Below are 57,671 nucleotides of genomic sequence, written 5' to 3' on the forward strand. Positions count from 1 at the left end.
CAGCCACGGCCAGTTGACCTGAACGATATCAGCTTCGGTCCTGCCGGCCATTTGCGTCGTCAGTTTTTCGAGGTAGCCGTCGAAGCCGGTGAACTCGCCCTTGACCGTGTGGCCGTATTTCTGGCCGCAGGCAGCTGTCGCCTTTTGAGTGGCTACGTGACGACTATCACCGCCCCACCACGCCATGCGCAGTTCGGCGGCGCCAGCGGTGGCACCGAACGTGAGCGCGCCATAGGCGACGCCGGTCAATGCAAGCAAGGTTTTCGCAGTCTTCATGGTTCTCCTCCTTCTTGGTGTATGGCCCAACGCCGCCTCCTCAAAGCGACACGTTGCGACCGTCAGTCTTGTCGAAAATGTGCAATCGTTCCGGATCGGGACGAAGGCGGATGATCTCCGACCCTCCCAGTGCCTCGAACTCGGCTGCGCCGACGACGCTCACCACCTTGCGACCCTCGAGATCAGCGTGGAGATAGACCTCGTGCCCCATGAACTCAGCATTAGTGAGCTTCGCGGTGAGCGCCGGCCCGTCCGCCGCCAGCGATAGATGCTGTGGTCGGGTGCCGATCACGGCTTCTGTCGGGCGGGCCGAAAGCCGGCCTTCAAGGTGTGGTCCGAGCGGCAAGGTCTGGCTGCCGATCGAAAAGGACGATCCGTCGAGCCGGGCGTCGACAAGGTTCATTTCCGGACTGCCAATGAAGCCGGCAACGAACAGGTTCGCCGGGCGATCGTAGAGTTCCTTGGGCGTGGCCACCTGCATGATGTGACCCGCCTGCATAACGCATATGCGATCCCCCATCGTCATGGCCTCGGTCTGATCATGCGTCACGTAGATGACCGTCGACGACAAGCCCTCCGCTTTGAGCTGGCGATGCAGGTCGGTTATGCGGACGCGCATCGAGGCTCGCAACTTGGCGTCGAGATTGGATAGGGGCTCATCGAACAGGAAGACGCCCGGCTTCTTGATGAGCGCGCGACCGAGAGCCACGCGCTGGGCCTGACCGCCTGAAAGCTGCTTGGGAAGGCGGTCGAGAAGCGGCTCGATCTCAAGAATCTCGGCCACTTGCTTGATCGCGGCCTCGATCTCCGCCTTCGGCTTGCCGGCGATCTTGAGCCCGAAGGCCAGGTTGCCGCGAACCTTCATATGAGGGTAGAGGGCGTAGTTCTGGAAGACCATGGCAATTGAGCGCTTGCCCGGCGGCAGATCGTTGACGCGCCGATCCCCAATGAGGACTTCCCCGCCGGAAATCTCCTCAAGTCCAGCCACCATGCGCAGCGTCGTCGATTTGGCGCAGCCCGACGGACCGACGAAAACCATGAACTCGCCGTCGTGGATGTCGAGATTGATGCCATGGACCGCCTTGAAGGCGTTGCCATAGACCTTTTCGAGATTTTTCAGTTGAACCTTAGCCATGTTCAGCCCTTGATCCCCCCGGAGGAGATCCCTTCAATGAAGTAACGTTGCGCTGCAAAGAACACGATCAGCGCGGGGGCGATCGTGAGCACCGACATCGCGAGGATGCGGTTCCATTCGAAAGCTTCTGTCGTGTCGATCGAAAGCTTTAGGGCGAGGCTGACCGGATACTTGTCCACCGAGGACAGATAGATCAGCGGCCCGAGGAAATCGTTCATGGTCCACATGAACTGGAACAGGCACACCGAAATCAGTGCCGGGGCGAGCATCGGGACCACGATATAGATCAGCGTCTGGATGCTGTTGGCACCATCCACCCGTGCCGCCTCCTCCATGTCTGTTGGCAATGAGCGCAGGAATTGCACCAACATGAAAACGAAGAAGGCGTCGCCAGCGAGTGCCGACGGCACCCAGAGCGGCAGAAAACTGTCGAGCCAGCCAAGATCACGGAACAGGAGATATTGAGGAATGCGGGTAACGACATTGGGCAACAGCAGGATTGCGATGACCGAGCCGAAGAGGATCTTCTTGAACGGGAAATCGAACCGGGCGAACGCATAGGCCGCCAAGGTGCAGGAGATGGCCGTCCCGATCACCTTTGGCAGGATGATCAGGAAGGAATTCCAGAAGAACCGGCCGAACGTATAGGGTGTCGATGTCTGCCAACCCTTGATGTAACCTTCGGCAGTCGGGTTCTCCGGCAGGAAGCCTGCACCTGCGAAGATTTCGGAATTTGTCTTGAAGCTCGCGCCAACCAGCCAGATGAGCGGATAGAGCATGACGAAGCCGACTGCAAAGAGCAGGACATAGCGGACTGCCGTCGAGACGAGACGGAGCCTTGCCCTGCGGGCGGCCTGGAGATCGTTGAAGGTTGCAAGATCGGTCATTTGCGGTCAGCTCCTCTTGTCGCCTGCGTAAAAGACCCATTTCTTCGATGACCAGAAGGCAACGAGGGTCAGGACGGTGACGATGGTGAAGAGCACCCATGCTATGGCCGAGGCATAGCCCATGTTGAACTTCTTGAAGGCCTCGTCGTAGATGTAGAGCGGCAGCAGATACGTCGCCTTCAGCGGACCACCCTGCGTGATGATGTAAGGTCCGTTGAACTCCTGGAAGGCTTGAACCATCTGCATGATGAGGTTGAAGAAAATGACGGGGGTCAGCAGTGGCAACGTGATGAAGAAGAAGGTGCGCACCTTGCCCGCGCCGTCGATGGCTGCCGCCTCGTAAAGCGACTTGTCTATCGACTGCAGGGCGGCGAGGAAAATCACCATGGCTGATCCGAACTGCCAGCATCGCAATAGCGTAATCGTGAACAGCGCGTTCGTCGGATCACCAAACCAGTCAACCGGAGAAAAACCGACCGTCGTCAGCGCCATGTTGGCAAGTCCCTCCGTGGCGAAGATGTAGCGCCACAAAACGGCAATGGCGATCGAGCCGCCGAGGATGGAGGGAACGTAGAAGGCGGTTCGGAAGAGACCGATGAACATCAGCTTGTAGTTTAGGATCGCGGCGATGAAGAGCGCGAAGGCAAGCTTCAACGGTACCGTCAGGAACACATAGAGCAGTGTGACGTTCAGCGACTTCGTGAAGGTGCGATCGCGTGTGAAGAGCCGTTCGTAATTGGCAATCCCTGTCCACCGAGGTTCGCTCATAAGGTCATAGCTGGTAAAGCTCAGGTACAGCGACCCGATGAAAGGGATCGCCGTGAAGACCAGAAGACCAATGATATATGGGGCGAGATAGCCCAGCCCCATAAGGCGCTGCATCTTCATGACATCCCTCCCGGGCAGCCCTTGAGCGCAGCCTGCATAGATGCAATTTTGTACAAATCTGGCTCCCAATTCGGTGCAGGAAGAATGGGCGGAATGCCACGTTTCTATACCACGAACCGATCTCCTCCCCAGAAGACACGGTTTATTCGGTGACATTGGGCTATTTTCAGATCAGAATGAATTCACAAAGGGAAGGAAAAAGATGGACGAAATCGAAGGTGGTATTCTATCGGCGATTCCCGCCGCGGCGTTGACTCTCAACTTGACGCGCGCGGCGATCCGCATGGAGCATTCGCAAACCTGGCGGATCGACAAATCCAATCCGGTCGACGATCTCGTCATCTGCCTTGAGGGCCGCGGTCATTATCTGATCGACGGCGAACCACGTGTGATGGAGCGGGGCGACGCCATGCTGATCAGCGGCGGCCAACACTTCATCGGCTGGAATGAAGGGCGCGAAACCTATATCGGCGTGGCGCAGCACTTTACGCTCGACATCTATGGTCGTCACAATCTCATCGAGCAGATGCAACTAAGGCCCAAACTGCATCTGAGCCGCTGGCCGTTTCTGGAACCGATTGCCCGTCACTATCGTCAGAGCGCGCCCCCTTCCTCGGTATCGCTCGGCCAGCACCATCTTTTCATGGTCCTTCTCATCGCCTTCATCGAGGATGCGTTTCTCGGGTGGCGCGACCACGCGACCTACCAGCCGGAGGGCGCGGATGCGATTGACCTTGCGGTGATGAAGGCAGCAACGATGATCTCGGCCAACCCGCTCGAAAACGACATCGCCGTGAGGGCGGTCGATGCTGCACCCTACAACTACGATTATTTTCTGCGCGAATTCCAGAAGCGCGTCGGTCGCACACCACGCAAATACCAGGAGCTCAAGCGAATGGAGCGCGCGATGCATTTTCTGGAAGGAGGTCTTTCGGTTGCGGCTGCGGCTGCGGAGGTCGGCTATGCAGACCCCTATTATTTCTCGCGCATGTTCAAGCGCACACTTGGGCTCAGCCCCCGCGACCACCTGAACAAGGTTCATCAGAGCCGCCATGGCGACTTGATGCAACTCGACGAACCGGAGCAGGAAATCCGCCTTGCAACCGCCCGCACGATCGAGAAGCGATAAACGGCCGATCGATATTATGAAGCTAGCGGGCCAGGACCCCTTAGATCCATCGGAGCCAACCTAGTTCACGGGCACGCTGCGTCTAAAGCGCTGCTTTGCAAACGCAGTACGCGTGGCTCCCTGGAAGACTGCGCTCGTTCGTTTCAAGATTGGAGCATCTTGAATTCGACGAGGGCATCACGATTGATCTCGATCCCCAGACCTGGACCATCTGGAATAGTGACGACGCCATTGACCGCCTCCAGTGGTGTCTTAAGCACCGCCTGTCGGAATGGGTTCTCCGTTCGGTCGAATTCCAGGATCGGCTCGATCGGATTGGCGCGGACCGGATCGGGCACCATCGCTGCCATGAATTGCAGTGCCGCGGCGATCTGCACGCCTGTCCCCCAGACATGTGGCACGACGCGGATACCATGAAGTGTCGCCAGGCTTGCGATCTTCTGCGCTTCGGAAAAGCCGCCGCAGCCGCAGAGATCGGGCTGGAGAATGTCGACCGCACGGGCATCCAGCGCCTGCCACATGCCGAACCTTGTATGCCAGGTCTCGCCACCCGCAACGGGGATCGGCTGACATGTGCGAACCTCCAGGTAGGCCGACAGCTGTTCGGGCACCACCGGCTCCTCGAACCAGTCGATATCATACTCCGCTGCTGCTTTGCCGAGCCGGATCGCTTCGGTGACGGTGTAACCGTGATTGGCGTCGATCATCAGGCGCATTTCGGAGCCTATCGCCTCGCGAACAGCGCGGATCACGCGCAGATCCTCGTCGACGCCGAAACCAATTTTAATCTTGCAGGCGTGGAACCCCTGTGTGCGGCGCTCCGCCATTTCGTTGGCGTTGTCGGCAACCCGATCGACGCCGTCGCGCTTGAAGCTACCCGTGGCATAGGCGCACACGCTTTGCCGCCAGCGTCCACCAAGCAGCATGGAGATCGAGGCGCCGTAGTGCTTGCCTTTGATGTCCCACAACGCGATGTCGATGCCCGACAGTGCGGTGACGGTGAGACCACGCTGTCCCTGATCGCGCAGTGCATTGTAGAGCACGGCCCAGATTTTCTCGGTTGAGCGCGGGTCCTGACCGATCAGCCAGGGCGAAAAGGCTGCGACCACCGCCGCGTTGGGTTTTGCCGGACCGAGACATTCGCCCCAGCCGATCGTTCCATCATCGCATTCTATCTCCACCAGGACATGAGCACGGCGGTCAAAGCGCATCGAGGCGCTTTCGAACGGCGTGTCGAGCCGGTGTTCCAAGAGATGCGTGCGAACGGCGGTGATCTTCATGCATTCCTCCGGAAGTCGCGGTATCAGACCTTGCGTTTCTGCCCGCCGATGAGCTTGTCGAGCATGCCCAGTTCCTCATCCGTCAGGTCCACCAGCGGCGCGCGCACCGGTCCGGCGTCGAAGCCCTGCAGCCGGACGCCGGCCTTGATCGCCGAGACGGCGTAGCCCTTCACCCGGTTGCGGATCGCCATGAACGGATAGAAGAAATCCACCAGGATGCGCTCGCAAGTAGAGCGGTCGCCGGCGCGCAGTGCCACGTAGAACTCGTTGGCAAGGCCCGGTACGAAGTTGAACACGGCGGATGAATAGGTCGTGACGCCGGCGCCGAGATAGGCTTCGGCAAAAAGCTCGGCCGTGGGCATGCCACCCAGATACATCAGGCGATCGCCCATCTTTGCGGTAACCTGGCGCAGAAGCCCGATGTCCCCCGTGCCGTCCTTGAAGCCGATCAGGTTCGGGCATTCGTCGCACAGCCGGGCAAGCGTATCGGCCTGCAGCACCGAATTGTCACGGTTATAGACCATGACGCCGATACCGACCGACTGGCAGACTTTCTTGATATGGGCATAGAGCCCATCCTGAGGCGCATCGATAAGATAGTGCGGCAGTAGCAGGATGCCGTCGGCCCCAGCCTTCTCGACCGAACGGGCGATATCCACCGCGATTTCGGTGCCGTAGCCACAACCCGACACGATGGCGGTTTCGCCTGCAGCCTCCTTGGCGGATGCGACGATGCCTGGGATTTCATCTGGCCGCAACGAGAAGAACTCCCCCGTGCCACCGGCTGCGAAAAGCACCGGGGCCTTGTAACCCGCGAGCCACTCGACATGCGCCTTGTAGCTTTCTGGCGCAAAGCGGCCTTGCGCATCGAAATGCGTGACCGGGAAGGAAAGAAGGCCGGAGCCAAGAGCAACCTTGATTTGTTCGGGGGTCATTGCAGTATTCCTCTGTGCATTCAACTGACCGTAGCCATAGCTAGACATCATACATATGTCAATAAGTCATCATACAAGTTAAATGACAAATTGCCACGAGCCGTCGATCAACGCGCCAACCAGCCGCCGTCGACATTGAGGACCGCACCGTGGACGTAATTCGCCGCTGGCGAGGAGAGGAAGACCACCGCCCCTGCGATGTCCTCTGGGCGACCCCAACGATTGGCAGGGATGCGATCGAGGATTGCCTTGTTGCGGGCGGCATCGGCGCGTAGCGCCTCGGTATTGTTGGTCTCAATGTAGCCGGGGGCAACTGCGTTGACATTGATGCCCTTCGCCGCCCATTCGTTGGCAAGCAATTTGGTGAGACCGGCGACGCCGTGTTTTGCGGCCGTGTAGGAGGGAACGCGGATACCGCCCTGGAAGGAAAGAAGCGAAGCGATATTGACCACGTTTCCAGACCGCTCCTTGGCCAACAACTCCTTTGCGAACGCCTGGGTCGTGAAAAACAATGCCTTCAGGTTCACGTCGACGACCGCGTCCCAGTCCTCCTCGGTGAAATCCACCGCATCCGCCCGTCGGATGATGCCGGCGTTGTTGACGAGGATATCGATGTCCCGGCCGACAAATATGTCTTGTGCCGCCATGGGATCCTTGAAGTCGAGCTGCATGCCACTCGCCTTGCCGCCGGCCCTGCCGATCAAATCCAGAGTTTCGTCGGGCGAGCGGCGGGCCGCGCAGATCACCTCGGCGCCTGCGGCAGCAAGTCCTGCCGCAGTCGCTTGACCAAGTCCGGTATTCGATCCCGTGACAAGAGCTTTACGCCCTTGAAGCGAAAAGGAATTTATCATTTCAGATCCTCCGGTTGGATGAAGTCCATGTCGGTGTAGTCGACGTTGTCGCCAGCCATGGCCCAGATGAATGTGTAGGAGCCGATGCCCGCGCCGGAGTGGATGGACCAGGGTGGGGAAAGCGCGCCTTGCTCATTCGAGATGAACAGGTGGCGGGTCTCCTGGGGCTCGCCCATCAGGTGAAGCACCCGGGATTTTTCATCCATACCAAAATAGAGATAGGCCTCCATGCGACGGTCATGGATATGCGAAGGGATGGTGTTCCAGACGGAACCGTCCTCCAACGTGGTATAGCCGAGCACCAGTTGGCAGCTTTCCATCACGAGCGGATGGATGAACTGATTGATGGTGCGCTTGTTGGAGGTTTCCGATGCGCCCATCTTCACTTCCTTGCTTTCGGCGGCCGTGATGAGGCGCGCCGGCAGGCTGCGATGGGCCGGGCAGGACGTGATATAGAACCGGCCCTTGCCAGCAAAGGTGACCGCCCCCGATCCGGCACCGAGATAAAGCACATCGCCCCGGTTCAAGGTATAGGTCTGCCCGCCGGCGGCCACAGTACCGGTCTCGCCAATGTTGACGATGCCCATTTCACGGCGATCGAGAAACAGCGGGGTCTTCGTTTCCTCCACCTTGTCAAGCGTCAGGGGCGCATCACCCGGCACCGCTCCACCGATCACGAAACGATCGTAGTGGGTGTAGACCAGTCGGATCTCTCCGGCCCTGAACATATCCTGGGCCAAGAAATGCTTTCGAAGTCCGGATGTATCGAGTGTTTTGGCATATTCCGGGTTGACCGCCTGCCTTGTTTCAACAGTCAGCATAAATTCCTCCTTCAAGTTGTCGACAACATATAATATGTGTTACCGTTATTGTATGATATGTCAGCGGAGGTCAAGGTGCCCGCAGGAATGACGCGAGACCGAATGTGGTTTCGAGTGAAACGATGGCAGCTTTTTCGGGCACGAAGACCGCTAGAAGGTTGAGGCTCTGCCGGTTCACGCCATTGGCAGGTCGAAATGGCTGCGGTGCCGTGCGTGGCAATGCGGCAATTCGCAAAGGAATACCCCAAATGAGACGCCTTTTGATCACCGGCGCGGCGGGCCAGCTGGGCCGGGTCATGCGCAAACGGCTTGCGCCTCTCGCCGATACAATTCGCCTTGCGGATCTTGCTCGGCTTGACCCGCCTGAGCGCGATGAGGAGTGCATGTCCTGCGATCTTTCTGACGCAGCAGCAGTCCATGAGATGGTCGCCGGCTGCGACGGCATCGTCCACCTTGGCGGCGTTTCCGTCGAACGGCCCTTCGACCAGATCCTTGGCGGCAATATTGTCGGCCTTTACAATCTTTATGAAGCTGCACGCGCTCACGGTCAGCCCCGCATCGTCTTTGCGAGTTCCAACCACACGATCGGCTACTATCCGCAGACCGAACGGCTCGGGCCAGACGGCCCATACCGCCCGGACGGACTCTATGGGGTCTCCAAATGCTTCGGCGAGGCCCTCGCTCGCCTGTACTTCGACAAATTTGGCCAAGAAACCGCCCTGGTACGCATCGGCTCCTGTACGCCCGAGCCAACGAACTATCGAATGCTGTCGACCTGGTTCTCGCACGACGATTTCGCTTCGATGATCGAGGCAATTTTCCGCGTGTCGACCCTTGGCTGCCCGGTCATCTGGGGCAGCTCGGCCAACGACGCCGGCTGGTGGGACAACTCGCATCTTGGCTGGCTGGGCTGGAAGCCCAAAGACAATGCCGAGGCCCATCGCACCCACATTGAGGCCCTCACCCCGACGCCCGACCCGAGCGACCCGACGACCCGCTTCCAGGGCGGCGACTTCGTAAACAATCCGATATTCAAGGAGTAAGACATGACCTATGAGCCACATGGCAAACACCTGATCGCCGGCGAATGGCGCGCAGCGCAGATCAAATTCCGCAGCGAGCCCGCCCACGGCGATGCCTTTGACTTTTCCGTCGGCACCGTCGAACTGGTGAACACGGCGGCCGAATCCGCCGAGGAAGCCTTCTGGTCCTACGGTTATTCTTCCCGCGAGACGCGCGCTGCCTTCCTCGACACCATTGCCGACGAAATCGAGGTCCGTGGCGCCAAGATCACTGAGATCGGCGCCTCGGAAACCGGCTTGCCCGCCGCCCGCCTCGAAGGCGAGCGCGGCCGCACCACGGGTCAGCTGCGCCTCTTCGCTTCCCACATCCGCAAGGGCGAACATCTGGACAGGCGCCATGACGAGGCGCTGCCGAACCGCACCCCCCTGCCCCGACCGGATATTCGTTTGATGCAGCGCCCAATCGGCCCGGTCGCCGTGTTCGGCGCTTCCAACTTCCCGCTTGCCTTCTCGACGATGGGCGGCGACACCGCCTCTGCGCTTGCCGCCGGGTGTCCGGTCATCGTCAAGGGTCACTCTGCCCATCCCGGCACAAGTGAGATCGTGGCGGAAGCCGCCGATGCCGCCATCAGGAGACTTGGCCTCCACCCGGGCGTCTTCACTTTGATCCAAGGCGGTCGTCGCGATGTCGGCACCGCACTCGTCACGCATCCGCTCGTCAAAGCGGTCGGCTTTACCGGTTCGCTTGCCGGCGGTCGCGCGCTCTTCGATCTCTGCGTCTCACGTCCCGAACCCATTCCCTTCTTCGGCGAACTGGGCTCGGTGAACCCGATGTTCATCCTGCCGGAAGCGCTGAAAGCCCGCGGCGCGGAAATCGCAAAAGGGTGGGCGAGTTCGCTGACGATCGGCGCCGGGCAATTCTGCACCAATCCGGGCATCGCAATTATCCTTTCCGATCAGGCCGACACGTTCGCCGAAGCGACCCGTTCCGCGCTCTCAGGGGTCGGTCCGCAGGTGATGCTGACTGACGGCATGGCCAAAGCCTATCGCGAGGGAAGCATGCGCATCGCTGCCGGCGCCGGTGTGCGCGAGGTCTTGACCACCACCTGCGACCAGCGCGACGCCACACCCTTCCTCTTCCGCGTTTCCGCCGAGGACTGGCTCTCCAACCATCTACTTTCCGAAGAAGTGTTCGGTCCGCTCGGCCTTATTGTGACGGTCGAGACTATCGAGGAGATGATTGCCGTAGCAAAGAGCTTCAATGGCCAGCTTACCGCCACGTTGCATCTTGATGCGGGCGACACTCAAGTTGCACGCAGCCTGTTGGCGATCCTGGAGCGCAAGGCGGGTCGTGTTCTGGCAAATGGTTACCCGACCGGGGTCGAAGTCTGCGATGCCATGGTCCACGGCGGCCCCTATCCGGCATCCACAAACTTCGGCGCAACGTCCGTTGGAACCCTTTCCATCCGAAGGTTCCTCAGGCCCGTCTGCTACCAGAACCTGCCTGAGGAGCTGCAGCCGGACGACCTCAAATCGATCTAGGCGCGGATTGCGCCGTTGTGGGGCAATGGCGTATCCACAATCAACGGCGGATTCCCGCCTTATTCACCGAATGGCGGCACGCATGACGAAAGTGACCACCCACGAACCGGCTCCGCTGCCAACCACGACGCTGGTGGTCAAGGTTGCAGACGCGCTTCGCGCACGCATGTCCAAGGGTCATCACAAGCCGGGTGATCGGCTGCCCTCCGAGGCCCAACTGACGCAGGAATTCGGTGTGAGCCGCACGGTCGTGCGCGAGGCAATTGCAGCACTACGTTCTGACGGACTGGTGGAGCCACGCCAAGGAGCGGGCGTCTTTGTTCTCGCTCCAACGCTTGCCACCCGCCGTCCGTTTCAAAATGTCGATCTGGCGCGCGTATCTTCGCTGATCGAGATGCTCGAACTTCGCACTGCCGTAGAAGGAGATGCTGCAGCCCTTGCGGCGCTTCGCCGCTCGCCCGGACAGGAGGAAAAGATCATCGAGGCCCTCGATGCTTTCCGCACGAGTTCCGCGGAGGGCCGACCGAGCGCAGAGGCCGATTTTGCCTTCCACCTTGCGATTGCTCAGGCCACCAACAACCCGCGCTTCGCAGAATTCCTGCAGATGCTCGGTCCGACGCTTATTCCGCGCCGGGCGGTGACCGAGAACGGCGAGGAGACGGCGCTGCCCTTAGCCGATATCGAGCGGCTTGTGGACGAACATGAGGCGATCCTCGTCGCCATTCAAAATGGCGACGAAACACAGGCTCGCTCGGCCATGCGCACTCACCTGAAGAACAGTCAGACGCGGTACCGCGCCATGCTGCGAGTGCCTCGCTGAAGTACAGGTTGAGACAGCCTGCCCTTGCATTCGGACAGATAACCGATAACATGCCAGACAGGTTCAATGCAGGTGAAGCAAGAATGGAAGTCGAACACAACCATGTTAGAGGCACATCGCTGGCGGCAAAGATCAGCGCCGACCTGCGTCGCGACCTGACGGAAGGCGTCTTCCAGCCCGGCGACCGGTTACCGAGCGAAAGTGCGCTGACCCGCGAATATTCCGTGAGCCGCACCGTGGTGCGCGAGGCGATTGCAATCCTTCGCGCCGACGGCCTGGTGGAAGCGCGCAAGGGCGCTGGCATCTTCGCGCTGCAGACGCTCGAAGACAAGAAACAACCGTTCAAGGACCTGACCACTGAGCGCATTTCCTCGGTCATTGAGCTTTTGGAGCTTAGAACGGTGTTTGAGGTGGAGTCTGCCGGGCTTGCGGCCTCGCGCCGTTCTGCTGCACAGATCGAGGCGATCCTCGAGGCCCATCACCACGTTGGCGAATGCCTCGCCTCCGGGAGCCCCACCCGTGACGCCGATTTCGAACTGCATCTCGCTATCGCGGAGGCTACTCAGAACCGTCGCTTTCCCGAATTCCTGCAGCTCATCCGGTCCGGCATCATTCCTCGAGGCGAACTGCAAGGCTCCGCTCCCGGCTCGCGCCCGAAGGACTATAACCTTCACCTTCAGGAAGAACACGGCCTGATCGTGGATGCCATTATCGAAGGCAACAGCGACACTGCGCGCGAACGTATGCGCGCCCATCTTCGCGGCAGCCTGGATCGCTACAAGGTGTTGCTGCGCTCACGCACACTGGCCCCCGAAGAGGTCAACCTGTCTTAGCTTGTCATACAGATACAAGTACATGTATATTGGGGATGTCGTACATCATCAAAGAGGCATCCATGACCCTTTCCACCTATCCCGCAATCTCGACTGATACTGGCGTTATCCGGCAAGTTCTTTCGCACTCACCGGAGATCATGGTCGTATCTTTCCGCTTCGAAAGCGGCGCTAGCGGCCGACTACATAGCCATCCGCACGTTCAATCCACCTACGTCTCGCGTGGCCGTTTCCGCTTTTTCCGTGACGGCGAAGCCCATGAATTGAAGGCCGGCGATAGTCTCGTCATCCCCTCAAACACAGAACATGGGTGCCAATGCCTGGAGACCGGCGAACTTATTGACTGCTTCACACCCCGCCGAGACGACTTCCTGTGAGCAGATTAGCTTGACAGCATTCGTAACCTGTGACAGATTTCCTTAAGTTGTCATACAGGACGGGAGCCTGTACCGCCTCACCTTCCGGCGGATGACAAACGGAGGATTCATGTCTTTACGTCGCATACGCTTCTACGGAGCGGCCGGGCAGATCGGGACCATTGCGGTCACGCTTCTCGGCCTGCTTCTCCTGACTTTTTTCATTGGCCGGCTCATGCCCGCTGATCCGGTGCGGGCCATAGTCGGAGAAGATGCGACCCGCGAGACCTATGAACAGGTCTACAACGCGCTCGGCCTGGACCGTCCTCTTTGGGAACAGTTCATATATTACCTAGGCGATGTCTTCACCGGCAATTTCGGCACCTCTATTCGCACCGGCCAGCCGGTCATACAGGACATCCTTCATGTCATGCCGGCGACGATCGAACTGGCCACTTTCGCAATCCTTATTGGAGCAGGCCTGGGTGTGCCGCTTGGCGTCTTTGCCGCCGTCAACAAGGATCGTTGGCCGGATCATGTGGTGCGTGTCTTCAGCCTCTTCGGCCATTCGATGCCGATCTTCTGGACGGGTATGATTGCGCTCATCGTCTTTTACGCCCATCTCGGGCTGGTCGGCGGCAGCGGGCGGATGGACCAGTTCTACATCGGTCTCGTCGAAGAGCGCACCGGCTTCCTGTTGATCGACAGCCTGATCGCCGGCGAGATGGACGTCTTCTGGTCCGCGGTGAACCACATCATCCTGCCAGCGGCGCTACTTGGCTATTCCTCCTCCGCCTACATCACCCGCATGACCCGCAGTTTCATGCTCGATCAACTCGGGCAGGAATATGTGACGACCGCGAGAGTGAAGGGGCTTTCGCGCAATCAGACGATCTGGCAGCACGCCTTCGTCAATATCCGGGTTCAGCTCGTCACCATCATCGCGCTCGCCTACGGTTCACTGCTCGAAGGCGCGGTCCTTATCGAGACCGTCTTTGCCTGGCCGGGCTTTGGTCAGTATCTCACCAACAATCTCATCACCGGCGACATGAATGCCGTCATGACCTGCGTATTGATCGTCGGCGTCATCTTCATCGGGCTCAATCTACTGTCCGACGTTCTCTACCGCATCTTCGATCCAAGGACACGCTGATGTCTACCCGCACCGAACCTACGTTCCGCCTGCCGGCTCCGTTGCACGCATTGAAGAACATCGTGCTGTTCCTTTTGAAAAGCCCGACCTCGACATTCGGCCTCGCCGTCCTGGTGCTGCTCATTCTGGTAGCTGCCTTTGCACCTTTGATCGCCACCCACGACCCCTATGTGCAGGATCTTGCCAAAACGCTGCAGCCGCCGGGCAACGGGCATGTCTTCGGTACCGACGAGCTTGGTCGCGACATTTTCAGCCGCCTTGTCTGGGGTGCCCGCATCACGCTGACAATCATCTTCCTCGTGTCGATCGTCGTCGGCCCCATCGGCCTCATCATCGGTACGACCGCCGGCTATCTCGGTGGCAAGATCGATACGGTGATGATGCGCATCACCGACATTTTCCTGTCGTTTCCGAGCCTCATTCTCTCGCTCGCCTTCGTCGCGGCGCTAGGCCCAAGCCTCAACAACGCCATTGTCGCCATCGCGCTGACCTCCTGGCCACCGATCGCTCGGCTTGCCCGCGCCGAGGCAATGACCTTCCGCAAGGCAGATTACATTTCTGCCGCAAGACTTCAGGGGGCATCGCCGGCGCGCATCATCTTCAAGTCGATCATGCCCATGTGCTTGCCTTCGGTCCTCATCCGTCTGACCCTCAACATGGCGACCGTCATCCTCACGGCTGCCGGCCTCGGTTTCCTCGGCCTCGGCGCCCAGCCGCCGCTGCCCGAATGGGGCGCGATGATCGCAACCGGCCGCCGGTACATGCTGGACAGTTGGTGGCTCGTCACCTTCCCGGGCATCTCGATCCTGTCTGTCAGCCTCGCATTCAACCTGCTCGGCGATGGATTGCGCGATGCGCTCGATCCCAAACAGATAAATCGGAGGTAGCCCCGTGGAAAAATCCATACTCGAGGTCGAAAATCTCCGCATTCGCTATGGCGGCGCGCCGGCAGAGGCCGTGCGTGGGGTTTCCTTCACGCTTGGCCGGGAACGGTTGGGGATCGTCGGAGAATCCGGTTCAGGCAAGTCCACGGTTGGACGCGCTCTTTTGCGTCTTCTGCCCGGCGCGACAATCACGGCCGACACGCTGCGCTTTGGGAACCTCGACCTCCTGACGCTCTCCGAAAAAGAGATGCTGAAGGTTCGTGGCCGGCGGATGTCAATGATCCTCCAGGATCCCAAATTCTCGCTCAACCCGATCCGGCGTGTTGGCGACCAGGTGGCAGAGACCTATCTGCGCCACTTCAGATGCTCGAAGGCAGAGGCCCGTGACAAGGCGCTCACAATGCTGGAAGCCGTCAAGATTCGTGACCCGAAGCGGGTCTATGATCAATACCCGCATGAAATATCCGGCGGCATGGGTCAGCGTGTGATGATCGCGATGATGCTTTTGGCAGACCCAGATCTTGTCATCGCCGACGAACCCACCTCCGCGCTCGACGTTACCGTCCGGCTTCAAGTGTTGAATATCCTCGACGGCCTCGTGCGCGACCGCGGCATTGGCCTCATCATGATCAGTCACGACCTGAATCTTGTGCGCAATTTCTGCGACCGCGTTCTCATCATGTATGCCGGTCGCGTGGTTGAAACACTCGCCGCCCGCGACCTCGACAGGGCCGAACACCCCTATACCCGCGGCCTGTTGGCAGCCCAACCACGGATCGGTGGCGGGCGTGCGCCTCTCGCCGTGCTCGACCGCCAACCCGAATGGCTGGAGGAGAAAGCCTGATGTCCGTTTCCGTCGAAACCCGCGATGTGTCCATCACCTTCGGCGCTGGACCAACCGCCACCAAAGTCTTGCCGAGTGTCAGTTTCTCGGTAAGCCCGGGCGAGTGCTTCGGCCTCGTCGGAGAAAGCGGCTCGGGCAAATCCACCGTGTTGCGCTGCATCTCCATGCTGACCGATATCTGGACGGGCGACATCCTCATAGGCGGCAAGCCTGTGCGCGAGATGCCGCTTATCGAGCGCTGCCGCACGCTGCAGATGGTGTTTCAGGACCCGTACGGCTCGCTGCATCCGCGCCAGTCGGTGCGCACCGTGCTCAGCGAGCCACTCGTCATTCACAAGCTTGGCGATCGCGAGGATCGCATGCGCAAGGCCATTGCCGATGTCGGCCTGCCCATTTCCTTCCTCGACCGCTTTCCACACCAGCTCTCCGGTGGCCAGCGGCAGCGGGTGGCCATCGCTCGGGCGCTCATCCTCGAGCCCTCTTTGTTGCTACTGGACGAACCCACCTCGGCGCTCGATGTCTCCGTCCAGGCGGAAATCCTGAACCTGCTCCAGCGGTTGCGCGAGGAGCGCGGTTTCACTTACATCATGGTCACGCACGATCTCGCGGTGGTCGACCATATGTGCGATCGTTTTGCTGTCATGCTCCACGGAGAGATCACCGAGGTGCTTCCACGCGATGCGATCCCCGGAAACGGAGCGACCCACCCCTATGCCCGAGAACTCATCGGCGCCTCGCTCGAATACGAAAGCGCGCACTGAGCTCGACTAATTGAAGCTCGGGCACTCCGTCTGAAATTGCCCTCGACGTGCCAGCTCCCCGGTCACGCGAAAGCGGCATCAGCAAGCCCAGAGCGCTGCCGATTGGCAGCAGCCAATCTTCACATGACAACCCACAACGGCCCGTGGCTTAGCGCAAGCCGTGGGCACCACAGGCCGACGGGATGAGATGCCAGCGCGTGAAGCTCCGTGGCATCCATGCGCCACAAGCTGTCACGGCAGCAGGCCCTGGTCAAAATCAAACGTCAGGACACTCACCGAGCATGGAATGGCGGGTTGTTCGCCATCACGCCTTCGTTGGTTCCCAGAGCTCGATCGGATTGCCCTCGGGATCGTGGATCCGGGCAAAGCGACCGACTTCCGAGTTCCACTCGGCTCGAGTTTCCACCGCGATCCCGCTCGCCGTGAGGTTTGAAATGAACCCTTCCAGATCATCGACCCTGAAATTGATCATCCATTGTTGTTCTCTTCGTCCAAAATAGTCGGTGTTCTCAGAGAAGGGCCCAAAAATTGTCATTCCTGCCTCTTGCTGCCACACGGACTTGTGCAGGTCATCAACACCAAGATGCCTCTCATACCATTCGGCCAGCCCAGCCGGGTCCGCTGCCCTGAAGAACACACCGCCTATTCCAACGACCTTTGGCATGAGCCCCCCCTTGGCTTGAGACAGGACAATGCCGGCGAAGGGGCTCACATGCAACCTAAGGGTCAAGCTCGACGTGACGTCCGCAAGGTTGCAGAACATCGGTTACCTTTTAGTACTGCTGAGCCTGGAACATCGCCTCGGATGGAAAAGCGTGTCCTGTCGTCATTGCTTGCCGATGGATGTCGGGCGGCTCCCGACAGGTAAAAAGGCGCCCCATCGGGCCACTCCGGCCCGTGGGAAATCCACTTGCATGGGGGAGATGCTTGCCGTCGAGCAACGCCACACCTCTGGGCCATTATGGGGCCAAACCTCATTGAAACGCGAGAAAGGCGCGTGCCAGCACGCGCCTTTTGGTTTTGGAGAATGAGACGGGTGGTGGTATCAGCGCTCCTTGGTCACGCCCTCGAAACGTGAAAGCCATGGGCTTACGATCATACCCTTGACGTCGCTGCGATAGGCCGCAGTGTCGACAACTTCGGAGAAGGGCTGGATCGACATCACCGCCTCATCCATGTAGGCCTGCACGCCTTCATAGAGCTTGGCCTGCTTGGCGGGATCGCGCTCGACCAGTGCTTCCTCGATCAGCTTGTTCAGCTTCTCGTCGTAGAAGCTGGTGCGCCAGCTCTGGTAGTTGGTCAGCTTCGCCTCGTCGGAATTGTCAGGATTGTAGGCGATGGAGCGCAGGTTGTTGTCCGGATGCGGCTGCTGACCGCCGCCGCCGCGGCCGACCAGCAATTCGAAGTTTCTCTCCCGCATTGCGCCGTAAATCTGGTCACCCGAACCGCTGATGAGCTCCGCCTGGATGCCGGCCTGGCCGAGCGTGTTCTGGATCGCCGTCGCCGCCTTCATGAACGGATCTTCGGACAGGACCCGCAGCGTGGTGCTGAAACCGTTCGGATAGCCGGCTTCGGCGAGCAACGCCTTCGCCTTTTCCACATCCAACTTGTAGCCCTCGTCCGGAAGGGCGCCGAGCACGCCGGACGACAACGGACGCTGATGCAGCTTGCCGTAATAGGGCATGACCGCCTTGTCGAGGCCCTCATAGTCGATGAGGTAGCGCAGCGCCTCGCGGACCTTCTTGTTGGCAAAACGCTCATCTTTCATCGAAACGCTGAGGTAGTAGAAACCTGAACCCGGCGTCGATTCGATGGCAATCGCCTTGTCGGCCTCCAGTGACTTGAGGTCCGGTGCCTGCAGGGAGTAGGCGACGTCTATGTCGCCTTTTTCCAACAGCAGCCGCTGCGACTGGGATTCCGGCAAGTGGCGCATCAACACGCGCTTCATCGCGGCCTTTTCACCCCAATAGTCATCGTTGCGTGTAAGGATGATGTATTCGTTCGACTTCCACTGCGTCAGTGTAAAGGGACCGGAACCAGCGGAATTCAGCGTCAGCCAACCAGCACCGAGGTCGCCGTCCTTCTCGTTCTCGAGCACGACCTTGCTGTCCAGAATGGAGCCAGGGCCATTCTGCGCAAGGATCATCAGCAACAGGTTCGGGTCGTCGGGCTTCTGCAGATGAATCACGAAGGTGTGGTCGTCTTCAGCGACCAACGCCTTGTCGGCATTCTCAAGCGTGAAGCCACGCGACTTGAGGAAAGATGACTGCGCCAGGTTGCGGGCAAGCAGCCGCTTCAGGCTCCAGGCGACGTCGCCGGCCGTGACAGGATTGCCCGAAGCAAATTTTGCATCGCCGCGCAGGTGGAAGCGGATCGACTTGCGATCCTCGGCGATCTCCCAGCGTTCGGCGAGGCGAGGTTGAACGCTACGGTCTTGCGGCGAAAGGGCGACCAAAGTGTCATAGATGTTGTTGAGCACCTGTACGGTCTCGCGGCCGGTAATGGCAGCGGGATCCAGCGTCAGGATGTTGCTCATGGTCGTGGCGACGACCAATTGGTCGGCCGGTGTCTCGGCGAACACGCCAATCGGCGAGGCTGTGGTGAGCAGCACGCCGAGGGCGGCCGTTGCAAAAAAGTGTCTCATGCTTCCTCCTTTTGCGGCCGTCCATGCGGATTTCGGCCTACCAGTTTCATGATCCGCCTGCCTGCTCCTCCGCAGGTGTTAAGACGGATCAGCCAAGAATTGCGCCGACGGGCGCGGCGAGCGCCCGGCCGATGGCTGCGGTCGCCCCGGCTTCCAGATGCACACCATCGACCTGTGATCCACGGGCAACCGCGCCGGCATTGAAGAACGCGTGGCCGAGTTCGCAGGCGAGCTTGTGGTAAAGCGGGGCAAGCCGCTCGGATTCTGCTACGCTTCTGCCAGCCGCCGGGTGTCCATCTGGACCGGGCGAACAGGGTGGTGGCGCAACGATCAGAAGCTTCGGTTTCGCGCCACTCGGCTTGTACGGAAATGTGTCCACGATCTGCGCCAGGCGGCGCATGCCGGAAACCGCACCCTCCGCACGACCTCCGTGCACCGGCTTGATATCATTGGTCCCAAGCATGATGATCACGAGATCGAGCGGCATATGGCTGGCAAGCGCCACTTCCAAGGCCTTGGCGCCATTGCGGCAAGCGGGCCCGGCATGATCGTCATAGCAGGTGGTGCGGCCACCGAGCCCTTCCGATATGATCGCCGCCGCGTCACCAAGTTCCCGGTCGAGAACCTCGGGCCAGCGGCCTTCGGGCGGATGACGCAGACCAGTTGAAGGGTCCGCCCCCCAGGTCAGGCTGTCGCCGAAGGCGAGAACTGTCTTCATTGCCCAATCACCTCACTGTCATCGCGCGCGGTTGTTGTCGATGAAGTCGAAATCGATATCCTCGCCGAGCCCGGGGCGATCAGGCACGTGGACGTAGCCGTCCCGGTCCATCGGGTCGGAAAGTGACTTCAGATAATCGTGGCCATCGTCATATTCGAGGAACGGGTGCAGCAGGCCGCGCTCGTACCAGCGGCAGTTCTTGCTGGCAGCGACCACATGCAGGTTCATGGCAGTGTTGCCGTGCACCTCGCATTCCATCCCGAAAGCTTCTGCGAGATGCATGGTCTTGAGCGCTGGGGTTATGCCGCCGACGTCGTTGACGCCGGTGCGAAGTATGTCGCAGGCACCGGCCTTGATCCACTCGGCGCGATGCCAATGCTTGCCCGCGGCACTTTCCGGCCCGACCACAGGAATGTCGAGATTGTCGGCAAGCCACTTGTAGGAAGACAGCGACTGCTCGTCCATCGGCTCCTCGATCCAGTCGAAGCCGAGCTTTTCCAAGCCCCGCCCAAGTTCGAGCGCGTCCGTACGGGAATACCAGTGGAAGGCGTCGATCATCAGACGGATATCCGGACCAACCGCTTCGCGCACCGCAGCACAGGCCTTGATATCCATCTTAACATCCGGCGCCCAACTGACCGGCGGCATCCAGGTGTGTAGCTTGATGCCCTTGTAGCCGCGCTTAACCAGCGTTTCGCCAAAACGGCCGTAATCGTCCGGCGTCGCCAGGCCGCCGTCCAGTTCATCGCCGCACATGATGGAGCCATAGGCCAGTACCTTGTCGCGGTAAGCGCCGATCAACTTGTATACAGGTTGGTTGAGCGTCCTGCCTGCAAGATCCCACAGCGCACAATCGACAGCCGCAAGCGTGCGATCGGTGAGCTGCGCGGCTGAGCCCCGCTGCCAGTGGGCGAGGTCCTGCCACAGCTTTTCTCGGTCACGATGGTCCTTGCCGATCAGAACCTTCTTCACGAACTTATCGATCAGGTGCGGCCGAACAATTTCCGGCGCGGTGAAGGAGTGCCCTTCATGGCCGTCTTCCGTGCGAATGGTCAGAATTGCCTGCTCCACCTGATGCGGCGGGCCTGGATGCGCGTGGCCAGCACTGTCCGAATGGCGGCGCGTGGTCGTGCGGAAGACTCGCACATCGACGTCGGTGATGATCATTGTTCCTCCGGTATGCGAAAGTGGCCGGCTCCCCGCACCATTCTGTATGACACATACTTAGACAGATTATCACAGCTTTGTCAAATCTGTATGACAGCTTTTAAAACTGACGAACAGGTTCGCCCGCTGCCGTACGGCCAGCGGCGAGAATACTGGCCACCGGCGGCAAGTTCGCAACGAACGTTGGCCATTTGCGACGGGGCTCAAATGATCCGAGTTCAGTTGCAGTTGTGAGAGAGTTCGGTCCGATAGCCGGTAGAAGAGATATCTCAAAGAAAGCGGAAGAAAACCGAGACGCAATCGGTCGAGCGACCCAAAGGTTTTGCGATCACCAGCTGTTTTCGCAATTTACGCCGCTCATTGCCGGCAACCTCTGCTCGTTTCCAGCAGATCCATTTTGCGCGTTTGATACAGTCATCCCGACTGCGGAGAATTGCACTTGGCGAGCATGTGAAACAGCACACCGAACCCTGCCAGTCGCCTGGAATTTAATGCAACGGGAGCCAGAGGAAACCAAAGTCCCCGGTTCGTTAGGACCGGTCCACCCGACACCTCAGCCAGAACTGCCGCCCCGCCCGGTAGAGCGAGGCAGGGCGACAACAAATTCGCAACGGTAACAGCGCCACGCCGATATCGGTCGCGACCATCTGTCCACCGATGGAAGATGTCATGACGGAGACGCGACGTCCTCAACGCTGGAAAAACGCGGAAACAAAACCTTGTTTTCCAGATGCATATGCGTGACCAGATCCTCGGAAAACTTTTGAAGACCGACGTAAAGAGCCGTCCAGGATCGGCAGGCGCCGCCTGGAAGTGCAAACCCGTGGGTGAGATGCTCGATGGTAGCTAGGCTTTGGCCTTCGCACGCATGATCGTCTCGCATCCTGCCTATCAAGTGCTCGATATCGGGGTCCGGCTCGTGGCGCATCATCGGAAAGAGGGCGAGCTCCTCGCGGGCCATGTGGGGGATCAGTTGGTCTTGAAGGTCGACAAGCGCCTTCGCAAGGCCCAGCGGCGCGCTGCTATGAGTGGCGTGAACGTGTTCCACTTTCTGCGCAAGCGGGATCAGCCATTCGAGGTCGTTTCGGTGTGTCTGGTGATATCGCTCCAGAATATGAGCGATAAGCTCGTTGGTGCCCTCCGGCGCATCGCGCCTTGCGGCTTGCTCGAGTGCCCGAAGGCGGTCAAGCAGGTCGCTCGCCACAACTCCGGCATCGGCCGCCGCATCACGAAGCGAAACATCCCCATCGCAGCAAAAACCGATTCCATGCTGTCTGAAGAGTTCGGCTGCACCCGGAAGTTCGCATGCAATCGTCCCGACGGTGACGTCCAAGTTCAAGTTCAATTCCGTCAATGTGCTCTCCTCAATGCCCGGAAGCTTATGTCAGGAGAGACGTTGCGGTAGTTCGGCCGATCGTTCTTTGTCGAAACGCAAGTTCAATGTGGCGAGGTCGCAAGCGTTGCCGTGTTCTTCTGCGCTTTGGCACGAAGGGTCTGCAAACAATCGATCGTGGCTGCTGCAAAGGTCTGCGCGCGTTGCCGCAGACCCTCGTCGCCCTCACGCTCGGACAGGTCGAGATAACGCTCAAGCAGGAACTCGCAGAGCACCACCGCCGAAATCGTCCCACCCTCAGGCAGTGGCGCTAAACCTAGCGGCGCGGCGAAGGGAACGTCGATCATCTGGCGTGCTCTTTGCCGAGCATCAGCTGAAAGGGACGACCATGACGCGGTGCCCTCTGCCCTTGCATCGCCTGCGTTCATTTCCAGCCAATCGGCAAGCTGCGTCTCTACCGCCGCCAGGTCGTCAGCGACGATTAAGCGATGGCTCCGCAGGTCGTGAAACGCTGTTCGCCTGGCTTTGCGCAGGATACGGACATGGCCGAGTTCCTCCAGCGCCATGCGTTCTGCTGCCTGCCTGATTTCGGTGGAAGCCGCATCCGCCGCCACATAGCTCCAAAGCATGAACGCCTGCTCCTCGTTGCGCACAGCGACTGAAAAAGCCCTGTAGGCGTTGAGCAGTTCCGGGGCCACGATAAGCGCATCCCCATCGTCAAACATACCTGCATTGTCTGTCGCGGCGAAAATCCGTGCCGGACCTACAGGTGGATTCGCCTCTTCAATCCAAGCGGAAACCATATCGAGATGTCCGCGCTCATCAGCTGCAAGCCCTTCGAACAGATCCGCTAGATCGGCTCGATTTTCGCGGCGCATGCGTTTTGCGAGCATGACGTAGCCGTCGATGGCTTCGCGCTCAAGCCTGACGGCAAGTTCAAGAAGTTCCCCAAGCGTTGCGACCAACGGCGGATCGATCCTGAGTGTCGGCATGACGGCTCCTTCGGCGCTATGCGACTGTTTTACAGGAACAAACGCACCTCCGTTTGTTGCAGCGCAAAGAAGGTGATCGGACTTTCCGTAGGTTGCCGTTCAATTCGCCAGAAACAAGGATGCCCGCCAATCCGAGCAGCCAGTCTCTCGGGACGGAACGACAAGAAATGCGCAACAACAACAAAAACAGTAACCGTCTCGGCTTGCTCTGCATGATGCTCGCGACGCTCCTTGTTTTGCTTGGAGCACACGGCGCCTATGCCGCCGGCCGGCTCGATGACTATCTTTCAAAGATAGTGCCCGGCGAGCTCTTTGCGGGTGCAGATCGCTTCGGCGCCACTGTCGGCGAGCCACCGATCGCGCCAGTGTTTCGGGGTACCGAACTGCTCGGCTATGCCTATCTCAACTCGGATTTCACCAGCGCTATAGGCTACTCCGGAAAGCCCATTCACATCGCCGTCGGCATCGATCCAAACGGCGTCGTCAAGGGCATCAAACTTGTCGATCACAAGGAACCGATCGTCCTTATCGGCATTCCGGAACGCAAGGTCGTCGCCGCCTTGAACGCCATCATCGGCCGTGACCTCGGTCGCGTTGCGAGGGGACAAGAGCGACCGCCACAGGTCGATATCGTCAGCGGCGCGACCGTCACTGTTCTGGTCATGGGCGACAGTGTTGTTCGTTCGGCCGTTCGCCTGATCCGCAGCAATCGCCTTGGTACCAAGGCGAGCGTCGCCCAAGAGCCTGCGCCTCCCGTCCGCAAGCTCGATCCGGCAATGAACGAGACCGCCGACTGGCAGAGCCTGCTCGGTGACGGCTCGATCCGCAGCCTTAGAATGACGGTCGGCGAAGTGTCGGATGCATTTCGCCAGGCCAATCAAACGACAGCGGCAGAACGGCCGGAAACGGTAACGCCCAATGACCGCTTCATCGACCTTTACACAGCGCCCGTGAGCGTTCCGGCCATCGGCAAAAGCCTGCTCGGTGAGGAAGGCTACGGTCGCCTTGTCAAACGCCTTAAACCCGGTCAGAGCGCATTGCTCGTCGCGGGCGATGGAGCCTATTCCTTCAAGGGTTCGGGCTATGTGCGCGGCGGCATCTTCGATCGGATTGAATTGCTCCAGGACGGCCAGGGCATGCGGTTTCGCGACCGCGACCACACGCGCCTGACATCGCTTGCAGCGCAAGGTGCGCCTCATCTTCGCGAGATCGCCCTTTTTGTCGTGTCGCCTGACTTCGCCTTCGATGTCACGGCACCATGGGAGGTACAGCTTCTGGTGCAGCGAAGCGCCGGTGGGCGAGACAAGGCGACATTGCCTTTCAACCTCGGCTACGCCCTGCCACAGAAGTATCTGGTTGCCGACACGCACCCGCTCGAGGTCAGCCCCTCTGACGGCGCAGCGCCAATTGTTGGCGAGGAAGCAGACGGCCAACCACTGTGGGTCAGCATCTGGCAGATGAACCGTGTCTCGGTCGCCCTCACCGCAACGGCACTTGTGTTTCTGACTGCGATCTTCTTTTTCCAGGACTGGCTCGTCCGACGCCCCATTCTGTTTGCCTGGATCCGCCGCGGTTTCCTTGTCTATGCACTTGTCTGGCTCGGCTGGTACGCCAATGCGCAGCTTTCAGTGGTCAATGTGCTGACGTTCACAAACGCCTTGATCACCGGCTTCCGCTGGGAGTTCTTCCTGTCGGCACCCCTCATCTTTTTGCTGTGGGCGGCCGTCGCGGCAGGACTTCTATTTTGGGGGCGTGGTCCGTTTTGCGGCTGGCTGTGCCCCTTCGGCGCCCTTCAGGAACTGACCAACGACATCGCGAAGTGGCTCAAGGTACCGCAGATCAAGGTTCCTTGGGGCCTTCACGAGCGTCTCTGGCCGATCAAGTACATCGTCTTTCTCGGCCTTTTCGGACTGTCCTTCTATTCACTGGCGCTCGCCGAAGTCTTTGCCGAAGTCGAGCCATTCAAGACCGCGATCGTCCTTAAGTTCGCCCGCGAATGGCCCTTCGTCGTCTTTGCACTGACGCTGTTGGCGGCCGGTCTTTTTATCGAGCGCTTCTACTGCCGTTACCTTTGCCCGCTCGGGGCAGCCCTCGCCATTCCAGGACGCATCCGCATGTTCGAATGGCTGAAGCGTTGGCCCGAATGCGGCTCGCCCTGCCAGCGCTGTGCCAAGGAATGTCCGGTTCAGTCGATCCACCCTGAAGGGCAGATCAATGTCAACGAGTGCATCTACTGCATGCACTGCCAGGAACTCTACCAGGACGATACGCGCTGTCCGCACATGATCCAGGTCCGGCTCAAGAGAGAAAAGTTTCAGGCCCTTTCGACCCCCACATCGCGAGGCGAAGCGCCAAGCAAGACGGCGGTTACGCACAAGGGAAAACCGATCGTGCTCGACGAGCCGCCGCCAGCCACACCCACCTGAAATCCACACAAGGAGAAACCGAAATGGCAACAGAAGACAAAGCAGTACGCCTCAATCGACGTCAGCTTCTCGGCACGACGGCCGCGGCGGCCGTCGCCGGGGCGGCAGGTGTTGGTGGGGCGCTTGCCCTGTCCGGCACAACCGCATCACCGGCATTCGCTCAAGGCACAGGCGGCTTGCCCTTCGAGGTAAAGCCAGGCGAACTCGATGAATACTACGTCTTCTTCTCCGGCGGACACAGCGGCGAACTGCGCATTCTCGGATTGCCATCCATGCGCGAACTGATGCGTATCCCGGTCTTCAATCGCGACAGCGCCACCGGCTGGGGCCAGACCAATGAAAGCCGCAAGGTGCTCACCGAAGGACTTTTGCCCGAAACGAAAGCATACCTGGAAGACAAGGGCGGCATCTATCTCAATGGCGACCTGCATCATCCGCACCCCTCATTCACGGAGGGAACCTATGACGGGCGCTACCTGTTTGCCAACGACAAGGCAAATACCCGCGTCTGCCGCATTCGCCTCGACGTGATGCGCTGCGACAAGATCATCCAATTGCCGAACCAGCATACGGTTCACGGTCTGCGCGTACAGAAATATCCCAAGACGGGCTATGTCTTCTGCAACGGTGAGGACCGTGTACCAGTGCCGAACGACGGTTCGGTTCTCGACGATCACAAGCAGTATCATGCCATATTCACCGCCGTGGATGGCGAGACCATGAAGGTCGCCTGGCAGGTCATGATCGACGGCAACCTCGACAATGTCGATGCCGACTACCAGGGCAAATATGCCTTCGCCACCTGCTACAATTCCGAAGAGGGCGTCAATCTTGCGGAGATGATGGCCAAGGACCAGGATTGGGTGGTTGTCTTTGACCTCAAGCGGATCGAGGAGGCCGTCGCAAAGGGCGAATTCAAGGAGATGGGCGGCGTCCCCGTCCTCGATGGTCGCCACGGCTCACCCTATACGCGCTACATCCCCGTATCGAACGGACCGCATGGAATGAACACTGCGCCTGACGGTATTCACATCATCGCCAACGGCAAGCTCTCGCCCACTGTTACGGTCATGGATGTGCGCAAGTTCGACGACCTTTTCGCCGACAAGATCAAGCCGAGGGACACCGTTGTTGCCGAACCGGAGCTTGGTCTCGGGCCGCTGCACACGGCCTATGACGGCAAGGGCAATGCCTATACCACGCTGTTCATCGACAGCCAGATCTGCAAGTGGAACATCGACGACGCCAAACGAGCCTTTGCCGGCGAAAAGGTAGACCCGATCCGCCAGAAGCTTGATGTCCACTACCAGCCCGGACACAACCACACGTCCATGGGACAGACAAAAGACGCCGATGGCAAATGGCTGATCTCGCTGAACAAGTTCTCCAAGGACCGCTATTTGAACGTCGGTCCGTTGAAGCCGGAAAACGATCAGCTGATCGACATTTCGGGCGACCAGATGGTTCTGGTGCACGATAATCCGACCTTCGCCGAGCCGCATGACGCGACGATCGTCCACAATTCCAAGATCAATCCGGTGAGCGTCTGGAGCCGGGATGATGTCTTCTTTGCCGATGCCGTGGCTCAGGCAAAGAAGGATGGCATCGATCTTTTGATTGATTCCGAAGTCATTCGGGATGGCGACAAGGTGCGTGTCTACATGACCTCGGCGGCACCGGCCTTTGGCCTCGAGAGCTTCACGGTCAAGCAGGGCGACGAAGTAACCGTCTACATCACCAACATCGATGAGGTGGAGGACCTGACGCACGGCTTCTCGATCATCAACTATGGCATCAACATGGAAGTGGCGCCCCAGGCGACAGCCTCCGTCACTTTCCGCGCCGATAAGCCCGGCGTGTGGTGGTATTACTGTTCCTGGTTCTGCCATGCGATGCACATGGAAATGAAGGGCCGCATGCTCGTCGAGCCGAAGAAGGCCTGATGCACGCGCGCACTCTCATGTTCGGTCTTTCGATGGCGGCGCTCTGCGCCGCCATCGGCACCGCTTGCGCTGCGACGATCCGTGTCGACGCTGATGCCAGGCTGCAAGATGTCATCGAAGCCGCAACGCCCGGCGACACGCTCATATTGCCACCGGCACGCTTTCTGGGGCCAGTTACGATCGACAGCGCGATCTCGCTGATCGGCGAGCCTGGCGCGACCATTCTCGGTAGTGGCGAGGGCAGCGTCGTCACCATCAACGCCGCTGACACGATCCTGCGCGGGCTTCGGATCGAGGGTTCGGGCAGCAACCTTGAAACCATGGACTCCGGTGTTTTCGTTGCCGCGACGGCAAAAGGTGCATCCGTTGAAGACAACGAGATCATCGGCAATCTCTATGGCATCTACCTGCATGGCGCCGCCGGATCCCTGGCGCGCGGCAATCGCATTGTCGGGACGAAGGACAGGCGCTTCAGCGAAACCGGCAACGGCGTCACGGTCTGGAACGCTCCCGGGGCACGTGTCATCGACAACACTATCAGCTTCGGACGCGATGGGATCGCGACCAACGCCAGTAAACGCAACGTGTTCAACGGGAACAGGTTTGAGAACCTGCGCTTTGCCATCCACTACATGTACACCAACGACAGCGAGATCAGCGGCAACATCTCCACCGGCAATTCTGTCGGCTATGCCATCATGTTTTCAAGCCGCCTGAAGATCATCGGAAATGTCTCGGACGGCGATCGCGATCACGGCCTGCTCCTCAACTACGCTAACAGCTCCAAGATCACCGGAAACGTCGTACGCGGGCGGCTTCAGAATTCCGACCGGTGGATGGCGAACGGTGGCGCCAAGGAAAAACCCGAACACGGGCTGCCGGCCGCGCAAGACACGTTTGCCGAGGGGACGACCGTCCGATTGGGGCCGGAAAAATGCGTCTTCATCTACAACGCCAACAAGAACCGCTTCCGCGGCAATGTCTTTGAGGGTTGCTCGATCGGCATTCACTTCACGGCGGGTTCCGAGGGCAATGCACTGTCCGACAACGCCTTCATCAACAATCGAAACCAGGTCAAATATGTCGGCGCCCGGTATCTCGACTGGTCCGAAAATGGCCGCGGCAATTACTGGAGCGACAATTCGGCCTTCGATCTCAACGGCGACGGGGTCGGCGACAATCCCTATCGGCCGAACGACCTGATCGACCGGGTACTTTGGACCGCACCGCAGGCCAAGGTTCTGATCACAAGCCCGGCCGTTCAAGTCATTCGCTTTGCCCAGTCGCGCTTTCCGGCGCTGTTGCCGGGCGGCGTAATCGACAGCCATCCCCTGATGATGCGCCCGGACGACGAGGACCAGCAACCATGACACCTACGGTGAGCGTCACCAATGCAGGCAAGAGCTATGGCAAGTCGGAGGCTCTTCGAGACGTCTCGTTTGAGCTGGGTGCCGGTGAAACCATCGCCCTTGTCGGCCATAACGGCGCTGGCAAGACGACCTTGATCAAACTGATGCTCGGGCTCATCCGACCGACAACGGGCCGGGTCAGCGTCCTTGGCGAAGACCCGGCCTCAGGCGATTTCGGCGTTCGCGCAAGACTTGGCTATCTGCCTGAGAGCGTGTCCTTTCACCTCGCCCTGACAGGCCGGGAAACGCTTGCCTTTTATGCCCGCCTGAAGCGCGCTGACACGACCACTGCGACCGAACTTTTCGATCGCGTCGGCCTTTCCAGGGCGGCAGTCGACCGGCCGGTGCGAACTTATTCGAAGGGGATGCGCCAGCGTCTCGGCTTGGCCCAGGCTCTGCTTGGCGACCCACATGTCATGCTTCTCGACGAACCCACGAGCGGGCTTGACCCGGCGCTGAGGCACAATTTTTACGAACTCATCGAGGCCTTGCGCGCCAAGGGAACGACGATCCTGCTTTCGTCGCACGCGCTGACGGAACTCGAGGGACGTGCCGATCGCGTCATCATCGTCAACGGTGGCAACAAGATCGCCGACGGCACCCTCGATGATCTTCGCAAGCTTGCAAGGCTGCCAACCCGCATTCGCGTGACCACCGAGGCTGGAAGGCCGCCTGTAGAAGAAATCGAGGGCCAGGTCGTCAAACACCACGACGGCGATCTCGAGATAGAGGTCAGGCAGGAGGACAAGCTCGCCGTCCTGCACCGTTTGAGCGCCGCCGCATTGGGGATTGCAAACCTCGTCGTCCTGGAGCCGACCCTCGACGAACTCTACGCACACTTCCTTCAGGGTCAAAAGGATAGCCGATGAACAACATCATGATCATTGCGCGCAAGGAGATCCAGGAGGGCATGCGCAACCGCTGGGTCGTGGCGACGACCCTTCTGCTGGCGGCTCTGGCGCTCACCTTGTCGTTCCTCGGTAGTGTGCCGACAGGCAACGTCGGTGCCAGCCGGCTTGATATTGTCGTCGTCAGCCTCTCGAGCCTGACCATTTTTCTTGTTCCGCTCATCGCGCTCCTGCTCTCGCACGATGCGATCGTCGGCGAAACCGAGCGTGGCACGATGTTGTTGTTGCTCAGTTATCCCATCGGCCGCAGGCAGATTCTCATTGGGAAGTTTACAGGTCACCTGACGATCCTGTTGTTTGCAACGCTTTGCGGCTATGGCGCTGCCGCCGTTGCACTTGCAGTCGTCGATGGCAACATAGCGCGCTCAAGCTGGCTTGCTTTCGCCTCCATGATCGGCTCGTCCGTCCTGTTGGGCGCGGTCTTCATCGCGATCGGCTACCTCGCAAGCACCGTTGCCAGCGAACGCAGCACTGCTGGCGGCATCGCAATCGCGGTGTGGCTGTTTTTCGTTCTGATCTATGACATGGCCCTGCTCGGGGCGCTTGTGGCAGGGCAAGGCCAGGCACTGCCGGCGGGCCTGCTCGATATCTTGCTGCTGCTCAATCCGACCGACGCCTATCGACTGCTCAATCTGGGCTCGGGCGACGCAGCGTCGCTGTCGGGGATGGGTGGCGTGGCCGAGCAATCGGCACTCGGCAAGACCGGGCTCATCCTGGCGCTGGTGTCATGGACATTTGCGCCGCTTGCGGTAGCCACTGCGATATTCTCAAGGAGAGAGCTATGAAAACGCGCAACCTCGTCGCCGTGGCGATGAGTGCCTTCGTGTTGGTTGGATGTGCCGCCGAGAAAGCAGACAGCCCGCCTCTTCCATATTCACTGACCGATGACGCCATGGGGCGCTATTGCGGCATGAACGTGCTCGAACATCCCGGCCCGAAGGGTCAGGTCATCCTCAAGCAGATACCCGAACCGATCTGGTTTTCGTCGGCCCGCGACACGGTCGCCTTCACCTTGCTGCCAGAAGAACCAAAGGAGATCGCGGCTATCTACGTCTCTGACATGGGCAAGGCGCCGACCTGGGAGAAGCCCGGAGCGGACAACTGGATCGACGCCAAAAGCGCCTTTTATGTCGTCGGCAGCAGATTGCGTGGCGGCATGGGGGCAGCCGAGGCCGTTCCCTTCTCCTCAAGGCAAGATGCGCTCAGCTTCACCGAAAGGCATGGCGGCCAAATCGTCGGCTTTGCCAACATACCGCAAGACTATGTGCTGGGAGCAGATGGGGCATCGCCTGCGTTGACCTCATTTTCCGAACCGACGGAGGCTAGTCATGACTAGGATTATCGGGCGGCGGCGTGCAATCGCTATCATCGGGGCGACCATAGGCCTGCCTCTGCTGCCAATACCCGGCGCAGCCAGAGCGGCCCTGCGTCCGGTCACGTGGAGTGGCCAGGCGCTTGGGGCATCGGCAACATTGATCCTTAATCATGAAGACGAAGCAGTGGCACGCCGACTGCTGGACAGAGTCGTGGTCGAAATCGACCGTCTGGAGGCGATATTCAGCCTCTACCGCAGCGATTCAGCCCTTTCGGTCTTGAACAGGATGGGCGCGCTCGTCGCCCCGCCGGCGGAACTGGTACATCTTCTTGAAATCTGCGGGTCCTTTCACAAAATGACCGGCGGCGCATTCGATCCGACGGTTCAACCACTCTGGACGCTCTATGCCGATCATTTCGCCAAACCGTCCTCCGATCAGCGCGGTCCGTCGGCACGCGCAATCCGACAGGCACTGGCTTACGTCGACCTCACCCGTGTCCGGTTCAATGGCGACCGGATCGCGTTTGCAATGCCTGACATGGCTCTGACCCTGAACGGCATAGCACAGGGCTACATTACCGATCGCATCGTCGATCTGCTTCGTCAAAACGGCGTGGCGAGCAGCCTGGTCCATATGGGGGAAAGCCGGACGATCGGGGCCCGTGCAGATGGCAGCCCATGGCAGGTTGGGCTGGCGGCAAGCGACGTGGATGCTGCCGCAGACATCGTTTTACCGCTCGTCGACAGGGCGGTCGCGACGTCGGGCATTGCAGGCTTCAGTTTTGATGAGGCGGGACGGCTGTCGCATATTCTCGATCCCCGCACCGGCTTGACGATGCAGTCTTACCGGCGCGTGAGCGTTGTCGCCGATGACGCGGTCACAGCGGATGCGCTGTCAACAGCCTTCAGCCTGATGGAGCCGCAAGAGATAAAGGCCCTGATCGATCCCCGGACCGATCTTGGCGCGGATCTTTTGAGCCAGGCAGGCACTCGGAGATGCTTTGGTCTCGGCGCTTAACGAGGCCGACGCACCAGATGCCAAGACAAACCTGACGCCTGTCAGCGACGCTGGCTTGCGTCCAGGTGACGCCGGCGCCAGTTCGCCAAGCGCTCGCGATCAAACGAAAAGACTTCGTCGATGACCGTTCCGTCGGCAGACACCGTCGCAGTCCAGCAGCGACCGCCACATCGCAGCGTTAGCCTGAACGTTCCAACGTGCTCGCCCTGACCGACCTCGACCTGGCTCTTGACCTCGCCTCGGCTCAGGCGGTTTTTCAACTCCGCCGGGGGCAGGCGGAGTGCCGATGACATCGTTGGCGCCGGCACGGAAAAATCGCCCTCGGGGTCGCGTTCGACGCGGATAACCCGCCTATTGGTCAATGTCAGCATTGAACGGATCTCCCTGAGGACCAGGTTTTCGTCATGAAGGATAGAGCGCCATTCGCAAATATCTCAAGCCGGGGCCCGACATTGACGGCGTGTCGAGACGTTCTGGTATGCAAACAGCATCCAGCGATGATCTCAATGGCCACCCTCAAACGAGTGTCGTCGAGGTCGACAGGCGCGCGTCCGGCATGGTTCTCGCCCGTTCCGAGCGGTCGCGTAATCTCTCGAGGCGGTGCGCCAGAAGATCGAGTAACTGCCCGGCCTCAGCATTATACCCCGGCATGCAGGCGAACCACTCGGCGACCTCGATCGTGCAATCGCACAATGTCTCATCCCTCATCCCAAACTCGATCATGTCCTGCATCTCCGCCTAGTCCGTGAAGACGGATTCTCCACGCGAGTTCGTCCACGTCCTTGGTAGGCGCAAAGCGGTGGGGCCTCTTTGCGCTGACGCAAACGATCATCGTTCGACCACCCGAACGGCCTATGTCAGGACGACACCATGCCGCATGGCCGCGGATTTACAGCGCCGACCTCGTGGCCGCGATCAATGCTCGGTGACAACCGTCGTCAACCAAGCCTGGCCCGCATCCCGTCACGTCACAAGAAGACTAGCGCACGGTCCGACCGCCACGAATGCAAAACTCAGATCTTATCTACCATGCTCAACTGCATCCTTTAATTGTCTGATGAGTTCTGCAATCTGTAAATTGTCCGGCTGCAGACGGGCCAAGGCCTCTGCAAATTGGAGCGTCTCGGGATAACGGCGGAGTTTGAGACCGATCTGAATTGCCGTGCCGAGCAGACTGGCGTCCGTTGCTCCGCTTAAGGCAGCAGCATCGAGGAGCGCAAACGCCTGCTCCGTTCGCCCGACTGAATCCAGGGCAATCGCCGCTGTCGTCCTGTATCTGGAATTGAGGGCATCCAGGCGCACGGCCGCGTTCAGTTCTTCTATTGCCTCCTCCATTGCCTTCTGACGCACAAGCGACAAGCCATGCCCGTAGCGAAGGTCGGCTCGATCCGGATCGGTTGCCACGGCTTCAGCGTAGGTCTGTTCGGATTTATCGCCCTCCCCTGTTGCGCGGTAGAGTTCGGCGAGGTTGATCCGCGCGCCGGCCAGGCTGGGATCGAGATGGATCGCCTGACGGAGCGCTTTCTCCGCTTCCTCTGGACGTCCTTGTTCAAGCAGAAACGTTCCATAGCTCGTTTGTGTCTCGGCAACGTCCGCGTTCGCTTGAACATACGCTTTCAAATCGGCCACCGCGCGGTCGAAATCACGACGTCGATCACCGAGGAAGTCCAGCGACTGCGTGCTTCCTAGTGCTCTGGCAGCAGCCACCCGCACTGCGCGTACGTCGTCGCTGACAAGTCCGCCGATGGCATCAAGCCGATACTCCCGCGGCAGGTTGGCAGCGGCCTCGGCTGCCCCCAGACGCACCAGCGGATCGGGGCTCTCCGCCGCCGCCTTCACGTCTGCGGCGACGTCAGCTCCCGCGAGCCTGCTCATCTCGGCAATGGCGCTTCCTTTGACTATTCCAGCTTGTTTTTCGTCGCCGACGAATGCCCGCAAGGCCTCGATCGAGGCAGCGTCGTTTTTCGCGGCGGCGGCGAACGCATGTGCGATTGTCGGTCGCTTGCGCCAGCCTGCACCAAACCATTTGTCCAGGGTCTGCGAGGCCCACTTGTTCGACCTACCGTCGTGGCACGACGTACAGGCGTTCGGCGTTCCGTACATGTCGGAAAGGTCTGGGCGCGGGATCACGAAAGAATGGTCACGCCGACGATCGACCTTCATGTATGTCCGCTCGGGCATATGGCAGTTGGCGCAGAGCGCGCCAGCGGAGGCTTCCGGATGATGCGTATGAGCTGGAGTGTCGAAAGCGCCGCCCGGATCAGTGCTGGCAAAGCGCTTTGGCGCATCCTGGGTGTGGCATTGGGTGCATAGCGCGTTTCCAACGGCCTTGACGCTGCCCTCATGCGGGCGGTGGCAGTCGAAACACGTCACACCTGCTCTTGCCATCTTGCTCTGCTGGAACGAACCGTATTCGAAGACCTCATCCAGAATCTGTCCGTCCGGAAAGTAGAGATCGCTACGCAGCAACGCCGGGGAAAAATTGTCGAGAAAGGAGCCTCCCGGCTGATAGTCATCGACAAGCCGGGCGCGCCGCGCGTGGCAGGCGAAGCAAGTGTTCGCATCGACCTTCGACAGGCCGAGGCCCGCAATTGCTGCCGTATGAGCGTTCCCGACCTTGGCTCTCGCCCATTCGACATGTTTTGCACCGCCGCCGTGGCAGGACTGGCAGCCGATGCTGGTCGCGACATAGGATGATTGATACCCGTCCGTCTGCGGCTGGAAGTTGGTCTGGGGATCGGTGGAATGACAGTCGATGCAGGTGCGGTTCCATCGATAGAACGGGCCTGTCCAGTGAAACGTCGAGCCAGGTTTCGCCGAGGAGCTTTCGCCGAGCCAGAACCATTTCTGCTTTTGCGTGTCCCAGGCAATGTCGAGAGTCTGCAGCTTGCCACCCCCAAGATCGACCAGGTACTGCTGCAGAGGCTCGTAGGCAAACGTGTACTTCACCTCGAAGTCTGCCGGTTTGCCGTCAGGCCCTTCGGTGCGAACGAAGAAGCGGCCATCCCGGCGGGAAAAAACGGCCTTGACGCTGTTCCATTCGAACTGGGTATTGTTGAAATCGGCGAGCACCGTCTTCTCGTTGGCAAGAGCCATCGCCTTCGCATGGTGGGATTTCGCGAATGCGGCGGCTTGACCAGCGTGGCAGGAAGCACACGCCTTCTCATCTACGAAGCCATCGTGAATTGCGATCTGCGGGTCAGCGGCAGGCTGCGCAGTCATTTCCGCCGTAGCGGCGGCGGCGAACACTGATAATCCGCAAGTCAGCAGTGCCGTCCGAGAAACAGCCGCTAGACGGAATGCAATCTTCAAATTCACGCCTCCCACTACTCTAAAAAAATCAGGACGCACGGGGCAGCGTAGCCGACGCATCGGCAATAGAACGGACTGAGGGCGCCGGGCATGCTACTCGGGAAATTGTGATTCCTCCTCCACATTGGAAATATCGGCGATGCCGCGTGCGAAACTTTCGGCTTCATTTCGCCGGAAAGATCTGCTTCCAGTCTGCCTTCATGTCGACCACCGTCCAATTGTTGTCGGCAGCGGCATCCAGTGCCTTGTCGAGGCGACCGAACGGGCTGTCGCGGTCATATGCGTATTCGCGCTCCGCATCGGTATGATGGACGATCAGGCCGAAGCGAGTGGTTGTGCCGCCCAACGTGGTCCACTGGAGCATTTCGAGGTCGCCGTCAGAATTTCCGAAGGCGGCGATGGGCCGGCGCCCAATAAACTGGTTGATCGCGACAGGCTTGCCGGCCTTGTCATCGATAAAGTCGACCTGTGGCAGGCGGAACAAGGTCGACACGCCCTCCCGCATCTCGAACTGCGTTTTTATGGTCGACCCGATGACCTGCTCGGGCGGGACCCCGTAGACTTGCTCGGCCCAGGGACGAATGAACTCCACGCCTCCACCGGAGACGATGAACGTCTTGAAGCCGTTTTCACGCAGGTAGGCGAGCAGTTCGAGCATCGGCTGATAGACCAGCTCGGTGTAGGGTCTATTGAACCTCGGATGGCGCGCCGTGGCGATCCAGTCGGAGGCGATCTTTTGAAACTCCTCCGTTGTCATCCCGCTATGGGTCGCCAGGACCAACTCCAAAAGTCCCTTTTCTCCGGTTGCCGCAAGAGCTTTCATGTCGTTGTCGAGCACGGCCTTGAACGGCTGCGTATCCTTCCATTCCGGGTGGGTGGCAGCTTCCGCCTTGACCCGATCAAGGGCAAAGGCGAGTTGCACATACATCGGCTGCTCGGTCCACAGTGTGCCGTCATTGTCAAAGACCGCGATGCGTTCGACCTCGGGCACATAACCAGGCGTATTTTCCGCGGTTACTCTGTCCACAAAGGCGACGATGGCCGCCTTGGCCCCGGTGTTGTTCCACGAGGGCAATGGATCTGTCTGGGCAAACACCGATGTTGCAACAAGCAGCAAGGTTGCCATGCCCAACGCGATGTCGCGGGAGAATTTGAGCAAATTAGGTAAGGCGATCATAGCACAGTCTCCGTCACCAACGGTGTCCAATCTCACAATCTTGAAGAAACGGCGGCCCCGAACGGATGGGACCGCCGCGCCAAAGTCAGTTGCCGGTTGGCATCGGGACGTTAACACCTTCCTTCGCCAGGGTGTCTCGAACCCATTGGAAACGCTCGTAGTTTGAAAGCGTAATCGGACCCGTATATCCCATGCTCTGCAGCTTGCGTGGAGGATATTTCACGTATGTCGCCATGATCTTCTTCAACTGTTCTCCCATGACCACACCCATCCAGGTCCGCTCAGTGAAGTTGTTCATGAAGATGTCGTAGCGTTCCTGGGGGTCCTGCCAAAGATCAAACACCTGCGGAACCGTGGCCACGTATTTCTCCGCGCCCTTCCATCCAAGATTTGAGTCCACGGCCAGTCCGCCAGTCTCCGCTCCATCGTCGCCACGAAGATTGAACGCGAACTTGTAGTTGTTGTAGCGAATTGCGCCCGGCGACAACTCATTCTCGGTGAAATAGAACCATTCCTTGCGAGGGGACGGCCCCGAGCCCGTCAGGACCGGGGTCATGTCGTAGCTGTCGAAAATGATTGGCTTGTCTTCACGGTCGTTTTCGGGCAGTGGGACGCCGCCGACTGAAGCGAATGTCGCCATGAGATCGAGACCGCCGATGACTTCGTGGTTCTTGGTATCGGGCTTGATCTTGCCCGGCCAAACCGCGATCGCGGGAACGCGATTTCCACCCTCGCGCAATGTGCCCTTGGTGCCGCGGAACGGGGTGTAGCCGGCGTCCGGATAAACGTCTTGCCAAGCGCCGTTGTCGGTTGTGTAGAACACCAGCGTGTTCCGGTCCATTCCGGTTTCGCGCAGCTTGTCCATGATCCGGCCAATACGGGTGTCGAGTTCCACAACCGAGTCCGCGTATTTCGACTTGGACATCGATTTGTGCTCAAACTCTGGTGCCGGCATGTTCGGCTGATGCACCTTCATGAAGTTGACATTGATGAAGAACGGCTCGTCCGGCTTCTTTGCCGCCTCATCGAGGAATTCGATCGCCGCCTTCTCGACATAGCCGTCGAAGAACGGAATGCCGACCACGCCTTCCTTGCCGTCAATCGTCGGCGTATCGACGTACTGGCCGTTGATCTTGAAATCTTCCTTTGCCTCACCCCCGGCCTTGCCCGAAAGCGAACCCTTCGTCACTTTCTGGAACATGGCCCGCAGTGCCGGGTCCATATCGGGGAACCAGGTTGGATCCGCATAGGTATAGGCGTTGAGATGGTAAAGGCCGACATATTTCATCTCGTCATAGCCCTGGGCGATCGGAAGCGCATAGTCCGCCTCGCCGAGATGCCACTTTCCGGTGAAGTACGTGTGATAGCCACCGCGCTTCAGCACTGACGCCAGCGTCCACTCTGCTGCCGGCAGACCACCACCCTGCCCCTGGAAAGCCACTGTCGTCATGCCGCTCCGGTTCGGAATGCGTCCAGTCTGCATTGCAGCGCGCCCTGGCGTGCAGCTCGGCTGGGCATAGAAGGAGAAGAAGGTCATGCCTTCATCGGCCAGCTTGTCGATGTTCGGCGTTGGCATGCCGCGCCCCACCCCACCACCGTAGGCGCCGAGGTCACCATAGCCGGTGTCGTCGGAAACGATAAAGAGAATGTTGGGTTTTGACGGCGACTGGGCTTGCGCTTGGGATGCGGCCCCAACGAGAAATGTCGAAGCCGCCAAGGCTCCGACAGAGCACATGAAGCGAAAATTCATACTGACTACTCCTGCGAAGGTTTGGGCGAATCGGGTTCATCAAACGCACGAGTTCTGACGCGTCTGAGGCGATCCGCCGCCTGTCCTTGTTGAATCGAAACGAAACAAATTGAAGCAATGCTGTAGCCTGAACGCCCTCGATCGAGATGGCGTCTTGTCTGGATGCCGGTGGCACCTCGAGGCCACCCACGACGGTGAAACTATCGGACGTCAGGCGGCAGGGATATTGTACCATCGGGCAAAACTGCACTTCGTTAGCATGCGCTTGAATTCTAAAGCTCTGGTTGTATTAGCAAGTTCGCCTTGGTAGATTGCGCCTATCTGTCGGGGGAAAGTCATGGGCGTTCTGGGTAACCGGATCAGGCGATCGCACTGGCCGATCAGGGGTGTGGTTTTGTGCCTGCTCGCCTCCCTGGCGACTGCGCCGGCGGCGACAGCCGATCAGGCAGTTGTTGACCATGTGCCGCGTGTGCTGGTGCTCTATCCATATGACGAGCGGATCGCGGCGACCACTGCTGCCGGGGAGGCCGTCAGGTCGCGGCTTCTCGACGCGACCAAAGGCAGGATCGATCTTTTCTCCGAATTTCTCGACCTTTCGAGATTTCCTGATCCGAAGCACATGCGCCGCATGGCTGATTATCTTACGGCCAAGTATGGCGATCGCCGCCCTGACGTGGTGATTGCGCTCGGCGAGGAGTCGGCTCGGTTCATCTCTGCCAACCGCAAGGAAATCTCCGGCGATGCAAGGATAATCGTCGCGGGCTTCAGCAGTTCCGCTGCCGAGGCAATGGACTTGCCCAGTGACGTGATCGGAGCTTTCAGCGAATTTGACATCGTAAAGACCGCTGAGATGGCCCGCGGTCTCCAGCCAGATGCGCGACATCTCTTCATAGTTGGAGGATCATCCGAATTCGACCGATCATGGCTTGCAACCGCGCGAGCCGATCTTGCGGTTTTCTCAAGAACGTTTGAAACGACATACTTGGAAGACCTGACGATCGAAGAGTTCACCAGGCGAGCCGCCGCGCTACCTCCCGACAGCATCGTATTGGCGCTGACGATCTTCAAGGACGCTACCGGGCGCAATTTCGTTCCGCGCGAAGCCATCAAACAAATATCGAGGACTGCCAGTGCGCCGATCTATGGTCCGTACCCGACCTACATCGACTATGGCATTGTTGGAGGCAACGTGGTCACGTTCGGATCACTGGGCATTACGGCGGCCGACCTCGCGCTCGATGCCATCGCTGGCAGGCCAATTTCCAGTCTCCGGTCGCCCCAAACATATGTCGCAGACGTGAGGCAGCTCCGACGCTGGGGGTTGTCGGAAAAAGATCTTCCTGCAGGCACGGTCCAGATGTTCAAAGAGCCCACATTCTGGGAACAATACTGGTTCGCGACCGTGGTCGCCCTTGCCATTGTTGCTCTACAGGGCACAGTCATTGCCGGGCTTCTTGTCGAACGCCGCCGCCGCCAGGCGGCGGAGGTCGAATCGCGCCTCCGTCTGCTCGAAGTGGTTCACCTCAATCAATCCGCAACAGCCGGCGCGCTTTCAGCGTCAATCGCGCATGAGCTCAACCAGCCGCTGGGTGCAATCCGCAGCAACGCCGAGGCGGCGGAGGCAATTCTGATGTCCGAGAGGCCCGATCTCGAGCTGATCAGGCAGATCCTCATAGACATTCAAGACGACGATCAGCGTGCCCATGACGTCATTTCGCGGATGCGAGGCCTGCTTAAGAAGCGAGGAGAGATCGACTGGCAGGAGTTCGACCTCAATGAGGTCATCACAAGTGCGATCAGGATTCTGCGCGGCGAAGCCGAGCAGAGGGGCGTCGTCGTGAGTTCCAATTGGGCCCGGCGGGAACTGCCGGTCCGAGCCGACCGGGTCCACGTCCAGCAGATCATTCTCAATCTGGCAACCAATGCAATGGATGCAATGCTCGACGTGGTCGCGACCGAGCGGAGGCTTATGCTTGAGACAACACTGACGAAGGATTCCAAGGTCGAGCTGTCGATTTCGGACACCGGTCGTGGAATACCAAACGAACAGCTCGCCAGCATTTTCGAGCCGTTCTATACTACAAAGCCCTCCGGAACGGGGCTTGGCCTTTCCATCGTGCGTGCAATAGTCGAAACCTACGGCGGCACGATCTGGGCCGACAACCGCCCAGAAGGCGGAGCAGTATTCCGAGTTATATTGCCTCTCGCGCAAACCGGATGATCCATGGAACCAATCGTTCACATCGTCGATGATGATCGATCCTTCCGCACCGCAGTCGGGCGGCTGCTTTCGGCATCCGGGTACCGCGTGTCTCTCTATGAATCAGGCGATCAGTTTCTGGCGCAGTTTCCGCATGACGAACCTGGCTGTGTCCTCCTTGACCTTGATTTACCTGGGCTGAGCGGGCTGGAGTTACAGGACAGGGTCACTGAGCGAGCGCCGCTTCTGCCTGTCGTGTTTCTCACGGGACGTGGCAGCGTCAAAGCCAGCGTTCAGGCGATGAAAGCGGGTGCCGAGGATTTCTTGGAAAAGCCGGCCCCCAGGGGAGCACTGCTGGAGGCCGTCCAGCGGGCGTTGCGCCGGTGCGAGACCCAGCGCGTCGAGCAGAATCGTATCCACGCCCTTAGGGCGCGCATTGCGCACCTGACACCACGTGAGTTCGAGGTTTTCGGCTTCATCGTCCGCGGCAAGCTCAACAAGCAGATCGCTCATGCTCTCGGCACATCCGAACGGACGGTCAAGGCGCACCGCCATAACGTCATGGAAAAGCTAGAAGCCCGGTCCCTGGCCGAGACCGTGTCGATCGCCGAGAGATTACGCCTTTTCGATCCCGCGTCGGATGCGCACCCACGATAGCCTGGAACTCGGCGCTTCACCAAAGGACAATAGCCAGCCTCCAATGTTGGTCCTACGATCGTCATGATCGGGGCTGCTCCTGTTCTTGGCTCCAGAAAGGCCTCAAGTGGAAAGCCCACAACGCACAGTGGCCGTTGTCGAGAACGACGCAAGCATGCGCCGGAGCGTCGTGCGACTGTTGAACGCAAATGGTTTTGCAACCGAAGCATTTGTATCTGCCGAGGCCTTTTTAAGCCATGCCGACGCAAGCCAGTTTGGCTGTATCGTCCTCGATATTCACTTGGGTGGCATTTCAGGCATCGAACTATGGCAGCGTCTAAAGGCTTCTGACACCGGACTCTCGGTTATTTTCATCACCGCCGTTGAGGATGAGGCGCTTCACCTGGAGGCGGTCAAGGCGGGCTGCATCGCGTATCTACGCAAGCCGTTCCCCGCCGCCTTGTTGATCAACGCTGTCGACAGAGCATTGAGGGCTTGAATAAGCGCAATTCCTCTTCCGCAGTGTCGCGTTCCTCGGCTCTGTCAATCGATGATGTGATAGCCGCCATCGACATAGAGCACCTGCCCCGTCATCAGGCGTGCGGCATCGTGGGCAAGAAAGGCCGTAGCGACGCCAACATCGTCAATACTGACAAGTTCTCTTGCTGGAGACTTCCGGATGGTCTTTTCCAGAAGTTCGTCGAATTCTGGAATGCCCGACGCGGCACGCGTCGCTACCGCTCCCGGCGAAATCGCGTGGACGCGAATTCCCTTCGGCCCGAGTTCTGCGGCAAGGTATCGCACGGCGCTTTCGAGTGCTGCCTTCGCCACTCCCATGATGTTGTAGTTCTCGACGACCATCTGCGAGCCGTAATAGGTCATTGTGAACAGTGTGCCTCCATTCCTCATCAACGGCTCGGCGAGGCGAGCCATGTGGATGAAGGACCAGCAAGAGATATCCATGGTCGTCAGAAAACCATCGCGCGGCACGTCGACGACCCGACCACCGAGCGTGTCCTTTGGCGAAAAGGCAATCGAGTGGACGACGAAATCGAGCTCACCCCAGGTCCTTTCAATCCGATCGAACACAGCCTCGATTTGCCCGGGTATGGCCAGATCCACCGGCATCAAGATCGACGCCCCGACCTCACGCGCGAGAGGCTCCACATAGGGCTTGGCCTTATCGTTCAGATAGGTGACGGCCAGCTCGGCACCAAAGGCGCGAAAGGCCCGCGCGCAACCCCATGCAATGGAACGATCGTTCGCGATACCGACAATCAGCCCCTTTTTCCCTTTGAGAAGCTCCGCTTTGACGACCGGGCTGGACATTGATTGCTGCTCCTGTGAGATCTGGTTTCAGGGCCTGGTGATAAGCGCATGAACGTGCCGCGCGATCATCAGCTCCTCATCCGTCGGCAAGACATAGAGCGCTACGCGGCTCGCCTGCGTCGATATACGGGTTTTACCCGCGTTGTTTGCTGCGTCATCAAGCTCAACCCCGAGCCAAGAAAGGCGCTCACTGATACGCGCGCGAATTGGTGCCGAATTCTCACCAACCCCGCCCGTGAAGACGAACGCGTCGAGACCTTGGAGGGCGGCAGCAAGCATCCCCACGCTGAGCGCGCAACGATGGACAAAATGATCGATCGCGAACGCGGCGCGCGGATCATCGCTCGCCAGAAGATCACGCATATCGCCGGAGATGCCTGAAAGACCTTTGAGACCAGACGCACGGTAAAGAAGATCTGTAACCTCTCCCGTTGTCATTCCTTTCTGATCGATCAAGTAGAGCACGACGCCCGGATCCATCTGCCCTGGCCTGGTGCCCATCGGCACACCATCTAGCGCTGTAAAGCCCATCGTTGTCTCGACGCTGCGCCCTGCCTTCATTGCGCACATGGAAGCGCCGCTGCCGAGATGAGCAACCACGACCCTTCCTTGGCCGACATCGGGCGCTAGGTTGCCGATCCGGTCTGCGATGTACTCGTAAGACAACCCGTGGAAGCCATATCTTCGTACACCTTCCTCGTAGAAAGCCATCGGCAAGGCGTAGCAGTCCGTATGAGGAGCATGGCCGCGGTGGAAAGCCGTGTCGAAACAGGCGACCTGCGGAACCAGCGGATTAATCTCCATGGCAAGCCGGATCGGCGCGAGGTTGTTCGGCTGGTGCAATGGCGCAAGTTCTTGGAACGTGGCGAGCTTATCGAGGATGTCGTGATCGAGCAGGATCGGTTGCGCATAGTTGGGTCCGCCATGGACGACGCGGTGGCCAATCGCCCGTAGGACGAAACCATCAAGTGACCGCAGCCAGTCACCAGCTTCAGCGATGGCAGCGGGCAGATCGCCCATCGCGGCCTGCTCGTAACTGCGATCGACGAGGACCTCGCCCGAAGCGGTCGCCGCACGCAAGCGGGGCCGCGCCCCGATCCCGTCGATCTGACCACGGATGCGCCGCTCCAACTCTTTGCCCACGATCTCGAAAATCTGGAACTTGAGGCTGGATGAGCCCGCGTTGACGACAAGGATCGCGTCCACGCTTCAAGCCGCCACTTGTGTAGAGCGACGGCGGGCCGTCGCATAAAGGGTCGCAACTGCGCATGATGCCAGGCGACTGCGCACTGTGTCTGCCCGCGAGGTAAGAATAATGGGAACGCGCGCACCAAGCACGATCCCCGCGGCGTCCGCATGGGCCAGGAACGTCAGGTTCTTGGCAAGCATGTTGCCGGCTTCAAGATCTGGCACCACGATGATCTGCGCCCTGCCGGCTACGGGCGAGTTGAGCCCTTTGATACGGGCGGCCTCCGGGCTTATCGCGTTGTCGAACGCAAGCGGGCCGTCGAGCAGGCCGCCGGTGATCTGACCGCGATCTGCCATCTTGCACAATGCCGCTGCATCAAGGGTCGAAGGGATCTTGGTCGTCACTGTCTCGACTGCTGACACGATCGCGACGCGGGGTTCGCCGAGGCCAATGGTGACCCAGAGGTCGATCGCGTTCTGCACGATGTCGCGCTTGACATCGAGGTCGGGAAAAATGTTGATCGCCGCATCGGTGATGAACAGCGTGTCCGCGTGACCAGGAACGTCCATCACGAACACATGGCTGATGCGGCGTTCCGTTCTAAGACCGGTGGCAGAAGCGGTTACTTCCCGCATCAATTCGTCAGTGTGCAGGCTACCCTTCATCAAGAGCTCGCCTTTCCCCTCGCGAATGAGTGCCACGGCTTTCGCCGCTGCGGCGTGGCTATGTGGTGCGTCAATGATCTCGTACGTCTTCAGATCAAGTTCAGCCTCGGCTGCAACTTTGCGGAGCTTTGCCTCCGGTCCGATCAGGATCGGAATAATCAGCCTGTGCTGGGCTGCTTCCAACGCACCACGTAGCGAGGTCTCGTCACAGGGATGCGCAACGATGGTGATCGCAGGAGGAACCTCTTGTGCGGCCGCAATCAGGCGGTCGTATTTTGATGGCTCCAGAGTTGTCGCGCTAGAAATAGCCACTGGTAATCTCCTACAGTCTTGATCGCAGTGCGCCGCGGCTGCGCGCGGCAGGTCTAACAGTCATGGGCGTCGGCTTGACGCCGACCCGCCCCTTATCCAGGCCGAAAAGCTCGGTGACGTGGGCAAAGCGCTCCGCCGCAGCTTCCGTTAACGCGCCGGAGGCCTCGAGCACGCCACGCAGGCTCTGCAAGCCTGCCTGACGCTGTTCAGGCTCGTTCGGCAGCATCGCTGGAATGGCTGCGAGCGCCGCCGCCTCATCGACAAGCAGGATATAGTATTGGTCGCGGACCAGTGCCTTGAACTGCGAAAGGGTCAGTTGCCGAGCATCTCCATGGCCACGCCGAAGCAGGCGAATGGCCTGAAAACCGCGTTCGTCGGCCCCGCCACGGGCCGCCCCCACGAACAGCAGCGATCGAACGAGAGCTTCCAGGAGACCGCCAACGGATATTCTTTCCCTCAGCGCCGCAGTGCGGGCTTCGACAAGCGCGTTGATCAGCTTGCTCTTCGGCGCCTTGCGTGGTGGCAGATTTGACTTTGGATCGACGCCAAGGGCGGCCTGAAGCGCAGACGAGCCATAGATCGCACCGAAGGTTTGCTCGGCCAGCCGTTCCGTCGTTTTGCGCCAGGTCTCCAGCCCTTCGACGATTTGGCAGGAAACCTGCTCTTGGAGGGCGCTGAAAGGATTGTCCGGCCATGCGGGGCGACGGTCGGCGCGGACACGCTCTGCTGCCTGGGGAACCCAGTCGAAAAAAGGATTGGAGGGGCCGAAAATCTCGTAACTCAAGCGGAGGGGGTGAAGTCTTCGCATCGCCTCAGCCGATGAAGGGTTCACGGCAGCGCGCACCCAAGGTTGGGCAAATGCACGGTACAGTGCAAGATTGATCTCCGAAAGCCGAGCCGCCGCCGCAAATCGCTTCTCATCGTCAAGATCGTTACCGCCGAGAGCGCGAATATCTTCGAGGGTTCGTGCCTCGCAGCGCATGATCCACTCCCCGGTGACCAGTTCCGGATGGTCGATCGCGTCTGCTTTCGGTTCGAGAACCGCCTCATAAAGGCCAGGCGGCAGCACGTCGATCAGATCGATGTTTGACGCAAATTCATCATGCTCCTTGCGAGCAACCCCGGCGGAGACAAAAATTCCCAGATGGCCGACGCTTTCGTGGACGACATAGACAATAGTCTGACCGAGCGCGCGAATTTCATCGACGCTGTCGTAGATGTCGAGAATCCAGTCGAGGGCCTGCTGAGGCGGTGTTATGTTGTCCCCCTTGGAGCAGAAGACAACGATCGGCGAACGGATCGTGCGAAGGTCGATGGCCATGCCATCAGATGTGCGGATTTCCCCAGCTGCGAGCTTGTTGCCGACGAACAGGTCATCGACGATGAACTGCATCTCGTCTGCCGTCAGTGTGACGTGACCGCCCCACCAACGCTCAAAACCGAGATAGCGTTCGGCTTCCGTATCCACCTTTGCGTAGAGATTATACTGCTTGGTCCACAGAGTATTGGCTGGGTTCTGGTTCTCGAAATTCTGGACAAGCCAGGCGCCGTCGAATTTTCCCGCACCGAGATCGCTGACCAATGCTGTCAGCCAACTCCCACCGAGAAGTCCTCCCGAGTAACGCATGGGGTTTTGCCCGTGGACACCCGCCCAGTAGGCAAGCGGTGAGCCGGCGATGATGATAGGCCCGAAAAGCTCTGGCCTGAGCGCGGCGAGCATCATCACTGCCCATCCCGCCTGACAGTTGCCGATGACGCAGGGCATGCCATCCGCTTCCGGGTGGCGGGAAATGACGGTCTCCAGGAACTGCGCTTCCGCGTACAGGACCTTCTCGATGGTCTGTCCGGGCACCGGTTCCGGCAGGAAGCCGACAAAATAGCAGGTATGACCGGCCTTCATGGCCACGCCGATTTCGCTGTCGGCCTTGAAGCCACCGATGCCTGGCCCATGTCCTGCGCGTGGATCCACAACGATGAATGGCCTCTTGACGGGATCGATCGCGCAGTCGGCGGGAGGTATGATGCGCACGAGAGCGTAGTTGACCGGCTCTTTCAGGGTCCTGCCGTCTAAGATGAGCTCGGCTTCATAGTCCAGCACATGGGGCGCGCTGCGTGCAGCGTGTTCCTCATATTGCTCGCCGCGCCTGCGCATGACATCAAGGAACAGGACCCACCGTTGCCACGCATCCACGGAGTACTCCGTCAATGCATTGCCAGGCACGGGTGAGGCCGGAAGACTGGAAAGCTTGGACATCGCACCCACTCCGTTAGACGGTTCAAGGGATTAGTTCTTGACGCTGCCAGTAACGACTGCCTGCCGCCGTGACCGAAGCCCTGCGGCTCACGCGCCAAGGCGAGGTTTTCGAGCAGTTAGAAGAAATTGCAGCATACCGCTCGATCGTGTCACTGGTGTAACCTTATAGGGCCACCATCCGTTCGCTACGTTGATTTCGATCAAACGGCCGCCTATGCGCCAGACCGGGAGAATATCCTCGCGTTTCTGGCAACTAATCCAGGACGACACTCCACTTGTCATCCGGATTGAAGCGGTCGATAAACGGCACGATCGCTTCCGTGCTCGCACCCAAATCCGCTTCATAGACAATGCCCTGCTGGTTGACGACGAAAGTCTTCACACCGGTTTCAGCATATTTCACCGGCCAGGCGATCAACCCGAAGCCTCCGATCATATTGTCATTGATGATGAAGTCGTATTTCCCGCCGGCAATATTATCGCCTTGTGACGTCAGAATGCGGAAGCGATAGCCGAAATAACCCTCTCCAGCCTTCGCCTTCTCCAGAGCTGCTTCGCTGATCTCGTCGCCGACCGGGCTCTCACCATCGCCCTGCTCGGCCGGCCAGTACAATCCATCGGTCTGGCCTGGGCTGCTGATCAGCTTCTGGGCATATTCGAGCACGCCGTCGGCGTCGCGGTCCTGCGAGGCATAATCCTTCTGTGCTTCGACATAGGCGCGCACGGTCTCTATCGCCTCAAGTTCGTTCTCCCCGACGCGGCGGTTCACGATCTCCTCAAGCCCGACATAGGTGTCGAAAGCCCACTTGCCGTCCCGACCCTTTGTGATCGGAAACGGCAGCGGCCAGAGCCGATCACCGATTTCGAGAATCTTGCTTTCGCCGAGGTCGCGCACCACGACATTGCGTGCCACACCTTCGCGAATAAGCGCGAAGGTTTCCATCGTCCCTTCGCCCGTTTTCAGCTTTGCGGCGTCAAGGCCCAGAAGCTTTGCAAGACCATCGAGGTCGTTGGCGGCGAGCGCCGACTTGAACATTTCCACCGCCTTTGCCGGGTCGTCGAACAGCGGCGGATCCTCCGCCGCGGCATAGTTCTCGATGTCGCCGGCGTCTGGTACCGCCTGGGCACGGGCCCCGTCGACAGCGAGCGGAAATGCAGCAACGGAGAAGGAAATGGCCGATGCCAGAAGAAGAGTCTGAGAAAGCTTGCTCATGATCGTGCTCCTGTCGCTCCGTTAACGCCTGCCACCGCCACGGCCGCCACCGCCACGGCCCCCGCCACCCGATGGCCTTCCACCGCCACTTCTCATCTGAGGCCGCCCGCCGCCGCGATGACCGCCGCCCATACTCTGTCCGCCACGCTTCGAAGAGGCGACCTCGCGACGACCCGAGTTGACGTTGCCGAGGCCGGACGGCTTCTTGGGCCGGTTCTGTGCCTTGGCGGCCATCTTCTTCTTGCCGGCCGGTCGGTTCACCTGCGAGGGCTTGTTGCCTTTGGGCCTGTTCACGCTGGGCTTCGAGCCGCCTGGCCTGGCCTTCGCTACCGCCTGACCGCCGCCTGGGCGTGCCGCCGGTCGCTGCTGCGCCTTCAGCCCATCGAGCGTGCTCTTGCGCACGTCGTTGAGCTGACCGCCACCTGCACCGCCCGGTCGCGCCTGCGGCCGGTCGCGATTGATCTCGGCGGCGCGGTTACGAATGTTGTTGTTGCCGTTGGCCTTGATGTTGTTCTTGATGTTGGTGCGATCAAACTTCTGCAACTGATTGCGGTCGAAGTTGATCTTGCTGCGATCGACATTCTTCCAGTCGACGTCGTTCCATTTCATCTTGCCGTCGAAGTCGATGTTGTTGAAACAGTTATTGCAATCGACATCGATGTCGCCGCCCCAATTGCCACCCCAGACGCCCCAGTCATCCCAGTCGACGATGGCCGCGAAGGCCGCGCCGGTGACTGCTCCGGCGAAAAAGGCGGCCCCCGGGTACCAATAGGCAGGATAGGGATCGTCATAATAGCCGATCGGTACCGGCGCATAATCGGGCTGGTAGAGCATTTCCGGCGCATACTGCGGCACATAGATCGTTTCGGGATTTGCCGACTGGATGACGACGTTGTCACCCTCCTCGACGACTTTAATCTTGTCGTCGGTCTTGATTATATCCTTGGCAACGGCTTCGTCACGCAGCTGCTGTATCGCTATGAGAACATCTTTCTGTTGGTTGGCGATCGCCTCGCCGAAGCTTTGCGTCCACTCGAGGTCGGTGCTCATCATCTTGACGATCTCGGGATAGTTGAGCAGCGAAACGATGCTGCCGTCCCAGCTTTCCTTCGGCTTCAGATCGCGATTTTTTGAACTCTCCTGAAGAAAACGTTCGGCCTCGACCACCTGCAAAGGATAGAGCGATGCAGCGGAGATGAGCGCGACCAACTCGTCGGGATAAAGCGCGATCCGGGCAACGAGGATCTCGAGCTCATCGTCGCTCAGCGGTTCTGGAGCCGCCTCCGCGGGCGTGGAAGGCGCTGTGGCGGTCTGCTGGGCCAGCACAACTCCAGAGGGCACAAGCATCGACAAAACGATCACCGTCGCGCGGAAAAACGTAAACACCCGCTCAATCGCCATTTCTTCCTCCAAAAGAGGCTGGAAGGCCTCTTGCTCAAAACACTTGCGGGCGCAGGATCAACGCACCAGTTTCTGAACCGGGTCCCGATCGAGCACTTGAAGCTGTCGTCCCCATAACGGATGCTGTGGCGAGGCAATGTTGCGCGCACCCCAGAATCCGAACTTGATAGAGCGTTTCGACACTAGAGTAGACACGCGCCAATGAGCTCGTGTGCCATTTATATAGCTGCGATTTCTGTCGGCGTCCTTCGCCGTCATTACCAGAACAGTTGTCTGCCAAAGATAAAGGACAGGTATGTGAGCCTTGCGGTAGAATAAACTAGCACAGAGATCAGAATAGTCCATTTTCAATTCATTGCGTTCAGTTTTTTCCACTCACTGGCTTTTGATTGCCGCCTAGCGTTCGCTGGTCCGTCCGAAGTAAGGACCGCAAAGACACCGCCACGCCATCTGCCAGGGCGGCCCCGATTGTTTTTGCTCCGGGGTCGTTTTGTGATGGCGAGCCTTGCCGGGCGAGCGACACAACAATCGACCTCACCCCATTGATCGACTTCTTCTTGGCGTTCGAGCAACGCCGCAATACATTTCGCGGCTTCTCCGATGAAATTCGGCCTATTATTTGCGTAGCGCAGTTAACTTCCCTGAAAACTGTTGTGTAGATTTGCAAATACGGTACGAATGCACCCTGAAAATGTTGATTTGCGCATCATACAAATAAGTCTTAACGTATTGTTCGAAACCTCAGTGTGGAGGAGGACGACTTTGCCTAATATCTCCCTGGTTATCGCAATGCTGGCGCTTATGGCGATCTCGGGCTGTGCAACGAGTGGAGGAGGCAATACCACCTACGCTCAATGGCAGGGTTCTTACCCCGATCCAAGCTTCGCCGCGATCCGGTCAGGCGGCGTCAATCCGGGGTATTAACGATGTCGTTGAAAGGCGAGGAGCCGTAGCCTTCTAGGCTGCGGTCTTGGCGTTGCCAGCTTCGAAAGCGGCGATCGCGTCCTCCAGGTCGTCGAAGATCATGCCGTTGCCGATCTTGTCGATGACGCCCGAGCGCAGCAAGGTTTCTCGAGGTTCGCTATGGAGCTCGACAATGCCGAACTTCAAGCCGCGCCCCTCGACGAAATCCCGCAGATCATCGAGCATCGCCGCTGCGGTGCTGTCGATCTGCGCTGCCGCGCCAGCATCAAAAATGAACCATCGCGTATCGGCAGGCAGGTTCTTGACGATCTCTTCCACGCGGCCGCGCACATGGTCGGCATTGAAAAACAACAGACTGCCTTGCAGAAGATAGATGGCAACGCCAGGGATCGGTCTTACGTCCTTGTAGCGATGCAGCTTGTAGAAGCCTTCGCGTCCGGGAATGCGGCCAAGAAGCGCATCGCGCGGCTTCAGCCCCTTCATCAGGATGTAGAGCAACGTCGCTCCGATAGCGAAAATCACGCCATGCAGCACCCCAAGGGTCAACACGCCGGCGATGCTGATGAGCGCGAAGACGAATTCGATCGGGCTGATGCGCCACAATTCTCGCAGAGCGCGCAGATCGATAAGGCCGATGGCTGCAGACGCCAGGATGGCGCCGAGCGCGGGGGTCGGCAGCAAGGACAGAGCGCCGGTGAGAAACAGCACCGTCAACGCCAGGGCGATAGCCGAGAAAATACCGGCCAGTTGAGTCTTGCCGCCCATGGAATCGTTTATAGCCGTGCGCGAATCCGATGCCGTGACGGCAAAGCCCCCGAACAACCCGGAGGCGATGTTTGCTGCGCCGAAGCCCAGCAGTTCTCGGTTGGCGTCGACCGGATATTTGTTCTTCGCACCGAAACTGCGAGCCGTCACGATGCCCGCGCCGAAACTGACGATCAACACGGCGACAGCGCCCAAGAAGAGATCGCCGAGCGAGACACCGGTGGTGATAGGTAGCATCGGCGTCGGCAGGCGCGACGGGATTTCGCCGACCACACGAATGCCCGCGGCGGAAAAATTGAAGGCGGCCGACATGGCCGTTGCAATCGCCACGGCCACCAGAGGTCCAGGAATGCCGGGTCGCCAGGCGTTGAGCAAACGCAGGAGGATGAAAAGGCCAACGCCGAGGGTGAGCGACGGCCAGTGGATCTGGTCGGCCTTGTCCAACAGTTCCATGATCGGTCGAAGCACGCCTTCGCTTTCGATCTTCACGCCCGTCAGGCGCCCGATCTGGCCTATCAGGATCGATAGGGAGATACCGGTCATGAAGCCCGTGAGGATCGGCCGCGATAGAAAGTTTGCGATGAAGCCTAGCCGTAAAGCATTGGCGGCAAAGCACAGACCACCGACGATGACGGCGATTGCTGCGGTCGCAACGAGCCGATCTTCTGCGGTCGGAAGATTGAGCGACAATAGCACGGCGGCCAGCACCGTAACCGTTCCGGCGTCTGGGCCGACGATGAGTTGTCGTGAAGATCCGAGGAGAGCGTAGCCCAGAAGCGGCAATATGCTGGAATAAAGGCCCACCTCCGGCGGCAACCCGGCAATGGCCGGATAGGCGATGGCGCTCGGCAACCCGACCGCTGCAATCGCTAGACCCGACGTCAGATCATAGCGAAGCCACTCGGCGCGGTACTCTTTCAAACTCGCGATTAACGGCAAGGTCGGCATGGCCCAATTATACCTCATGATCGGATCTTCGCCATCGCTCATGGCAGGATCCCCTACAGCAACCATCGGAACGGACCCGGTGGATCGCCCAACCCGCTGGTCGTCACGTCACAGGCAATTGATTTGATCAACCGATACCTGTCCGGTTGACTGGCTTAATCGCCTATTTTGCCCAGTCTCTTTCCATCCTCGACTGGTGCCATAAGTCTGTGGTTATGAGCCTGCCCCAGCGGCTCCATGAGAAGGATGCATGGACATGGTGACTTTCACGCTCAATGGTAAAAATCGGACGTTCGACGGCGACCCCGATACGCCTCTCCTTTGGGTGATCCGAGATTTCGAAAAGCTGACCGGCACAAAATACGGATGCGGCATCGCGCAATGCGGCGCCTGTACGGTGCATCTGGACGGCATGCCGCGACGGTCCTGCATCACACCGATTGCCATGATCGATGGTTCCGACGTGGTAACGATCGAGGGCATTGCCGGCAAGGAAGCCGAGGCTGTCCAGACGGCATGGGCGGGGCTGGATGTGCCGCAATGCGGCTACTGCCAGTCCGGCCAGATCATGTCGGCGGTGGCGCTGCTGCAGATGGTGCCCAACCCGACGGACGACGAGATCGATGGCGCCATGACCGGCAATCTCTGTCGGTGCGCCACCTATCATCGCATTCGAGCAGCGATCCACAACGCTGCCAATTCGATGGAGGGCTGAGCAATGACGATCCATGACATCAAGACCAGCCGTCGTGGCTTCCTCGCCGGCACCGGCCTGATCATTGGCGTGGCGATCGCGCCGAAATTTCTCTCGGCGGCACAGACCGGGGTACCGGCCGGCGGGAGCGGCGAACTGCGGCCGCTGAATGCCTTCGTCAAGATCGGTACGGACGACACCGTCACCGTGCTTTCCAAGCACATCGAGTTCGGCCAGGGGCCTTTTACCGGCCTTGCCACTCTGGTTGCCGAAGAACTCAATGCGGACTGGAGCCAGATGCGCGCCGTCCACTCGCCGACCGACAACAAGATCTACGCCAATCTCGCTTTCGGCCTGCAGGGCACCGGCGGGTCGAGCTCGATTGCCAACGCCTATGAGCAGATGCGCAAGGCCGGCGCCACGGCGAAGGCCATGCTGGTTGCTGCGGCTGCGGAAGAATGGAAGGTACCGGTCGCCGAAATCACCGTCGAGAAGGGCCGCGTAAAGCATGCGTCTTCCGGCAAGGAGAGCGACTTCGGCGCGCTGGCGGACAGTGCCGCACGGCAAACTCCGCCTGCCGATGTCAAACTCAAGGATCCGAAGGACTTCGTGTTGATCGGAACCGAGCTGCCGAAGCTCGACACCCAAGGCAAGATCAACGGAACCGCGATTTTCACGCTCGATATCACGCCGGACAATCTGCTGGTTGCCGTGGTCGCCCACCCGAAGCATTTCGGCGCCACCGTGAAAACCTTCGATGACGGCGAGGCGCGCAAGGTCATGGGTGTGGTCGATGTCAAACAGATCCCTCAAGGCGTCGCGGTCTACGCGGACAACACGTTCGCGGCGCTGAAGGGCCGCGATGCACTCAAGGTCGAATGGGATCTTGCAAAGGCGGAAACCCGCTCATCACAGGAGCTCGCTGCCGAATACATCAGACACTTTGGCGAGCCGGGCCTCGAGGCGGCGAATACCGGGAATGTCGACGAGGCTTTCCGGAAAGAAGGCCTCCAGACGGTCGAGGCGGAGATCGTTTTCCCGTTTCTCGCACACGCCCCGATGGAGCCGCTCGACGCGGTTTTCATCAAGGCCGCCGACGGCTCCGTCGACATTTACAACGGTGCGCAGTTCCCGGGCTTCGACCAGCAGGTGGCGGCCAAGATTCTCGGCCTCGACGAAAAGAAAGTCCGCGTGAATACCCAGCTCGCCGGCGGCAGCTTCGGCCGTAAGGCGCAATTCGGCTCGCCCTATATGCAGGAGGCGGCAACAACCTATGCTGCAATCGGCGGCGATCGACCACTCAAGCACATGTGGACGCGCGAGGACGACATCCAGGGCGGCTTCTATCGGCCGATGTATGCCCACAAGATGCGTGGGGCGATCGATGCCGAGGGCCATATCACCGCCTGGGAACAGATCATTGTCGGACAGTCGATCATGGCCAAAGCGGACCTGGATCAGACATCGGTGGAGGGCGCATCCAACCTTCCCTATCAGATCCCCAATCTCAAGGTCACGTCACACAACATCGTGCTTCCGATCCCGCCTTTGTGGTGGCGCTCGGTCGGCCACACCCATACCGGCTTTGCGGTCGAAACCTTTGTCGACGAACTGCTGGCCCGCGTCGGTCGGGACCCGGTCGAAGGACGGCTTGCGCTGCTTGACAAGGGGTCGCGTCACGCCGGCGTCCTACGCAAGGCAGCGGAAATGGCGGACTGGGGATCAACGCTTCCCGACGGGCGCGCCCGTGGTGTCGCCGTCGTCGAAAGCTTCGGTTCGTTCGTCGGTCAGGTCGCGGAAGTTTCGGTCGGCTCCGATGGCGCCCCGCGTGTCCATAAAGTCTGGTGTGCGGTCGATTGCGGCGTCGCGGTCAATCCCAACATCATCAAGGCACAGATGGAAGGCGGCATCGGCTATGGGCTCGGTGCTGTGCTGTTCGACGCCGTTACTCTCGGCCAAGGCGGACGGATCGTGCAGTCGAATTTCCACGACTACCGCTCGATCCGCATCAATGAAATGCCCGATGTGGCGGTGGAGATCATCAAATCTGCGGAAAAACCGACTGGCGTCGGCGAGCCCGGCGTGCCGCCCATAGGGCCGGCGGTCGCCAATGCGTGGCGAAAGCTGACCGGCACCCCCGTGCGGCAGCTTCCCATCGTCAGTGTCATCTCATCGTGAGGGATATCGTCAGATGACAATCAAGCTCCTGTTTGCAGGCATAGCAGTGCAGTGTCTTATCGTCGGGGCGGGCGTGATGCTCGCCCCGACGTCCGTGGCCCAGAACGCCAACGCACTACGCTCTGCAGAGTCGTTCCAGTCGATTTCCGACAAGCAGGCGCGCTCGGTCGCCCTCTTCGAAGAAGCCGGAAAGGTCATCCAGCATCCGCGATGCGTCAACTGTCACCCGGCGACGGAACGCCCATTGCAAGGAATGTCGATGCATCCGCATCAACCGCCGGTGTTCCGCGGCGATGGCGGCATGGGTCTCGTGGGCATGCAGTGCAACACCTGCCACAGCGAAAAAAACACGCCGGTCATCGGCCAGGCGGACACACTGAAGAGCATTCCAGGCAATCCCGCCTGGCATCTCGCCCCGATCGAAATGGCCTGGGAGGGCAAGACCCTTGCCCAGATCTGTGAGCAACTGAAGGACCCAGCTCGCAACGGCGACAAGACCATGGCTGAAATGGTGGAACACATGGCGCATGACGAGCTGGTTGGATGGGGGTGGCACCCCGGCGATGGCCGCGAACCTGTGCCCGGCACACAGGAAGAATTCGGCAAGATCATTCAAGCCTGGGTGGATGCCGGGGCTGCTTGTCCGTCGGGCTGAAGGTCGACCTTCAGCCCGAGGCAAGGGAAACGACTTTCTGCGGCTCAAATTTCATCCCGAGTTTTCGCACGGTCTGCAGGTCGGGACAATCGGAGTAGATATTCGCGGCCGTTGAATGGATCGACACCGGAACGCTTGCGCGAACGCTGCGGGTCGGCTGCCGGGGCATAGTGGTGGAAGGAGGTTTCCATGGTCCCCATGCCGCTTGTCAGTCCCGGCAATTGCTGCTGAATGCCTTGAACCCTCTCGGAGGCGACATGCCCTTCCAGCCGCGCTACGCCATCGGCCAAAATCGATTCCTTGGTGACAGCGCCCGACTTGGCAAGCAGGGCCAGCAAGCCACCCAAAGTCTGCGAAGGTGCTTCGAGGTAAAATTGGTCGATCGGCTCACAGACAACGGTTTTTGCCGTTGATAACGCAGTTGCGAGGACCCACGGCGTCAACTGCCGAAAGTCTGCAGCGGTGCTCGACGGGGAACTGTGCCGCGCAGCGGTCATGGCAACGTGGCAATCGATGACTTGCCAGCCGAAGATGCCCTGCCTAAGCGTCTCGAATACGGTTTCCTCGACTGCCCGGTAGTAGCTTGCCGGCATCTGGCCAACATCCACTTCCAGCGCGAAGCTGTTGCCCGCCCCTTCCGGTCGCGGTTCGACGCGCAAGCCAACGGTCGCCAGGAATGGATTCGGCTCCTTGAAGATGATCTGAAGGCCCGTGCCGGTTCCGGCGAGCCTCTCGGCGCAGATGACTGTACTATCCTCAAACGCAACTTCGAGACCGAAATCCGTCAACAGTGTCGACTGGATCACCTCCTTCTGCACCTCGCCATAGAGAGACACAAAGATGTCGTTCGTGTCCTCGTTCTTGCGCAGGTCAATCAGCGGGTCCTGTTCGGCCAACTGGTTTAGCGCCAGCCAGAGCGCCGCACTCTCGGAGGGACGCTGCGCTTTAGCCCGGGATTCCAACGTTGGAGGCGCAAAATGGTGCTGGACGTCTGCGAGGCGGGTGGTGCCGACCACGTCGCCGATGCGGGCGCCGCCAAGGCCGCTGACCCGAGCAATCTGACCTGCCCTGAAGCTGGTTGCGCTGTGAATTTTGCCAGCGTCGAAAAGCTGGATTCCAGTTACCCTTGCCCGCCCTTGAGGCAGGTCGAGATATTCCCGCAGCCGGACCGTGCCAGATGAGAGATAGAGATAGCAGAGCTTCTCACCGCCCCATCCACGCTCGATCTTGAAGATCTTGCCGGTGACAGCAGCGTCAGGATCGAGGTGACGACTGGGCAGCACGGTTGCAATTGCCGATGTCAGAGCTGGCAGGCCCGCGCCGGTTACCGCCGCGCCAGCAAATGCCGGCTGCAACAGACCGCGAGAAACCTGATCCCGCAGCGAGCGGTCAAGTCTTTCGTCGGTAAGACGATCCGGAGCTTGCAGATAATCGCGCAGCAGCTCGTCATCGTTTTCCGCCAGGGTCTCGCACAGCGCGGTGAAAAGCGGCTCGCTTCCCGGATCGAACGCCTTTACCTGAGCGAGTTTACTACCGGCATCAATGACGGCCGACATGGCGATGGGTCGAACCGGTAGTTGGCCGGCAATGGCTTGCAGCACTTCGTCGTAGCGCGCACCGAGACGATCGACCTTGTTGATGAAGAATAGGAAGGGAACCCCAACACGCTGCAACGCCCGCACCAGCACTCGCGTCTGCGCTTGCACGCCTTCGACTGCAGAAACAACGACGACTGCAGCGTCCAGCAACCCAAGCACGCGCTCGATCTCGGCGATGAAG

At 59.6% G+C, this 57,671-nt stretch carries 50 protein-coding genes (2 of these 50 cut by a window edge); 23 read left to right on the top strand and 27 right to left on the bottom strand.

What is annotated here, in order from left to right:
- The 4 genes in view from C6558_RS06805 to C6558_RS06820 are tightly spaced (at most 40 nt apart) and all read right to left on the bottom strand, a layout consistent with a single transcriptional unit that may run on beyond the window.
- Window positions 1-276 carry the 5' portion of an ABC transporter substrate-binding protein gene (locus tag C6558_RS06805; protein WP_025430396.1) on the bottom strand. The gene continues 990 nt to the left of window position 1, outside the view, so only the first 276 of its 1,266 coding nucleotides appear in the window; its start codon is at window positions 274-276; its stop codon lies beyond the left edge, outside the window.
- Window positions 277-316: 40 nt separating this feature from the next.
- A complete protein-coding gene (locus C6558_RS06810; protein WP_107027038.1) occupies window positions 317-1,411 on the bottom strand; it encodes an ABC transporter ATP-binding protein in 1,095 nt (364 codons plus the stop codon).
- Window positions 1,412-1,413: 2 nt separating this feature from the next.
- Window positions 1,414-2,298, bottom strand: a complete 885-nt coding sequence (locus C6558_RS06815) for a carbohydrate ABC transporter permease (RefSeq protein WP_057221117.1) — start codon at window positions 2,296-2,298, stop codon at window positions 1,414-1,416.
- Between the two features lie 6 nt (window positions 2,299-2,304).
- Entirely contained in the window at window positions 2,305-3,186 is an 882-nt protein-coding gene (locus C6558_RS06820) for a carbohydrate ABC transporter permease (protein WP_107027039.1), read from the bottom strand.
- A gap of 202 nt (window positions 3,187-3,388) precedes the next feature.
- On the opposite strand from C6558_RS06820, the gene C6558_RS06825 reads away from it, so the two are divergent.
- Complete coding sequence (locus C6558_RS06825) at window positions 3,389-4,315, top strand: AraC family transcriptional regulator (RefSeq protein ID WP_107027040.1); 927 nt, start codon at window positions 3,389-3,391, stop codon at window positions 4,313-4,315.
- 143 nt (window positions 4,316-4,458) lie between these two features.
- On the opposite strand, the gene C6558_RS06830 is transcribed toward C6558_RS06825, so the two are convergent.
- The 4 genes from C6558_RS06830 to kduI all read right to left on the bottom strand — a co-directional run bounded on the left by C6558_RS06830 (window position 4,459) and on the right by kduI (window position 8,202).
- Entirely contained in the window at window positions 4,459-5,595 is a 1,137-nt protein-coding gene (locus tag C6558_RS06830; protein WP_107027041.1) for a mandelate racemase/muconate lactonizing enzyme family protein, read from the bottom strand.
- Window positions 5,596-5,618: 23 nt separating this feature from the next.
- Window positions 5,619-6,530: a 5-dehydro-4-deoxyglucarate dehydratase gene (gene kdgD / locus C6558_RS06835; RefSeq protein ID WP_107027042.1), complete on the bottom strand. Its 912-nt coding sequence runs from the start codon at window positions 6,528-6,530 to the stop codon at window positions 5,619-5,621.
- A gap of 107 nt (window positions 6,531-6,637) precedes the next feature.
- On the bottom strand, window positions 6,638-7,381 hold the full coding sequence (gene kduD / locus C6558_RS06840) for a 2-dehydro-3-deoxy-D-gluconate 5-dehydrogenase KduD (RefSeq protein ID WP_107027043.1): 744 nt from the start codon (window positions 7,379-7,381) through the stop codon (window positions 6,638-6,640).
- Window positions 7,378-8,202: a 5-dehydro-4-deoxy-D-glucuronate isomerase gene (kduI, locus tag C6558_RS06845; RefSeq protein WP_057216783.1), complete on the bottom strand. Its 825-nt coding sequence runs from the start codon at window positions 8,200-8,202 to the stop codon at window positions 7,378-7,380. Before kduI ends, kduD begins: the two co-directional genes overlap by 4 nt.
- A 248-nt stretch (window positions 8,203-8,450) precedes the next feature.
- Here kduI and C6558_RS06850 point away from each other — a divergent pair, with 248 nt between their 5' ends.
- The 9 genes from C6558_RS06850 (at window position 8,451) to C6558_RS06890 (ending at window position 16,417) form a co-directional block, all read left to right on the top strand.
- On the top strand, window positions 8,451-9,245 hold the full coding sequence (locus C6558_RS06850) for an NAD(P)-dependent oxidoreductase (protein WP_107027044.1): 795 nt from the start codon (window positions 8,451-8,453) through the stop codon (window positions 9,243-9,245).
- A 3-nt stretch (window positions 9,246-9,248) separates the two neighbouring features.
- On the top strand, window positions 9,249-10,766 hold the full coding sequence (locus tag C6558_RS06855) for an aldehyde dehydrogenase (NADP(+)) (RefSeq protein WP_107027045.1): 1,518 nt from the start codon (window positions 9,249-9,251) through the stop codon (window positions 10,764-10,766).
- Window positions 10,767-10,848: 82 nt separating this feature from the next.
- On the top strand, window positions 10,849-11,586 hold the full coding sequence (locus C6558_RS06860; protein ID WP_107027119.1) for a FadR/GntR family transcriptional regulator: 738 nt from the start codon (window positions 10,849-10,851) through the stop codon (window positions 11,584-11,586).
- Between the two features lie 83 nt (window positions 11,587-11,669).
- A complete protein-coding gene (locus tag C6558_RS06865) occupies window positions 11,670-12,419 on the top strand; it encodes a FadR/GntR family transcriptional regulator (RefSeq protein WP_107027046.1) in 750 nt (249 codons plus the stop codon).
- A 62-nt stretch (window positions 12,420-12,481) separates the two neighbouring features.
- On the top strand, window positions 12,482-12,796 hold the full coding sequence (locus C6558_RS06870) for a cupin domain-containing protein (RefSeq protein WP_107027120.1): 315 nt from the start codon (window positions 12,482-12,484) through the stop codon (window positions 12,794-12,796).
- 109 nt (window positions 12,797-12,905) lie between these two features.
- Window positions 12,906-13,928 carry an ABC transporter permease gene (locus C6558_RS06875; RefSeq protein WP_025430410.1) on the top strand — a complete coding sequence of 341 codons (1,023 nt, stop codon included), beginning with the start codon at window positions 12,906-12,908 and terminating at the stop codon, window positions 13,926-13,928.
- Entirely contained in the window at window positions 13,928-14,815 is an 888-nt protein-coding gene (locus C6558_RS06880) for an ABC transporter permease (RefSeq protein WP_025430411.1), read from the top strand. Before C6558_RS06875 ends, C6558_RS06880 begins: the two co-directional genes overlap by 1 nt.
- A 4-nt stretch (window positions 14,816-14,819) precedes the next feature.
- Window positions 14,820-15,656 (top strand): ABC transporter ATP-binding protein, encoded by an 837-nt coding sequence (locus C6558_RS06885; RefSeq protein WP_025430412.1) that lies wholly within the window; start codon window positions 14,820-14,822, stop codon window positions 15,654-15,656.
- Window positions 15,656-16,417: an ABC transporter ATP-binding protein gene (locus C6558_RS06890; RefSeq protein WP_107027047.1), complete on the top strand. Its 762-nt coding sequence runs from the start codon at window positions 15,656-15,658 to the stop codon at window positions 16,415-16,417. The genes C6558_RS06885 and C6558_RS06890 overlap by 1 nt, the downstream gene beginning before the upstream one ends.
- Before the next feature lie 304 nt (window positions 16,418-16,721).
- Here the strand turns inward: C6558_RS06890 and C6558_RS06895 are convergent, their stop codons facing one another.
- From C6558_RS06895 to C6558_RS06920, 6 genes are all read right to left on the bottom strand, one after another.
- Entirely contained in the window at window positions 16,722-17,081 is a 360-nt protein-coding gene (locus tag C6558_RS06895; RefSeq protein WP_107027121.1) for a VOC family protein, read from the bottom strand.
- Between the two features lie 381 nt (window positions 17,082-17,462).
- On the bottom strand, window positions 17,463-19,061 hold the full coding sequence (locus tag C6558_RS06900) for an ABC transporter substrate-binding protein (protein ID WP_107027048.1): 1,599 nt from the start codon (window positions 19,059-19,061) through the stop codon (window positions 17,463-17,465).
- 88 nt (window positions 19,062-19,149) lie between these two features.
- Window positions 19,150-19,779, bottom strand: coding sequence for an SGNH/GDSL hydrolase family protein (locus tag C6558_RS06905; RefSeq protein ID WP_107027049.1), 630 nt, complete (start codon window positions 19,777-19,779; stop codon window positions 19,150-19,152).
- 18 nt (window positions 19,780-19,797) lie between these two features.
- Window positions 19,798-20,946, bottom strand: coding sequence for a mandelate racemase family protein (locus tag C6558_RS06910; RefSeq protein WP_057221126.1), 1,149 nt, complete (start codon window positions 20,944-20,946; stop codon window positions 19,798-19,800).
- A gap of 667 nt (window positions 20,947-21,613) precedes the next feature.
- Window positions 21,614-22,285 carry an iron-sulfur cluster repair di-iron protein gene (gene ric, locus C6558_RS06915; protein WP_371412244.1) on the bottom strand — a complete coding sequence of 224 codons (672 nt, stop codon included), beginning with the start codon at window positions 22,283-22,285 and terminating at the stop codon, window positions 21,614-21,616.
- A gap of 98 nt (window positions 22,286-22,383) precedes the next feature.
- Entirely contained in the window at window positions 22,384-23,244 is an 861-nt protein-coding gene (locus tag C6558_RS06920) for a ferritin family protein (protein ID WP_245449137.1), read from the bottom strand.
- Between the two features lie 239 nt (window positions 23,245-23,483).
- Between C6558_RS06920 and C6558_RS06925 the strand changes: the two genes are divergently transcribed.
- From C6558_RS06925 to C6558_RS06955, 7 genes are read left to right on the top strand one after another with little or no spacing between them, the layout of a single operon-like run.
- The gene (locus tag C6558_RS06925) at window positions 23,484-25,697 is read left to right on the top strand and encodes a 4Fe-4S binding protein (protein ID WP_371412245.1); all 2,214 of its coding nucleotides are present in this window, start codon (window positions 23,484-23,486) and stop codon (window positions 25,695-25,697) included.
- Window positions 25,698-25,720: 23 nt separating this feature from the next.
- Window positions 25,721-27,640 (top strand): TAT-dependent nitrous-oxide reductase, encoded by a 1,920-nt coding sequence (nosZ, locus tag C6558_RS06930; protein ID WP_107027053.1) that lies wholly within the window; start codon window positions 25,721-25,723, stop codon window positions 27,638-27,640.
- Complete coding sequence (locus C6558_RS06935; RefSeq protein WP_107027054.1) at window positions 27,640-29,010, top strand: nitrous oxide reductase family maturation protein NosD; 1,371 nt, start codon at window positions 27,640-27,642, stop codon at window positions 29,008-29,010. Before nosZ ends, C6558_RS06935 begins: the two co-directional genes overlap by 1 nt.
- The gene (locus tag C6558_RS06940; protein WP_107027055.1) at window positions 29,007-29,918 is read left to right on the top strand and encodes an ABC transporter ATP-binding protein; all 912 of its coding nucleotides are present in this window, start codon (window positions 29,007-29,009) and stop codon (window positions 29,916-29,918) included. Before C6558_RS06935 ends, C6558_RS06940 begins: the two co-directional genes overlap by 4 nt.
- On the top strand, window positions 29,915-30,742 hold the full coding sequence (locus tag C6558_RS06945) for an ABC transporter permease (RefSeq protein ID WP_107027056.1): 828 nt from the start codon (window positions 29,915-29,917) through the stop codon (window positions 30,740-30,742). Before C6558_RS06940 ends, C6558_RS06945 begins: the two co-directional genes overlap by 4 nt.
- Entirely contained in the window at window positions 30,739-31,293 is a 555-nt protein-coding gene (locus C6558_RS06950; protein WP_199196981.1) for a nitrous oxide reductase accessory protein NosL, read from the top strand. Before C6558_RS06945 ends, C6558_RS06950 begins: the two co-directional genes overlap by 4 nt.
- Window positions 31,286-32,290 carry an FAD:protein FMN transferase gene (locus tag C6558_RS06955; protein ID WP_107027057.1) on the top strand — a complete coding sequence of 335 codons (1,005 nt, stop codon included), beginning with the start codon at window positions 31,286-31,288 and terminating at the stop codon, window positions 32,288-32,290. The genes C6558_RS06950 and C6558_RS06955 overlap by 8 nt, the downstream gene beginning before the upstream one ends.
- A gap of 41 nt (window positions 32,291-32,331) precedes the next feature.
- On the opposite strand, the gene C6558_RS06960 is transcribed toward C6558_RS06955, so the two are convergent.
- The 5 genes from C6558_RS06960 to C6558_RS06980 form a co-directional block, all read right to left on the bottom strand.
- A complete protein-coding gene (locus C6558_RS06960) occupies window positions 32,332-32,661 on the bottom strand; it encodes a DUF6522 family protein (RefSeq protein WP_057207022.1) in 330 nt (109 codons plus the stop codon).
- Window positions 32,662-32,806: 145 nt separating this feature from the next.
- Window positions 32,807-33,013: a hypothetical protein gene (locus C6558_RS06965; RefSeq protein WP_144239243.1), complete on the bottom strand. Its 207-nt coding sequence runs from the start codon at window positions 33,011-33,013 to the stop codon at window positions 32,807-32,809.
- A 297-nt stretch (window positions 33,014-33,310) separates the two neighbouring features.
- Window positions 33,311-35,512: a tetratricopeptide repeat protein gene (locus tag C6558_RS06970; protein ID WP_107027123.1), complete on the bottom strand. Its 2,202-nt coding sequence runs from the start codon at window positions 35,510-35,512 to the stop codon at window positions 33,311-33,313.
- 253 nt (window positions 35,513-35,765) lie between these two features.
- Window positions 35,766-36,779, bottom strand: coding sequence for an HAD family phosphatase (locus C6558_RS06975; protein ID WP_107027058.1), 1,014 nt, complete (start codon window positions 36,777-36,779; stop codon window positions 35,766-35,768).
- Between the two features lie 85 nt (window positions 36,780-36,864).
- Window positions 36,865-38,529, bottom strand: coding sequence for an arylsulfatase (locus C6558_RS06980; protein ID WP_107027059.1), 1,665 nt, complete (start codon window positions 38,527-38,529; stop codon window positions 36,865-36,867).
- A 337-nt stretch (window positions 38,530-38,866) separates the two neighbouring features.
- Between C6558_RS06980 and C6558_RS06985 the strand changes: the two genes are divergently transcribed.
- The 3 genes from C6558_RS06985 to C6558_RS06995 all read left to right on the top strand — a co-directional run bounded on the left by C6558_RS06985 (window position 38,867) and on the right by C6558_RS06995 (window position 41,864).
- Complete coding sequence (locus C6558_RS06985) at window positions 38,867-40,750, top strand: HAMP domain-containing sensor histidine kinase (RefSeq protein WP_199196984.1); 1,884 nt, start codon at window positions 38,867-38,869, stop codon at window positions 40,748-40,750.
- Between the two features lie 3 nt (window positions 40,751-40,753).
- Window positions 40,754-41,386: a response regulator transcription factor gene (locus tag C6558_RS06990; RefSeq protein ID WP_107027060.1), complete on the top strand. Its 633-nt coding sequence runs from the start codon at window positions 40,754-40,756 to the stop codon at window positions 41,384-41,386.
- Window positions 41,387-41,459: 73 nt separating this feature from the next.
- On the top strand, window positions 41,460-41,864 hold the full coding sequence (locus C6558_RS06995) for a response regulator transcription factor (protein ID WP_107027061.1): 405 nt from the start codon (window positions 41,460-41,462) through the stop codon (window positions 41,862-41,864).
- A 44-nt stretch (window positions 41,865-41,908) separates the two neighbouring features.
- On the opposite strand, the gene fabI is transcribed toward C6558_RS06995, so the two are convergent.
- The 7 genes from fabI to C6558_RS07035 all read right to left on the bottom strand — a co-directional run bounded on the left by fabI (window position 41,909) and on the right by C6558_RS07035 (window position 52,407).
- Window positions 41,909-42,694 (bottom strand): enoyl-ACP reductase FabI, encoded by a 786-nt coding sequence (gene fabI, locus C6558_RS07000; RefSeq protein ID WP_107027062.1) that lies wholly within the window; start codon window positions 42,692-42,694, stop codon window positions 41,909-41,911.
- A 27-nt stretch (window positions 42,695-42,721) separates the two neighbouring features.
- A complete protein-coding gene (locus tag C6558_RS07005; RefSeq protein ID WP_107027063.1) occupies window positions 42,722-43,900 on the bottom strand; it encodes an acetate/propionate family kinase in 1,179 nt (392 codons plus the stop codon).
- Between the two features lie 3 nt (window positions 43,901-43,903).
- The gene (locus tag C6558_RS07010) at window positions 43,904-44,854 is read right to left on the bottom strand and encodes a phosphate acetyltransferase (RefSeq protein WP_107027124.1); all 951 of its coding nucleotides are present in this window, start codon (window positions 44,852-44,854) and stop codon (window positions 43,904-43,906) included.
- 16 nt (window positions 44,855-44,870) lie between these two features.
- Entirely contained in the window at window positions 44,871-47,114 is a 2,244-nt protein-coding gene (locus C6558_RS07015) for a DUF3141 domain-containing protein (protein WP_107027064.1), read from the bottom strand.
- Between the two features lie 253 nt (window positions 47,115-47,367).
- Window positions 47,368-48,327, bottom strand: coding sequence for a DUF2950 domain-containing protein (locus tag C6558_RS07020; protein WP_107027065.1), 960 nt, complete (start codon window positions 48,325-48,327; stop codon window positions 47,368-47,370).
- A gap of 21 nt (window positions 48,328-48,348) precedes the next feature.
- Entirely contained in the window at window positions 48,349-49,728 is a 1,380-nt protein-coding gene (locus C6558_RS07025; RefSeq protein WP_084814085.1) for a DUF3300 domain-containing protein, read from the bottom strand.
- 957 nt (window positions 49,729-50,685) lie between these two features.
- The gene (locus C6558_RS07035; protein ID WP_371412238.1) at window positions 50,686-52,407 is read right to left on the bottom strand and encodes a SulP family inorganic anion transporter; all 1,722 of its coding nucleotides are present in this window, start codon (window positions 52,405-52,407) and stop codon (window positions 50,686-50,688) included.
- Between the two features lie 214 nt (window positions 52,408-52,621).
- On the opposite strand from C6558_RS07035, the gene C6558_RS07040 reads away from it, so the two are divergent.
- The 3 genes from C6558_RS07040 to C6558_RS07050 are packed head-to-tail and all read left to right on the top strand — an operon-like array spanning window position 52,622 to window position 55,892.
- Window positions 52,622-53,080: a (2Fe-2S)-binding protein gene (locus C6558_RS07040; protein ID WP_107027127.1), complete on the top strand. Its 459-nt coding sequence runs from the start codon at window positions 52,622-52,624 to the stop codon at window positions 53,078-53,080.
- Between the two features lie 3 nt (window positions 53,081-53,083).
- On the top strand, window positions 53,084-55,237 hold the full coding sequence (locus C6558_RS07045; protein ID WP_107027066.1) for a xanthine dehydrogenase family protein molybdopterin-binding subunit: 2,154 nt from the start codon (window positions 53,084-53,086) through the stop codon (window positions 55,235-55,237).
- A gap of 13 nt (window positions 55,238-55,250) precedes the next feature.
- The gene (locus tag C6558_RS07050; protein WP_057206999.1) at window positions 55,251-55,892 is read left to right on the top strand and encodes a hypothetical protein; all 642 of its coding nucleotides are present in this window, start codon (window positions 55,251-55,253) and stop codon (window positions 55,890-55,892) included.
- Between the two features lie 44 nt (window positions 55,893-55,936).
- On the opposite strand, the gene C6558_RS07055 is transcribed toward C6558_RS07050, so the two are convergent.
- Window positions 55,937-57,671, bottom strand: the 3' portion of a protein-coding gene (locus C6558_RS07055) for a translation factor GTPase family protein (protein WP_107027067.1). Its footprint extends 239 nt past the window's final position; only the last 1,735 of its 1,974 coding nucleotides appear in the window; the start codon falls outside the window, past its right edge — the gene reads right to left on this strand; its stop codon occupies window positions 55,937-55,939.

Origin of the sequence: Ensifer sp. NM-2 (assembly GCF_003024455.1) — a bacterium.
GTDB classification, from domain to species: domain Bacteria; phylum Pseudomonadota; class Alphaproteobacteria; order Rhizobiales; family Rhizobiaceae; genus Ensifer; species Ensifer canadensis.

Coding starts and splice junctions, on each gene's coding strand:
- C6558_RS06810 (WP_107027038.1), bottom strand. CDS start 1,411: ATGGCTAAGGTTCAACTGAAAAATCTCGAAAAGGTCTATGGCAACGCC.
- C6558_RS06815 (WP_057221117.1), bottom strand. CDS start 2,298: ATGACCGATCTTGCAACCTTCAACGATCTCCAGGCCGCCCGCAGGGCA.
- C6558_RS06820 (WP_107027039.1), bottom strand. CDS start 3,186: ATGAAGATGCAGCGCCTTATGGGGCTGGGCTATCTCGCCCCATATATC.
- C6558_RS06825 (WP_107027040.1), top strand. CDS start 3,389: ATGGACGAAATCGAAGGTGGTATTCTATCGGCGATTCCCGCCGCGGCG.
- C6558_RS06830 (WP_107027041.1), bottom strand. CDS start 5,595: ATGAAGATCACCGCCGTTCGCACGCATCTCTTGGAACACCGGCTCGAC.
- kdgD (WP_107027042.1), bottom strand. CDS start 6,530: ATGACCCCCGAACAAATCAAGGTTGCTCTTGGCTCCGGCCTTCTTTCC.
- kduD (WP_107027043.1), bottom strand. CDS start 7,381: ATGATAAATTCCTTTTCGCTTCAAGGGCGTAAAGCTCTTGTCACGGGA.
- kduI (WP_057216783.1), bottom strand. CDS start 8,202: ATGCTGACTGTTGAAACAAGGCAGGCGGTCAACCCGGAATATGCCAAA.
- C6558_RS06850 (WP_107027044.1), top strand. CDS start 8,451: ATGAGACGCCTTTTGATCACCGGCGCGGCGGGCCAGCTGGGCCGGGTC.
- C6558_RS06855 (WP_107027045.1), top strand. CDS start 9,249: ATGACCTATGAGCCACATGGCAAACACCTGATCGCCGGCGAATGGCGC.
- C6558_RS06860 (WP_107027119.1), top strand. CDS start 10,849: ATGACGAAAGTGACCACCCACGAACCGGCTCCGCTGCCAACCACGACG.
- C6558_RS06865 (WP_107027046.1), top strand. CDS start 11,670: ATGGAAGTCGAACACAACCATGTTAGAGGCACATCGCTGGCGGCAAAG.
- C6558_RS06870 (WP_107027120.1), top strand. CDS start 12,482: ATGACCCTTTCCACCTATCCCGCAATCTCGACTGATACTGGCGTTATC.
- C6558_RS06875 (WP_025430410.1), top strand. CDS start 12,906: ATGTCTTTACGTCGCATACGCTTCTACGGAGCGGCCGGGCAGATCGGG.
- C6558_RS06880 (WP_025430411.1), top strand. CDS start 13,928: ATGTCTACCCGCACCGAACCTACGTTCCGCCTGCCGGCTCCGTTGCAC.
- C6558_RS06890 (WP_107027047.1), top strand. CDS start 15,656: ATGTCCGTTTCCGTCGAAACCCGCGATGTGTCCATCACCTTCGGCGCT.
- C6558_RS06895 (WP_107027121.1), bottom strand. CDS start 17,081: ATGCCAAAGGTCGTTGGAATAGGCGGTGTGTTCTTCAGGGCAGCGGAC.
- C6558_RS06900 (WP_107027048.1), bottom strand. CDS start 19,061: ATGAGACACTTTTTTGCAACGGCCGCCCTCGGCGTGCTGCTCACCACA.
- C6558_RS06905 (WP_107027049.1), bottom strand. CDS start 19,779: ATGAAGACAGTTCTCGCCTTCGGCGACAGCCTGACCTGGGGGGCGGAC.
- C6558_RS06910 (WP_057221126.1), bottom strand. CDS start 20,946: ATGATCATCACCGACGTCGATGTGCGAGTCTTCCGCACGACCACGCGC.
- C6558_RS06925 (WP_371412245.1), top strand. CDS start 23,484: ATGATGCTCGCGACGCTCCTTGTTTTGCTTGGAGCACACGGCGCCTAT.
- nosZ (WP_107027053.1), top strand. CDS start 25,721: ATGGCAACAGAAGACAAAGCAGTACGCCTCAATCGACGTCAGCTTCTC.
- C6558_RS06935 (WP_107027054.1), top strand. CDS start 27,640: ATGCACGCGCGCACTCTCATGTTCGGTCTTTCGATGGCGGCGCTCTGC.
- C6558_RS06940 (WP_107027055.1), top strand. CDS start 29,007: ATGACACCTACGGTGAGCGTCACCAATGCAGGCAAGAGCTATGGCAAG.
- C6558_RS06945 (WP_107027056.1), top strand. CDS start 29,915: ATGAACAACATCATGATCATTGCGCGCAAGGAGATCCAGGAGGGCATG.
- C6558_RS06950 (WP_199196981.1), top strand. CDS start 30,739: ATGAAAACGCGCAACCTCGTCGCCGTGGCGATGAGTGCCTTCGTGTTG.
- C6558_RS06955 (WP_107027057.1), top strand. CDS start 31,286: ATGACTAGGATTATCGGGCGGCGGCGTGCAATCGCTATCATCGGGGCG.
- C6558_RS06960 (WP_057207022.1), bottom strand. CDS start 32,661: ATGCTGACATTGACCAATAGGCGGGTTATCCGCGTCGAACGCGACCCC.
- C6558_RS06965 (WP_144239243.1), bottom strand. CDS start 33,013: ATGATCGAGTTTGGGATGAGGGATGAGACATTGTGCGATTGCACGATC.
- C6558_RS06970 (WP_107027123.1), bottom strand. CDS start 35,512: ATGACTGCGCAGCCTGCCGCTGACCCGCAGATCGCAATTCACGATGGC.
- C6558_RS06975 (WP_107027058.1), bottom strand. CDS start 36,779: ATGATCGCCTTACCTAATTTGCTCAAATTCTCCCGCGACATCGCGTTG.
- C6558_RS06980 (WP_107027059.1), bottom strand. CDS start 38,529: ATGAATTTTCGCTTCATGTGCTCTGTCGGAGCCTTGGCGGCTTCGACA.
- C6558_RS06985 (WP_199196984.1), top strand. CDS start 38,867: ATGGGCGTTCTGGGTAACCGGATCAGGCGATCGCACTGGCCGATCAGG.
- C6558_RS06990 (WP_107027060.1), top strand. CDS start 40,754: ATGGAACCAATCGTTCACATCGTCGATGATGATCGATCCTTCCGCACC.
- fabI (WP_107027062.1), bottom strand. CDS start 42,694: ATGTCCAGCCCGGTCGTCAAAGCGGAGCTTCTCAAAGGGAAAAAGGGG.
- C6558_RS07015 (WP_107027064.1), bottom strand. CDS start 47,114: ATGTCCAAGCTTTCCAGTCTTCCGGCCTCACCCGTGCCTGGCAATGCA.
- C6558_RS07020 (WP_107027065.1), bottom strand. CDS start 48,327: ATGAGCAAGCTTTCTCAGACTCTTCTTCTGGCATCGGCCATTTCCTTC.
- C6558_RS07025 (WP_084814085.1), bottom strand. CDS start 49,728: ATGGCGATTGAGCGGGTGTTTACGTTTTTCCGCGCGACGGTGATCGTT.
- C6558_RS07035 (WP_371412238.1), bottom strand. CDS start 52,407: ATGAGCGATGGCGAAGATCCGATCATGAGGTATAATTGGGCCATGCCG.
- C6558_RS07040 (WP_107027127.1), top strand. CDS start 52,622: ATGGTGACTTTCACGCTCAATGGTAAAAATCGGACGTTCGACGGCGAC.
- C6558_RS07045 (WP_107027066.1), top strand. CDS start 53,084: ATGACGATCCATGACATCAAGACCAGCCGTCGTGGCTTCCTCGCCGGC.
- C6558_RS07050 (WP_057206999.1), top strand. CDS start 55,251: ATGACAATCAAGCTCCTGTTTGCAGGCATAGCAGTGCAGTGTCTTATC.